This is a genomic window from Nocardia sp. NPDC056611, assembly GCF_042792755.1.
GTDB lineage: Bacteria > Actinomycetota > Actinomycetes > Mycobacteriales > Mycobacteriaceae > Nocardia.
Map to the genome: position 1 here is coordinate 1,539,225 of NZ_JBHTVV010000001.1, position 57,445 is coordinate 1,596,669.

The following is a 57,445-nucleotide window of genomic DNA, read 5'->3' on the forward strand; positions in this document are numbered from 1 at the left end:
AAACCCCCAATCCTTGATGGGAATGAGTAGTCATCGAGCAGATCATAACGCCCAGACTCGATCCGGGCCACCCGGCCGGATCGAGGGGGGTCGGCATCCGCTCGGGGAATCAGAGGACGGTGCAGTGGGACGGGGGCGCGGTTTCGGCGGCGGAGCTGGTCATGGTGCCGCCCTTGAGCTGGCACAGCAGCATTTGGAGGCCGAGGCCGGCCACAGTGCCCGAGCCCGAGGCGGAGCCGCTGTCGGCGACGGGCGTCGCGGCGGGCTCGGGCGCCGCGGAGGCGGTGGCGGCCAGCGGGCCGAGGGCGAGAAGTGCGCTGGTGGAGGCTGCGGCGATGAATCGGTTCACTGAAGGTCCCTTTCGACGGGACGAACAGTAGTTGCGGTCGTTCCGATTGGAACGACCGCAACTTTGGGGGCATCGCGTGAGAGCCGGGTCAGAGCACCGCCTGGGTCTGCGTCACCTTGGCGACGAGAGCGCCCGCGTCATCGCGGATCTCGGTCTCCACGACGATGAAGCTCCGGCCGGCGTGCAGCGGTGTGGCGGTGGCGGTGGCGTGACCGGACCGCAGGGCTCGCACGAAGTTCGTCTTCGACTCCACGGTGGTCGTACCCTGCTTGCCCGCCGGAAGATTCAGGTACGCGCACACCGCCGCGGTGGCGTCGGCCAGCGCCATCAACGCGCCGCCGTGCATGGAACCACCCAGCGTGCACAGGTTCTCGCGCCAGGCCAGCCGGCTGCGCACGAGTTCCGGGCCGCAGTCGAGAACCTGCACGCCGAGGCCCTCGGTGAACGGCATGGTGGCGAACAACTGGGAGCCGATCGGATCGTCGGAGATATCGGTCATGGGATCGACTGTGCCCGGCGCGGCGCCCGGAGTCGATTACCTCCGGGGTAATCGGCTGTGCCCCGCCGCGATCGGAGACCGGTGCCGGGCCGGTGTGTCTGGAAGACTCGCCGGGTGCAGGTGAGTGTGCTCGGACCGGTTCGGGTCCATGCGGAGGACGGGACCCGGGTCGAGATCCCCGGCGTCCGGGTGCGAATGCTGGCGGCGCGATTGGCGCTGGAGTCGGGGCGCGATGTGTCCGTCGCCGCGCTCGTCGACGGACTCTGGGGTGAGGAGCCGCCCGCCGAGGCGTCGGGCGCGCTGCAGGCGCTGGTGTCGCGGCTGCGCAAGGCCCTGCGCGAGGTGGGCGCCGTCGAATTCGGGCCCGGCGGCTACCGGCTGCCCGGGGTGAGCGTGGATGCCGATCGGTTCGAGGATCTGGTGCGGCGCGGACGGCAGGAACTGGCCGCGGGCCGTGCCGAACCGGCCGCCCGCCTGCTGGGCGAGGCCCTCGCGCTGTGGCGCGGGCCCGCTCTCGGCGATGTTCTCGACGCCCCCTACGCCCAGCCCGCCGCGACCCGGCTCGACGATCTGCGGGCCGCCGCCCTCGAGGACCGCTTCGAGGCCGAACTGCGGTTGGGCCGCCACGCCGAGGTGCTCACCGACCTCGAGGTCGCGGCCTCCGGCAATCCGCTCGGCGAACGGCTCGCCGCGCTGCGCATGCGGGCCCTGGCCGCGGCCGGACGGCAGTCCGACGCGCTGGCGGCCTACGAGGAGACGCGGGCCCGGCTCGACGAGGAACTGGGCATCGACCCGTCGGCGATCCTGCGCGAAACCCACCTGGCCCTGCTGCGCGGCGAACTCGAAAGTCCGCCCCCGCGACGAGAAGCCGCGACCCGGAAGCTCCCGGCCCGCCTCACCGGATTCGTCGGCCGCGAAGCCGAGATCGCGGAAGTGACCGGGCTGCTGGCGGATTCACGACTGGTCACCATCGTGGGACCCGGCGGCGCGGGCAAGACCCGCCTCGCGCTCGAGGCCATGGACCGGCCCGGCGCCGGCGCGGTGTTCTTCGTCCCGCTGGCCGAACTGGGCGCACCCGACCAGCTCGCCGACGCCGTCGCGGGCGCTCTCGACAGTGACGCCGCCGAACGTCCCGGCAAAGCCGGTCGGCTGATCGAACTGCTCGACGTCGGCCCTGCCGTGCTGGTGCTCGACAACTGCGAGCATGTCGTCGCGGCCGCCGCCGGGCTCGCCGAGACACTGCTGGATCGGCTGCCGCAACTGTCGGTGCTCGCCACCAGCCGTGAACCCCTCGCCATCACCGGCGAGACACTGTGCCACCTGGGGCCGCTCGAGGTCCCTGCCGAGGCAGCGGATGTCACTGCGGCCCAACGCTCCTCGTCGGTGCGGCTCTTCGTCGAACGCGCCGCCGCCATCCGTCCCGGCTTCACACTCGACGACGACACCGTCGCGCCGGTGGTGGAGATCTGCCGCCGACTCGACGGCCTCCCGCTGGCCCTGGAACTGGCCGCGGCGAAACTGCGCGCCATGAACGTCGACCAGGTGGCCCGGCGGCTCGGCGACCGCTTCCGGCTGCTCACCTCCGGCAGCCGCACCGCCCTGCCCCGGCAGCGCACCCTGCTCGCCCTGGTCGAATGGAGCTGGGACCTCCTCGAAGAACCCGAAAGGATCCTCGCCCGCAGGCTTTCCGCGTTCCCCGGCGGGGCGACCGCCGAAGCCGTCGAGATCGTCTGCGGCGACGAGGAACTCCTGGCCGACGACCTGCTCTACCTCCTGGACGCCCTGGTCGAGAAGTCCCTCGTCACCGTCAGCTCCGACGATCCACCGCGCTACCGCATGCTGGAGACCATCCGCGCCTACGCCGCCGACCGGCTCGCGTCCTCACCCGACCACCTCACCGAGCCGTTCACCGACTACTACCTGACCCTCGCCGAGCAGGCCGAACCTCACCTGCGCGGCACCGAACAGCTCGCCGCCATCGCCCTCTTCGACGCCGAACACGCCAACCTGGCCGCCGCGCTGCGCACCGCGCTGGGGGAACCGGCGTCGCCGGAGATCGCGTCGCGGCTGGTACGGGCACTGTTCTGGTACTGGGGGATCCGGGGGATGAGCACCCAGTTCGAGAGCTCGCTCGCCGGAGTCCTGAGCCTCGCGGACCAGCTGCCGGAATCGGCGCGCGCCGCGTTCCGGGTCATCGCCCTGATGGCCGGAGCCCCGCCCGCCGGAAGCTCGCTGCCGACCCTGATCGAGGAATGCGTGGCAGCCGGTGGACTGGAATTCCATCCCGCCGTACCGCTGTGGACCGCATTGCTGGCCGCCCGCGCCGAGGACGAGAAGCTCGCCGAACGACAGCTGAAGCAGGCCATGACCTGGCCGGATCCGTGGGTGCGGGCCAGTGCGCAGTTCGCCCGCGACATCGCGCTGACCGGGGAGGGGCGGCTCTCGGAAGGCGTCGAGGCCCGGCGAGAAGCATTGCGGGGCTACGAGATCGTCGGTGATCGCTGGGGCCTGGGCATGGCCCTGCTCGCGGACGGACGCGCCCACGCGGGGGCGGGCGAGCATGATCGGGCCCTCGCCGACTACGCCCGCGCGGTCACCCTGGCATCCGAACTCGGGACCGAGGACGATATCGCCGCCGCTCGCACCGCCCTCGCGGAAGAACGAATGCGCGGCGGTGAACTCGCCGAGGCGGCCCGCGATATCGAGGCCGCGCAACGACTCGCCGCCGACCAGGGCCTGGCTCGGCTGGGCGCGGTGATCCTGTTCATCAGTGCCGAATTGCATCGCCGCACAGGTGATCTCGATCGGTCCGGTCGCGATCTGGATCAGGTCGAACAGCGGATTCGCCACCTGCCCTATCCGGAGTCCATGGCAGCCAACCAGATAGCGGTCGCGCGGCTGCGGAATCACCTCTCGGGCGCGGATGTCGAGTCCGCTCGTGCTCTCCTCCCGCAGGTGATCGAAGGCTCGTTCGTCCACGGCGATTCCGCCCTGACCGCGCACGCGCAGGCTCAGGCCGCCGAACTCGTCGCGAGACTTCTTCTCCTGGAGGACGATCCGACAGCGGCCGCCACGGCCCTCGGTCTCAGCGAGGTCATCCGCGGCATCTTCGATCACGGAGAACCCGAGCTGGCCACTCTCGTCGCCACCCTCACCGAGCGTCTCGGCGAGGACGCGTACCGCCGCGCGTACCGACTCGGAGCCGATCTGTCCAGGCCGGAAGCCTTGGGCCGCTTGACGCGAGCTGTGGGCTGACGCCACGACAGCGCCGACCCGGCAAGGGGCGGCGCTGTCGATGCGTGCCGTTCAGGACACCCTGCCGAACAGTCGCCCGGCCAGATCCACGCCGGAGATCTGCCCGCCGGCGTCCCGGCTGAAGAATCCGCGCTGACCCTCGAAAGACCCCGCGGTGATCACATATTCGTCCCCGTCACCCGGCAGGATGCCGAACGGGAACGGCGGGTGATCCTGCGGGATCTCCGCGCCCCCGGCGGCCCGGATCTCCGGCTTGACCTTGCAGTCCAGGTACAGCTGATCGCCCTCGGCGTAGCAGGTCATGGTCATGGCGTCGATGTCGTACACGCCCGACAGCTCCCGGACGCGGGTGGCGTCGAACGGCACCGGCACCGGGTCCTGGTCGACCACGCCCAGGTAGTGCTCCAACGCCCAGCGGACGATGGCCTGGTTGGCCGGAATACCGTCCGGGCCGGCATTGGAGAGCACCACGATCGCGAAATCGCGCTCCGGCGCCAGCTGGAAGTCCGCGAACTGGCCGAACCCGGAACCGCCGTGCCCGGCCATACGGACCCCGTCCACGTCGCGCAGCATCCAGCACAGGCCGAACGCGTCGGCGAGGGTGCTGTTGCGCAGCGTGACGGTCGGCTCCCGCATGGCGCGCAGCAGGTCGGTGGGCAGCACGGTCTCACCGTGCGCGCCGCGGCCGTCGCCGAGGTGGAATCGGCCCCAGCGCAACAGATCCGACACCGTGGCGCCGATGCCGCCGCCGGGATTGTTGGCGCGGGTCCCCTTCCAGACCCGCGCCACCTCGAGAGTCCCGTCCTGCCGGCGTTCGTGCCCGGCCGCGAAACGGCGGGTCATGATGTCGCCCTGGAAGTAGTGGCTCTCGGTCAGCCCGACCGGCGCGAAAACCGTGTCGGCGACGACCTTTTCGAACGGCTCGCCGGTCACGTTCTCGATGACGCGGCCCAGCAGGTTGAAACCGGCCTGACTGTAGGACGCGCGCTCACCGGGCGCGGCGAGCAGCGGCAGCTCGGCCAGCGACGCCACGAACGCGGCCAGCCCGTCCTCACCCTCGCCGGTGTTGTTGATCAGGTTCCACTCGAACCCGGCGGTGTGGTTGAGCAGCTGCGCGACCGTGACGGTGGCCGCGGCGTGCTCGTCGAGCAGATCGAGCTCGGGAACGTAGGCGCGGACCGGCGCGTCGAGGTCGACCCGGCCGTCGGCGACGAGGCGCAGCAGCGCGGTGGCGGTGAAGGTCTTGGAGGTCGAGCCGATCGCGAACACGGTGTGTTCGGTCACCGGAACCGGGTTCTCGATGCTGGTCACGCCGACCGTGGCGTGGATCTCACGGCCGCCCGTCCAGATACCGACGGCGATGCCCGGCATGTCGTACCGCGCGGCCGTGGCCTCGACGAAAGCGGTCAGAGCGGCGTCGGAAGTGGTGGTCTGTGTCATGTCCATGACGATGCCGACCGGCGCTGACAGCTCACCGACAGTGCGCTGACAGCCGCTGACCGGGGTTCTCAGCCGCCACTCAGTTTCGAGCCAGCAATTACTTAGACGAGATCGGCAAGGTGAGGCGCTGAGTCGTAACAAGCTGGAAAACACTGCCGAAGGAGAAAGCGTGCGTTCAACGAAGATCTGGGGCAGTGGAGTACTCGCCTTGACCGCAACCGTTCTGCTACCAATGGCCGCGGGTGCCGCCTGGGCCGACCCGGGCGCCTCGGTGGACTACGCCGGGGCCTCCACCGACGGCTCCCGCATCGCCTCCAGCAAGCCCACCGATGCGCGGAACCTGACATTGCAGGTCTATTCGGCCGCCATGGACAAGAACATCCAGGTCGACGTGCAACGAGCCGCCGACACCTCGGGGCCCACCCCGGTGCTGTACCTGCTCAATGGCGCGGGCGGCGGCGCCGACACCGCGACCTGGCGCAAACGCACCGACGTCCTGAACTTCCTGTCCGACAAGAACGTCAATGTGGTGCAGCCGGTCGGCGGCGCGTTCAGCTACTACACCGACTGGCGTGACCCGGATCCCACACTGGGCGTGAACAAGTGGACGACCTTCCTCACCCAGGAGCTGCCCCCGCTCATCGACGCGGCCTTGAACACCAACGGGCGCAATGCCATCGCGGGTCTGTCCATGGCGGGCACCTCGGTGTTGCAGTTGCCCATCGCCGCGCCGGGCCTGTACAAATCGGTGGCCGCCTACAGCGGTTGCGCCCAGATCAGCGATCCGCTCGGCTACAACTTCGTCAATATGGTCGTCGCCGCGGGCGGCGGTGACAGCAAGAACATGTATGGCCCCCAAGGCGATCCGGAATGGGCCGCCAATGATCCCTACCTGCACGCCGATCAGCTACGCGGCCTGGATCTGTTCATCTCCAGCGGATCCGGCATGCCAGGCGAATGGGATACCCTCGACGGCCCGCACACCCTGCCCGGTGCGGGCGGCCTGATCAACCAGCTCGCCCTCGGCGGCGGGCTCGAGGCCGCCACCAATTACTGCACCCACAATCTGAAGGTCAAGCTCGACGGCCTCGGCATTCCGGCCACCTACGACTTCACGCCCACCGGCACCCACTCCTGGGGGTACTGGGAGGACGCGCTGAAGAAGTCGTGGCCGGTCCTGGCATCCGGTCTGGGCCTGCCCGCCTGATCGGGGTGGTCGCGGGACGGCCACAGTGCGGTCACCGGGGGTGGAATCCGGCCCTGACCGGCGGCGCGGAATCGTACCCTCAGGCATAGTTCCATCGCCGAAGGAGACACCGTGCGATCGACAAATGCCCTGGTCAGAGCACTATCCGCCGTGGCCGCAACCCTCCTGCTCACGACCGCCGCGGGCACCGCCGCCGCCGAACCCGACACCGCCGACGCGCGCCTCCAGACACTGTCGGTCCATTCCGACGCCATGGGCCGCGACATCCAGGTCGAAGTGCATCGCGCCGCCGACACGTCGCAGCCCGTCCCGGTGCTCTACCTGCTCGGCGGCGCGGGCGGCGGCGCCGGCGCGGTGAACTGGCAGACCGCGACCGACGCGATGGACTTCCTGGCCGGAAAGAACGTCACCGTGGTGGCGCCGATCGGCGGCGACTACACCTACTACACCGACTGGCGCGAGCCCGATCCCGTTCTGGGCGTGAACAAATGGCGGACCTTCCTCACCCAGGAGCTGCCGCCGGTCGTGGACCGCGAACTGAACGGCAACGGGCGCAACGCGATCGCGGGCCTGTCCATGGCCGGCACCTCGGTGCTGCAACTGGCCATCGCTGCACCCGGGCTGTATCGATCGGTCGCGTCCTACAGCGGCTGCGCCCAGATCAGCGACCCGCTGGGCCATCATTTCGTGAGCACCGTGGTGGAGAAGGGCGGCGGTGACCCGGAGAACATGTACGGGCCCGCGGGCGATCCCGAGTGGGCGGCCAATGATCCCTTCCTGCACGCCGATCAGCTGCGCGGCCTGAATCTGTTCCTCTCCAGCGGATCCGGGCTGCCGGGCCGATGGGATCTCCCGGGCGGCCCCCACACCCTGCCCGGCCTCGACGGCTGGATCGACCAGCTGACCCTCGGGGGCAGCATCGAAGCCGCCACCGACTACTGCAGCCACCATCTCGCGGCCCGGCTCGAGTGGCTCGGCATTCCCGCCACCTGCTTCTTCACGCTCACCGGCACCCACTCCTGGGGCTACTGGCAGGAAGCGGTGAAGCAGTCGTGGCCGGTGCTGGCGGCCGGGCTGGGACTGCCCGCCTGAAACAGCGAAACCGGCTTGCCCCCCAGGGAAGCAAGCCGGTCTCCGCGGTCGATTACGCCGTCAGCTCGAAGTTCGGGTAGCCGTTGTCGCGCTCGTCGTCGCAGTAGCGGCGGTAGTTGCCGAAACCGCCGATGTAGGGCATGAACACGCGCTTCTTGCCTTCCACGTTCGCGCCCATGTACCAGGAGTTGGCCTTCACGAACAGTGTGCCCTCGGCGACCTCCAGCAGGTGATCGGTCCACTTGACCGCCGCCTCCGACCGCGCCTCCGCGGTGCGGATGCCGTTGGCGCGGCAGTGCTGCACCAGCGCCAGCACCCAGTCCAGCTGCTGCTCCGAGTGCAGCACCATGTTCGCCATCACCGACGGGGTGCCGACACTGTTGATGCTGAACATGTTCGGGAAGCCGGGGATGCCGAAGCCCAGGTAGGTGACCGGGCCGTCGGCCCACAGGTCGCCCAGGCGGGCGTCGCCCGCGCCGTGCAGGTCGATGCGCAGCAGCGCGCCGGTCATGGCGTCGAAACCGGTGGCGTAGACCAGGGTGTCGAGCTCGATGAACTGGTCCGCGGTGCGGATACCGGTCGGGGTGACCTCCTCGATCGCCTCGCGGCGCAGGTTCACCAGCGACACATTGGGCCGGTTGAACATCTCGTAGTAGCCCGAGTCGGTGCAGATGCGCTTGGTGCCGATCGGGTGGTCGCTGGGGATCAGGTCGTCGGCGACGGCCTGATCGTCGACCTTGGCGCGGATCTTCGCGACCGCGAACTCGCGCACCAGCTCATTGGCGCGGATATCGCTGTTCTGGTCGGGGAAGACCTTGTTGAACAGCACGCCGCCGCCGTTCCAGCGGTCCTCCATGGCCGTGGCCCGATCCTCGGCGCTCATCTCCAGGGCCTTGGTCTCCAACGAGGCGTGCGGCGTGGCCGCGCCCGCGTAGTAGGACTTCTCGCGACGCTGCCGGTAGGTGGCGCGGATATCGGTCTGCTCCGCCTCGGTCCACGGGCGGTTCGGGACCGGGACGCTGAAGTTGGCCGAACGCTGGAACACGGTGAGCGCCTGCGCCTCCCGCGCGATGATCGGCGACACCTGGATGCCCGAGGAACCGGTGCCGATCACGCCGACCCGCTTGCCCTCGAAGGACACGCCCTGCTCGGGCCACTGCGCGGTGAACAGCTCCTCGCCCGCGAAGGATTCGATGCCCGGGATGTTCGGCTTGATCGGCGCGGACAGGCAGCCGGTCGCGAAAATCACGAACTGCGACCGGAATTCGTCGCCGCGCTCGGTGCGCACCGTCCAGACGGCGGCGGCGTCGTCGAAGCTCGCGCCGATCACGCGCTGGCCGAAGCGGTAGTGGCGCTTCAGTTCGAAGCGGTCGGCCACGTGGTTGATGTAGTCGAGGATCTCCGGCTGCGCGGCGAACCGCTCGGTCCAGGTCCAGCTCTGCTGCAGGTCCTCGTCGAAGGAGTACGAGTAGTCGACGCTCTCCACGTCACAGCGCGCGCCGGGGTAGCGGTTCCAGAACCAGGTGCCGCCCACGCCCTCGCCGGCCTCCAGGCCGAGCACGTTCAATCCGGCCTTCGCCGCCTGGTGGACGCCGTACAGTCCGGCGAATCCGGCCCCGATGATGATGACATCGAATGGGCTGCCCTGCTCGGGATGCATGCGCGCGACCTCTCACTATTCGTCCGGCGATATTTCGAATAGGCATATCGTCGCGGCGAATGCGGGTACACGGCGATACCACGTCCCACTGACCAGGAGCGCAGGTCCGGGGGATGGTTACTCGTGGGAGGGTTCGCCGGTCACGACGTGATCGGCATGGTTGAGGCCCTCGCGGACCAGGCGGGCCAGGTGGCCGTCGCGAATCCGGTAGATGATGCGGCGTCCCTCACGGCGAGTGTCGACCATGCCCGTGAAGCGCAGCTTCGCCAGATGCTGGCTGACCGCGGTCCGGGACGCGCCGCAGGCCTCGGTGAGCGCGGAGACATCGGCCTCGGCGGCGGCCAGGATCCACAGGATGTGCAGGCGGGTCGGATCGGAGAGCATGCGGAAGGTCTCGGTGGCCACATCCAGCCGGGCCTCGTCCGGAGCGACCGGATGGGTGAGGCTGGGAGTGGCGGCGGGCAGCGATTCGGCCTTGCTCACCTGATCACCTTCCTGCCGCGGGCACCGCCTCGATGTCGGCGGGGACGGACGCGGGCCAGACCCGCGCCGCGGTCGTCGCTGCCAGTGTAGCGAGCGCGGCCAGCACGATGGCCGTGGTCGGCAGACCTGCCAGCGCGCCCAGCTTGCCCGCGATCGGATAGGTCACCAGGAAGCAGGCGTGCGACAGCGAGAACTGGGCGGTGAAAACGGCTGTGCGATCGGAGAGTTGGGTCTGGGCGCGCAGCAGGCGGGCCGACGGGGTGCTGATCATCGAGGTGCCCGCGCCGAGCAACAGCCAGGTCAGGGCCAGCACGATCGTCCCGGCGGTGTGGGGGAGCAGGGGCGGCAGGGACGCGGCGATCAGGCCCAGCGGCAGCAGAGCAGCGCCGGTCAGCAGGAATCGCCGGTCGGGGAGGAGCGTCAGCAGTCGCGGGGTCGACAGCGCCACCGCCATCGATCCGAACCCGAAGCAGGCCAGCGCGAGTGCCACACCGGTATTGGAGCCGTCGAGCCGGTCGCGCACGTACACAACGGTGTTCACGATGACCAGCGAGGAGGCGGCGGCCACCACCATGTTCAGGGCCAGCAGGCCGCGCAGCACCGGGCGGTTCATCATGATGCGCGCGCCCGCGGTGATGCGCTCCAGCAGCGGGGCCGAGTGGTCGGCCGGGTCCAGGCGCGGGAGTCGGGTGGTCACCACCAGCAGCGCCGACGCCACGAAGCCCGCGGCGGTGCCGACGAACAGCGAGTGATAGCTGATCACCGTCAGCAGGGCGGCGGCCAGCATCGGGCTGAGCAGCGACTCCAGGTCGTAGGCCAGGCGCGACAGGGACAGGCCGTGCGTGTAGTCCTCCTCGTCGACCAGGATCGACGGGATCAGCGACTGGAACGCCGGGGTGAAGGTCGCCGAGGCCGACTGCAGCAGCGCGATCAGCACGTAGATCTGCCAGGTGTGGGTGACGAACGGCAGCATGAGCGCGATTCCCGCCCGCACCGCGTCCGCCGACACCAGCACCAGGCGGCGCGGCAGCCGCGCGGTGAGCGCCGAGATGACCGGCGCCACAGCGACATACGCCACCATCTTGATGGCCAGCGCGGTTCCCAGCACCGCCCCCGCCTGGCCGCCCGCCACCTCGTAGGCGAGCAGGCCCAGCGCGACGGTCAGCAGGCCGGTGCCGACCAGGGCGACGACCTGGGCGGTGAACAGCTTGCGGAACTGGGGATGGCGCAGGACTACGAGCATGCCGCCACTATAAGCCAATAGGTGCGCAGGTGTGCACATGATGTCGCGTGTATGGTCCCGGTGCCTCGTCGCCGTGCGGGTGACTGGGCGATTCGTCGCTATCCTCACTGTCATGGGGAGGAATCTCGCGGCCGGCGTCCTGGTCGCCGCCGCGACACTGGCACTGGCCGCCTGCGCCCGTCCCAGCGCGCCCCTGGCGGGCAACCTCGACCCGCAACCCAGCGCACCCCGCGACATCGCGGCCACCGACCCGCCCGCCCCCGTCTCCGGCCTGGAGCCGTGCGGCGATATCGGTTCCGCCGCAACGCCTCCCGACTGCTACCTGCAGTCACACGACAGCGCCGGACTCACCTTCGAGGTCCGCCACCACGGCCACGGACAGCAGAGCGCGGTCACCGTCACCACCCTGGACCCCGAGGGCGTCACCCTCCAGACCCTGACCGAACCGGCCGTCGGCACGACCGAACCGCGCCTGCGCGACGTCGACAACGACGGCCGCGACGAGCTGATCATCCCGGTCATGGCCGCCACCGCCAATATCCGGTACGTCATCTACCACGCGGCGCCCGACGGCAAGCTTCAGCGCTCCGGCGAACTCGCCGGAATCGGCATCGACACCTCCGCCGCGGGCTACACCGTCATCACCGCCCGCGACTCCTACGAACTGTGGAACATCCAGTTCTGGACCTTCGACGCCGCCGTCCTGCACCCGCTCGTCACCGTGGAGATCCACTTCCTCGACGACGGCACCGGTCACGTCGGCGGCAGCGAATGCAAGGTCGTCGACACCGGCGGGCTGGCCCGCACCGGGCTCAGCCCGGACCAGGCCACGGCCCAATTCTGCGCCGAACCAACGGTTCTGCGGGTCAAGCGCTGACCGTCCGGGGGTGGTAGGCCCGGTTCAGGGGATTCTCCGGGCGATTCCGGATGCCCATACCGCCCCGGCGCCGCCACCATGGAAGCAGGTCAGCTCACCGGCTTCGCGTATCGCCGGCGCAGCCACTCGGCATAGTCGAAAGACACTGCCTCGCCAGCGGAGTCGAGGCACAGCGCAGCGTCGCGCACCCGCCGGATGGCCCGGCCGATGGGCGGCACCGGGAAGGGCAGCAGGGCCTGGCCGAGGGTTCGGCGGCGGAGTTCGGCGAGTTCGGCCAGGGTCTGCACGGCCGGTCCGCCGACATCGCGGACCCGGCCCGACGGCCCGGCCTCCACCGCGTCGGCGAGCCGGCCCGCCACCGCGGTCACGTCGACCGGCTGGAAACGCATGGCGCTGTGCGGAGCGATCCGGAACTTCGCGCCGCCGCCCAGCAGTTCGTCGATGAGCTCGTGGAACTGGGTGGCGCGCAGCAGCGTCCACGGGATCGGGCCCTGGGTGACGGTGCGCTCCTGGGCGACCTTCGTCCGGTAGTAGGCGAACGGGACCCGCTCGCAGCCGACGATGGAGATCTCCACGTGGTGGCCGACCTTCGCGCGCTGCTCGGCGGCCAGCAGGCCGCGCACGCCCTCGACCATGGTGCGGGCGCTGCGCGGGCCGCGGTGATTACCGGCGTCGACCACGGCGTAGACGCCCTCGAGCGCCGCGTCCAGGCCCGCACCGGTCACCAGGTCCACCGCGTGATGCTCGGTCCCCGGCACCGGGTCCGCCGGTGCGGACCGGCTCAGCACCCGCACGGTGTGGCCCCGGGCCGCCAGCTCGCGGACCACCGGCGCGCCCAGGGTTCCGGTGCCGCCCACCACTGCTACCTGCATTTCGACTCCCCTTTCTCGACCTGCTCGTCTCGGACGCTAGAACTACAAGGGATGGCGCTCAACATGATTCATCGCATGGTGTTCGATTGCCCACAGGGTTCGACTACCTATATTCGGTGCGCTGTCGCGGGGTGGCGCGGTGGGATGCCGGGCTCAGATGTGCGCGCCCTTGGTGCGATTGCAGGCGCGGCACAGGATCTGCAGGTTGGCGGGGCTGGTCGCGCCGCCGCGGCTGATCGGGATGATGTGGTCGAACTCCAGGTAGTGGGTGTCGCCGCATTCGACGCACTTACCGCCGTCGCGCTGCCACACCACGGCCTTGACGTCCGGTGGGACCGAACGGGTGTCGCGGCGGCCGGGGGTCAGGGCCAGGCGTTTGGCCACCCGTAGCGCGCCCTCCATGGCGGCGGCCGCGTAATCCGGATCGGCGAGCTCGAGGATCGCGCCGCCGCGCGCGGAGGTTGCCGAGATCTCGATCCGCCCGGCGGCGGGAGTCACCGAAACCACTCGGGCCCAGGGCATCTCGATGCCGGTATCGGGGCCGGTGAAGCGGAGTTTGCGGTTGCTGACGATCAGGCGGCCCTCGGTGCGTTTGGGGCCGCGGGCCAGCTGGCGGACATGGACGGCGGGCAGGTTCAGGTGGACGCGCTCGTCGGGGTCCAGGTGCAGGCCGGTGGCGGGCTGCTGTGGGAGTTCACCCGAGCGCAGGCGGGTGAGCAGACGGCCGCGGTGCAGGCGGCGGCGCAGCTCCTCGATGCGCGGGTCCGACAGCGACAGTTCCCCGGCGATGTCCTCGAAGGAGTCCAGATCGGACTGCTCGACCACACCGTCGGCGAGGGTGAAGGCGACCACGCGTTCCAGGTGCGCACCGGCGATCGGGCGCAGCGGATCGACGGCTACCGCACGCTCGATCCGCTGCAATCGCAACTCGGTCCACAGCGCTTCCCAATCGCCGTCGGCAGCGCCGGACGGGGCGACCCGATCCTCGCGCGGGCCCGGGGCACGCAGCACCCGCTCGGCGCGCTGCCGCCATCCGCGCAGGTAATCGGCTGTCTCGGTGGCGCATTCGCGGCACAGCGACGCCGACCCGAACAGTCCGGCCGCCGCGCCGAGCAGCCCTTTACGCGGCGTGCCGCAGCGCGGGCAGTGGCGGGCGTCGCGGACGACGACGGGCCGGGTCGAGGTGGTCCAGGTTGTGCCGTCCCACCAGCGCAGACGCGCCGGATCACGCGGGTCCGGATGCCAGTCGGCCCGTTCGGGATCCGGCGGCGGCGGAGTGCGGCGCGGCTCGGCCCGGACCGTGCGCGCGGGATCGATCCGCACCCCGAATTCGCGCACCAGCCCGGCCAGGCTCACCCCGGCATCGGCCAGCCCCCGGAACTTCCACCCGCCCTCGGCGCGCGCGAATTCACCCAGTACCAGGGCGGCAGCGGTATCCGCCACGGCCACCGGGTAGGAGACCACGGGGCTGTCATGGTCGAACACCGTGAGCGTCAGCCCGTCGACCCCGGCGAAACCTCGGCCGGACCCGGCGGATCCTCGGCCCGGAGCCGCCGCGCCCGGGGAGAGCCGAGCGGCGTCCTCGGCCTCGACGGCCGACTCGTCCACCGATCCGATGACGACGATCCCGGCGATGTCCGGCCCGGTCCGCGGTAGCGACACCGACAGCCGGGCGGTCCCCGCCGCGGGCTCGCGATCCAGCGTCACCGCCTGCGAGACGTGGCGGGGCGCGTCGAACCAGACGAAATCGCGGTCGGACCGGGCCCGGCCGTGCTCCGCCACCAGGACGGCCTGCGCCCGCACCGCATGCGACGACCGCCACGAAAGCACAACCGTCAGAAGCGATGTCGGAACCGTCGTTCGCTCACCCTTGGTCAGTTTCATCGTGGTGGCACTATGCCACGAGCCACCGACACAAACGGCCACCAGCCACCGGCGAAACCGCACGCCCGCGCTCACGGCCGATCCGGAAATCGTGCGGCACAGTAGAGGGATGACCAACCCCAAGGGGAGCGACCAGCAGAACCCCGCCCCGCGCGGCAAGGGCGCCGGCGCGCGGGTGCCCACCGCCGGCGACATCCTGGCCGCGGCGCAGGCCGCCGTCGAGGCTGCCCAGAACGCCGCCGGGCTGGCCCTGGACTCGGCGCAGGTCACCGCCTCGACCGCGTTCGACACCGCGGTCCGGCTGCCGCCCGCCTCCATCCAGCTCGCGGCGCAGCTGCCCGACCTCATCCAGAGCCTCACCATCGCGGTCGAACGCCTCAACTCGACCATCGACCGGCTCGACCGCACCCTCGCGCTGGCCGAACCGGCTTTCGTCGCCTACGACCGCGTCCTGACCCGGCTGGAATCGGTCACGGCGCTCGGCGAGGACATCCTCGAGCGACTCGACAAGCTCCCCGGCGTCTCGCTGCTGGGCCGTCTCACCGGCAGCCGTGACAATCCGGAACCCGAACCGCCGCAGGAGAAGTCCCGCCGCCGCAAGTGAGGTGACCGCGGCGGTCAGGCCAGGGGGAGCGGAGCGCGCGGCGGGACGCCCAGACCGGGCAGGGCGCGCAGCGCGGCCGCGGCCTTCCACACCATCTCGTGGTACTCGCCCTCGGGATCGGAATCCAGGACCACCGCGCCGCCAGCGCCGATCCGCCACCGGCCGTCGTAGCGGACCGCGCTGCGGATGACGATGTTCAGGTCTGCCGTGCCACCCAGGCCGAGGAAGCCGATCGTGCCCGAATAGACGCCGCGGGCCTCGGTTTCGAGGGCGTCGATGATCTCGAGGGTGCGCAGCTTCGGCGCGCCGGTCATGGAGCCGCCCGGAAAACAGGCGCGCAGGCAATCGACGACATCCAGCTCCGGGCGCAGCCTGCCGCGGACGGTCGAGACCAGTTGGTGCAGCGTCGTGTACGTCTCGACGGCCATCAGCTCGGGCACGTGCACCGAGTCGACCTCGCAGACCCGGCCCAGATCATTGCGGAGCAGATCCACGATCATCAGGTTCTCGGCGCGGGTCTTCGGGTCGCGGGCCAGGTCCGCGGCGATCTCCGCGTCCGCGGCGGGTGTGTGGCCGCGCTTCGCGGTGCCCTTGATCGGCTTGCTCTCCACGGTCCGGGCCCGGTCCAGCTTGAGGAAGCGCTCGGGGGAGGAGCAGGCGACTTCCAGGTCCGCGAAGCGCAGGAAGGCCGCGTAGGGGGCCGGATTGCAACGGCGCAGCGTGCGATACACGGTCAGACCGTCGGCGTCGCCCGGCGGATACGCGCTGTCGGTGATGCAGATTTCATACGACTCGCCCGCGTGCAACTGCTCCTGGCAGGCGGCGACATCGGCCAGATAGCGGGCACGGCCCCGGGTCAGCAGCGGCGCGACCGTCGCCTCGTCGGCGCGCAGCTCCAGTAGCGGCGGGTTCTCCCATGTCGGAAGGGTTTCCACGACGGCGCGGGTGGTGGCGAGCCAGCCCCGGGCGGCGGCGGTGGCCTCCGGTTCGGTGAGGGCCAGCAGGTGGGTGCGGCCCGCCTCGTGGTCCACCACGATCAGGCGGTCGGCGAAGATCCACTGGGCATCGGGGGTGGGGGAGCGGTGCGGTGCGGGGGCCCCGCAGTCGGCCTTCATCTCGTAACCGAGGTAGCCGACGTAGCCGCCCGCGAAATCGAAAGGGACGTCCGGGAAGTCGATCCGGCGGCGCCGCAGCTCGGCGGACAGGTAGTCGAGCACGCTGCCGGGGACCGTGCGTCGCCCGGCCGCGGACTCGATCTCCACGTGGCCGCTGCCCACCCGGTAGCCGACCACCTCGGCCAGCGGGCCCGACGCGTCGCCCAGGAACGAGAAGCGGTCCAGGCCCGGCTCCACGTGTTCGCTGTCGAGCCAGAAGGCGTGGGGGGAATGGGCGTACAGGGCGTCGAAGACGGCCTCGGCGTCGACCGCGCGCTCCACGACGGTCCGTTCGACGAGGTAGTGGACGGGTGCGTCGACCGGGCGCGTGGCCGTGGCCTCGATCGGACTGTGAGCCAAGGGCGTTCGCTCGGACGGCAGGGAGACGCCCTGTCCCCGATGGTATTCGGCGGTCAGCTCGGCGAAATTGCGCAGCAGCTGTTTGCCGTGCTCGCTGGAGACGGACTCGGGATGGAACTGCACACCCCACTGCGGGCGGGTGCGGTGGCGCACGCCCATGATCACGCCATCGGGGGCGGTGGCCGTGATCTCCAGGGCCGCCGGGACCGGCTGGGCGGCGCACAGCGAGTGATAGCGCACCGCCGAGAATCCCTGCGGCACATCGGCGAACAGGCCGCGGCCGTCATGGCTGATCAGATCCGGATACCCGTGCCGGGCCCGCGGTGCGGTGACCACCTCGCCGTCCGCCGCGATCACGATGCCCTGATGGCCCAGGCATACACCCAGCAATGGGAGGTCGGACTCCGCGATCAATGCCGCCGAGATGCCGAAATCGCGGGGCACATCCGGCCGTCCCGGCCCGGGGGAGATGACAATATTGTCGAATCGTTCGAGCCCGAGCTCCTCGATCGATCCCGCCTCGTCGTTGCGCACGACCACGGGTTCGACCCCGTTCACCCGGCTGATCAGCTGATACAGGTTGTAGGTGAACGAGTCGTAGTTATCGATCAACAGCGTGCGCATTTGACCCAGCACATTACGCCTGCCGTGTCGAAACACCGCGCTCCGACCTGCGCGAACGAGTCGCCCGCCACTACTGCTGGCACACGCCTTCAGTTCGGCCGGCCGACTACGGCACAATGGTCGGCATGTCTGTTGCGCAGCCGTCCGAAGTGGATCGTGACGTCGTCGATTTCGCCATCGTCGGAAAGTGGATGGAGGAGCAGGGCTTGCCCGGCGGCGAGTTCGAGGAGGTGAAGCCGCTCGGCGGCGGCACTCAGAACATCATGCTGCGCTTCCGGCGCGGTGGCCGCGACTACGTGCTGCGGCGCGGGCCCAAGCATCTGCGCACCGCCAGCAACACCGTCATCCAGCGCGAATCCCGCATCCTCGGCGCCCTCGGCGACACCGAGATCCGCGCCCCCAAGGTGATCGCCGCCTGCCCCGACGAATCCGTGCTCGGCGCGTCGTTCTACCTGATGGAACCCATCACCGGCTTCAACCCGCAGAATGAACTGCCCGAACTGCACGCCGGCGACCCCGAGGTGCGGCGGAAGATGGGCCTGTCCGCGGTCGAGGCCATCGCGCGGCTCGGCTCCCTCGACCACGAGGCGCTCGGCCTGGCCGACTACGGCAAGCCCGAGGGCTTCCTGGAACGCCAGGTGCCGCGCTGGCTCAAGGAACTCGACTCCTACAGCGTCAACGAGGGCTACCCCGGCCCCGAGATCCCCGGCGTCCAGCGGGTCGGCGATTGGCTCGACCGCAACCGGCCGGCGCAGCCCAAAGCCGGGATCCTGCACGGCGACTGCCACCTCGCCAACATGATGTTCTCCTTCGACGGCCCCGACGTGGTGGCCATGGTCGACTGGGAGATGTCCACCATCGGTGACCCGCTGCTCGACCTGGGCTGGCAGATCGCCACCCGCCCCGAACCGGGCACCACCGGCGCGGCCCTGATCGGCACCCTGGGCGCGGTCGGCGGCCTGCCCACCGCCGAGGAGATGATCGCCCACTACGGGCGGTTCTCCGACCGCGACCTGAGTCACGTCACCTGGTACACCGTGCTGGCCTGCTTCAAGCTCGGCATCGTCCTCGAGGGCACCCATGCCCGGGCTTTCGCGGGCAAGGCGCCCAAGCAGGTCGGGGACTTCCTGCACGCCATCACCCTCGAACTGTTCGGCAAGGCGCACCAGCTGATGGAGTGACGGCACACCTGTCGCCATCTCGACGGCGGCTGGCTGAATATTGGTGGCCGACAAACAATTGCCACCGTAAGTTGGGGGCCATGCCGATCGTTCCCGACGCCAAAGACTGGACCTGGGTGCTCGAACGCACCTGCGCCGACTGCGGGTTCGACCCCGACGCCATCGCCTTCACGGCGGTGCCGGGGTCGGCCCGCGACAGTGTCACGCGGCTGCTGGCCGCGCTGGAACGGCCGGACGCGCGGGTCCGGCCCGACGACTCCACCTGGTCCGCGCTCGAATACGCGGCCCACGTACGCGACGTGTGCCGGATCTTCACCCATCGGCTCGACATCGCGCGCACCGGCGGGCCCCGGCCGGGGCCGGCGATCGCCGCCTACGACACCGCGGTCACCGTGGGGGACAACGGGATTCCCATGTTCGCCAACTGGGACCAGGACGCCACCGCGCTCGCCGAGAACTACGGCGCGGCCGAGACCGCCACCGTGGCAGCCGAACTCGCCGCCGCGGTCGACGTGGTCGCCAGCGCCTTCGAAGCGGTGCCGGGCGATGAACACGACCGGGCCGCCTTGCGCAGCAACGGTTCCGCGTTCACCATCGGCTCCATGGCGCGGTACTTCCTGCACGACCTCGTGCACCATGCGCGCGACGTCGAACGCCGCTGAGGATCAGCGGCAGCGCAGCAGGGCGTCGCGCAGATTGCGTGAACGGACATCGTCGAGCACCGCCATGCCCAGGCGGTTCATCACATAGCCGAAGCCGAGACCTGTTGCCGGATCGGCGAAACCGAACGAGCCGCCGTAGCCGGTGGTGCCGTAGGCGCGCTTGTCGGAGCCGAATCGGAAACTGCCGCGTGACTTGCGGAAACCCAGGTGATAGCGGCTCGGGGTGAGCAGCACCAGGTCCTCGGCCGGGACGTCGTCGGCGGTGTCGGCGGTGGCCAGGCGGTCCAGCAGGGCCCGGTCGATCGGCAGCTCACCGGTCTGCCCGGCCGCCGCCCCGTAGACCCGGGCCAGGGCGCGTGCGGTGCCGACGCCACCGGCCGCCGGACTCTCCACGGAGAGGAACTCGCGTCGCGCGGCTCGGGCGGGCGCGCCGACCTGCGGGCTGTTCAAGGCGCGGTAGGACAGGCCGCGCTTGCCGTAGAGCTGGATTCCGATGCGCACCGGGAGATCCCGCTCGTAGCGGAGGATGTCCAGGCCCTCGGTCGCCGACAGGGTCGCCACCCGATCGAGCGAAATCTCCTCCGGCAGGCCGATATAGAACTCCGCGCCCACCGGGGCGGCGATGTCCTCGGCGAAGATGCGGCCCAGCGTGCGATGCGCGGGATCCACCCGTCGCAGCAGCTCACCCTGATACAGGCCGGCCGTGATCGGGTGATAGCCGTGCCGGGTTCCCAGCCGCCACAACGGTTTCTGCTCGGCCAGCACCACCGCCATGCCGTCCAGATCCGCCATGTCCGTGAGCCGGAACGGGCGATCCAGGGCCGCCAGGCCGCCCTGATGGTCGAGTAGCTGGCGCACGGTGATCGATTCCTTGCCGTGCGCGGCGAACTCGGGCCAGTGCAGCGCCACCGGATCCTCGTAGTCGAGCAGGCCCTTCGACACCGCCGACGCGACCACGAACGCCGTCATGCCCTTGGTCGAGGACCACACCGGGGCCATGGTGTCGCGCTCCCACGCCACCGTGCGCTTGCGATCGCGATACCCCGCCCACAGATCCACCACCGGCCGATCCCCGTCGAAGACGGCGACCGCCGCACCGATCTCGCCGTGCCGGGAGAAATTGCGGCGGAACGCATCGGCGACCGGACCGAAACCCGCGTCCACCTCGCCGTGGACCGTGACCTGCTCACTCATGATGGGGACGATCGTAACCGGGTTCTCGCAGAGCGCCAGGGCGGTGACCTCGCCGTCCGCCGATGCGGGGGTGCCGGGAGACGCCGCGCACACCGAGCGAAGCCAAGGCATAGCTGCTGGTTGTTCATGCCCTTCCCGGACTTGGTGGGCGAAAGGCATTCCTGCCGGTCCGAACCGGTATCGTGCCCGGACATGCCCGGAATCCCGCGGATTACCGCATCATTGCTGCGCACCAAGCCGGTGGAACAACTCACCTCCGACGGCGAGCACACCGCACTGCGGCGCAGCATGGGCCTGATCCCGCTGATCGCCCTGTCGGTCGGCGCGACGCTGGGCACCGGCATCTTCGTCGTCCTCGGCGAGGCCGCGCCGCTGGCCGGGCCCGCCGTCGTCGTCTCCTTCGTCATCGCCGCGCTCGCCGCCCTGTTCTCGGCGCTGTCGTACGCCGAACTCGCCGGCGCCGTGCCGGTGTCCGGGTCGGCCTACTCGTATACCTATGCGACGCTGGGCGAGATCGTGGCCTGGGTGTGCGGGTGGTGCCTGCTGCTCGAGTACGGCGTCTCGGTGGCGGCCGTCGCGGTCGGCTGGGGCGCGTACCTCAACGAATTCCTCGGCTCCACCATCGGCTGGCGCATCCCCGACGTGCTCGCGCAGCCGCCGGGCGCGGGCGGGGTGATCAACCTGCCCGCCGCGGTCGTCGTGCTGCTGGCCACCGCGGTGCTGCTGGGCGGCGTCCGGGAGAGCGCGCGGGTCACCACCGTCACCACCGTCATCAAGATCGCGGTGCTGGTGTTCTTCGTGGCCGTGGCGGTCACCGCGTTCAACTCCTCGAACCTGCACCCCTTCGCGCCGGAGGGGATCTCCGGGATCGGGGCGGCCGCGTCGATGGTGTTCTTCTCCTTCATCGGCTTCGACGCCGCCTCCACCGCGGGCGAGGAGGCGAAGAACCCGCAGCGGGATCTGCCGCGCGCCATCATCATCTCGCTCGGCATCGTGACCCTGATGTACGTGCTGGTGGCGCTGACCGCCGTCGGCGCGGTCGGGGTGGACGACGTGAGCAGCTCCGGCGCCTCGCTGGCCACCGTGCTCGACCAGGTCACCGGGCGCGGCTGGCCCGCCACCATCCTCGCGGCGGGCGCGGTCATCGCCATCGCCTCGGTGGTGCTGACCGTGCTGTACGGGCAGACCCGCATCCTGGTCGCCATGTCCCGAGACGGGCTCATGCCGAGCGTGCTGTCGCGGGTCGGGCGGCAGCGGGTGCCGACGATCAACACGCTCATCGTGGGCGGCGTGGTCGCGGTGCTGTCGGCGCTGGTGCCGCTGGGCGAACTGGTGAACGCCACCAATATCGGCACCCTGGTGTCCTTCGCCCTGGTGAACATCGGCGTGCTGGTGCTGCGGCGCACCAAACCCGACCTGCCGCGCTCGTTCCGGACGCTGGTGCCGGTGGTGCCGGTGATCGGCGTGGCCATGTGCGTCTGGCTGCTCGTCCATCTGCCCGGGGTGACCTGGCTGGCGTTCACCGTGTGGTCGGCGGTCGGGCTGCTCGTGTACTTCGGGTACGGCAGGCGGCGATCGGCGCTGAGCCGGGCCGCCTAGGCTCGACGTATGCGATCGCTCGAGCAGATTCGACAGTGGCCGGTCCGGAACGCGGCGGCGGGTGTCGTCGTCAGGGGCAAGGGTGTGGTCGACACCGAGGGGGATGCCGCGCGGGTGTTTCCGCTCGCCTCGGTGACCAAACCCCTTGTGGCATACGCGGTCCTGGTGGCGGTCGAGGAGGGGGCGATCGAGCTCGACCAGCCCGCCGGGCCGCCCGGATCCACCGTGCGGCACCTGCTCGCCCACACCTCCGGGCTGGCCTTCGACACCGACGCGGTGCTGGCCGCGCCGGGCGCGAAGCGGATCTACTCCAGCGCCGGATTCGAGGTGCTCGCGGATTTCGTTGCGGCGCAGACCGGTATCGCCTTCGACCGGTATCTGCACGAGGCGGTGTTCGAACCGCTGGGTATGACTTCCTCGGTGTTGACCGGTCCGGCCGGGCATGCGGGCCGCTCGTCGGTCGCAGATCTGCTGCGCTTCGCTGAAGAATTGCTGGCACCGGAAATTCTGAGTGCCGAATTGGCTTCCGAGGCAAGCGAAGTGCAATTCCCGGGATGCAATGGCGTACTGCCCGGCTACGGCTCGCAGCGGCCCAACGACTGGGGACTGGGATTCGAGATCCGCGACCACAAGGCGCCGCACTGGACCGGGGGCGCGAACTCGCCGCGCACTTTCGGGCATTTCGGGCAATCCGGAACGTTCCTCTGGGTGGATCCGGACGTCGGCATGGCGTGTCTCGCGCTCGCGGACGAGAATTTCGGGGACTGGGCCCGGGCCGCGTGGCCGACCCTCAGTGATGCCGCGATCGCGGAGTTTGCGTAGACGGCGACACGGTCGCGGAGTAACACACGCATCATCGGGCACTCCAGTAAGCTCGGGCCACACCGCGCTCGGCTCAGGGGTCGTTGGGGAAGACGTACCTCGTCGAGCCGGAGGTGTCAGTGGTGCGTGCGTCGAGTCAGTTCGCGGAAGCGACGTCTGGGGTCGTCTATGTCCATTCGTCGCCGGCCGCGCTGTGCCCGCATATCGAATGGGCGCTCACCTCGACCCTCAAGGCCCCCGCCAAACTCCGCTGGACCGTCCAGCCCGCCGATCCCGGACAGCTGCGCGCCACCACCGATTGGTACGGGCCAGTCGGTACCGGGGGGAGATTAGCCAGAGCATTGCGCGATTGGCCCGTACTGCATTTCGAAGTCACCGAGGAGCCCAGTGAGGGCGTCGACGGCGAACGCTTCAGCTTCGTCCCCGGCCTCGGCATGTGGAGCGGCGCCACCGGCGCCAGTGGCGACGTCATGGTCGGCGAGATGCGGCTGCGCGCCATCGTCGCCGAGGCTCGCGCGCACGGCCGCGGCTCGGCCGCCGAGATCACCGCCGAAATCGATCGCGCCCTCGGCACCGCCTGGGACGACATCCTCGAGCCCTACCGCCTCGGCGGCGACGGCGCGGACGTCACCTGGCTGCGCCGCGACGTCGGCTAGACCCGCACCACCGGACACACCGCGCGGACCGCCGAACCATGCGAGCCTGCCGTCGCAAACGCCCCGAAACGGGCAGAATGCCCAGAGGAGGGGCAGCCGACGAGGAGGATTCGTGCGGACCACAGCGCAGATCGCGGGCACGGCACTGGCCGTCATCACCACGGCCCTCACCCTGACCGCCTGCAACGACGCCACCAACAACAGTTCTTCGGACGCCACCAGCAGCGCCGCCAAACCCGCCACCTCCGCCGCCGCCTTCCCGGCCGCCGGCCACGACGCCGTCCAATGCGGCACCGGTCCCTGGGGTCTCGCCGTCGTCGCCTCCACCGCCAAGGGCAACGACTTCTGCTCCACCGCCCTCTCCGTGGCGGGCGCCTACGCCGACCAACGCGCCAAACAATCCAGCGGCGACATCGCCGTCACCGTCGCCACCATCCGCTGGGTCTGCGGCGAACGCGCGGGCAACCCCAACCCGTACCAGGAATGCGCCAGCCAGAACGAATCCGCCGACCGGGTCCGACTCCAGTCCTGAACCCGGTCAACGGATTCGCGCACCACTACGCCGGTGCGACCGCGCTGGTTTCGATCGGCCGGATCACGCCGATCGCCGGTTATCGCCGGTGCGGGCCAACTCGGCCGCATTGACCACGCCCAGCGCGAGCAGCGTTGTCGAGAACAGCACGGGCAGGGCGAGAATCCAATGCTCGGCAGCGCTGTCGCCGATCGACACCGACTGAGTGATGAGCAGAACGCTGATCGCCGCTTCACCTGCCACGCAACCGATGGTGAGCAGGATGGCGAGCCGTCGCGGGTGGAGGGCCGACAGCGCGGCCGGGGCCAGAGCCAGAACTGCCGCCGAGGCGAACTGCCAGAGGAAATCCGTGCGCAGGATCGGCGGGATGATGGTGGACAACACGAGGACGGCACTCAGCAGCGCACAGCCCGACACCGCCAGAGCCGCCGTGGCGATCGCGAATCGGCCACTCGGCCACCGGAGTTCGAATCGAGGCGCGCCGAGCAGCACCGTCGCCGCGGCCAGGAGCCCCGCCAGACCCAGGAACAGGTGCGCGTTCAGCGCGAAGTGCGCGCCGGTGGACGTCGCGAACCCCGGACGATCCGAGGCGATCCAACCCTCCAGCCGGGCGATGACGATGGCGCCCCACGGACTGGTCAATGCGAACCCCGCGACCAGTGCCTGCCGCGTGGTCCGATGCGGCCGTGGGAAGAACGTGAACAGCCCTGCGATGACCGACATCCAGGTCACGGCCGCCAGATACCAGGAGCCGTGCGCGAGAACGTCATCGAACGAGTACGCCGCGTCGTACTCGGCGGAATCGGCGAAGGGCATATGCCGACTGTCCAGCAACACGCCACCCGCGACCAGCGCCGCAACTCCGGACAGCGCGGTGGTGACACCGGCGACCTTGCCACGCCGACCCGCGAGCCCACTGTCCTGTCGCGCACGCTGATTCGCCTCGCGTCGTCGCGCCCTCGGGGGAGCGCCGGCCGCCGCGACCGTGTCCGCACCCTTCGGGGTCGCTTCGGCCCGCGGTCCGGTTCGCACGCTGTTCTGCTCGGGAATCGGATTTCGCCCCGCGTCGCCCTGGTTCGCGCGACCGGAATCGGCCCGCCGAAGCCGGCCGTGCCGGGGTACGTCTCCTTCTCCCGCTGAACCTTCGCGATCGCCGAGCGGATCGGGTTCGCCGTGGGATCCAGGCGCTACGCCGAATTGCCTGCTCGACAATGAATCCGGGTGGTCCGCTTCCCGAACGGCAGCTGTGGCTCCGGATACTTCGGCGAGCGCCGCGGGCTGCGTGTGCTCGCGCCTCGGGCGGCTGCCGGGCATGCGCGGGCTGTCCATGGTCGAGGCTCCGCCCAGGACCTCGCGGGCATAGGACGCGACGGCGGGGTTGTCGTGGAGTGCTATGTAGTGCAGGGCTTTTCGGGCGACATCGGCTTGGAGCTGATCGGATGACGAGAGGCGGATGCTCAGGGCCTGTACTGCGCCGCGACGAATCTCCGGATGGGGGCTGTCGAGGGCGACCCGGATCGACTCGGGGATGCCTGTCAGGGCACCGTGATCGGCGGAACTCGTTGGACTGATAGGGGATTCGTCAGCTCTCGCCGTGGCGGGTTCGGGTTCGAAGGTGGGCGGGAGGTGGTTGGCGGGGGTCGGGGAGGAGGTGGCGGGGAGGGTGTGGATGAGTTCAGGGTGGGGCGGGGCGGCGAGAGTTGGGGCGGTGCGGGGGTTCGCGGGGCGGGATCGGGTCAGGATCTGGGTGGCGGCTTCGGCCAGGGCGGCGCAGGTGGGGTAGCGGTCGGCGGGGTTCTTGGCGAGGGCTGTGGCGATGACGTCGTTGATGCCCGAGGGGAGTTCGGGGCGGATGTCGGTGGGGCGGGGCGGAGGAGTTTTGAGGTGGGCGGCGATGACGGCGGCCTGGTCGGTGCGCGGGAAGGGCTGACGGGCGGTGAGGAGTTCGTAGAAGGTGCAGCCCAGGGAGTAGATGTCGGCGCGGTGGTCGGCGGTGGCGCCGTCGAAGCGTTCGGGGGCTGCGTAGGCGAAGGTCGCGGCGGTGCCGGTGAGGGTGAGGGTGTCGTCGAGGGCGCGGGCGATGCCGAAATCGGTGAGTACGGCGCGATTTCGGTCCGCGCCGGGATGAGCGGGGTCGTCGTCGAGAAGGATGTTGCCGGGCTTCACGTCGCGGTGCAGGATGCCGTGGCGGTGGGCGTAGTCCAGCGCGCGAGCGGCGTCGGTCAGGATGCGGACCGCGTGGTCGTCGGGGAGGGGGCCGCCGCGCGTGGTCATCCGCTGCGCCACATCACCGCCGCCGACGTATTTCATGCTGATCCACGGCAGGTCGGCGTCGGAGGCCGCACGGTCGTAGATGGCCACGATGTTCGGGTGCTCCAGGCGGGCCGCGAGCGCCGCCTCCCGTTCGAAACGGGCCCGCCCCCGGGTGTCCGCGGCGATCAGCTCACCCAGCACCTTCAGCGCGACCAGCCGGTTCAGCCGGGGATTGCGGGCCAGATACACGACCCCCATGCCGCCCGTGCCGAGCGTTCGCTCGATCGTGAACCCCGAGAATTCCGCCCCCGGATCGAGCCGCATACCGCCGCCTCCGCCAGTCACCCCAATGCCAGCCAGGTCACCATACGCCCGGCCACCGGCCCCCGCCCGGCGTTTTGCCACCCGGCGCGCCGCACGAGCGGGACACGCGCCACACGCGACTCGCCGACCATTTCGGCGCGCACCGGCCCATGAACCCGTTCCGCGTCTCCTGCGTACTTCCGGAACACCCGAGCGGCGGCGTTCAATAGGGCGAATGACCGATGTGCTGTGAACCCGTACAGCGCAGCCTGAATTTCGCCACGGAGGCAGACCGACACCTTTGAGGAGCGGACCATGACCACTGCGGAAATCGATATCGAGGGACTGCGCTCGGCCGTCGACGGGGTGGTGATCACGCCCGCCGACCCCGACTACGACACGGCCCGTCAAGTCTGGAACGGCGGCATCGACCGCCGCCCGGCCGTCATCGTCCGCCCCGCCTCCGCGGCGGGTGTCGCGGCCGCCGTGCTGGCCGCACGCCAGTACAACCTCGAGATCACCGTGCGCGGCGGCGGCCACAACTACGCGGGCCACGCGGTCGCCGACAACGCCATGATGATCGACCTGCGAACCCTCGATTCGGTCACCGTCGACACCGACGCCGCGCTCGCGCACATCGGGGGCGGCGCCACCTGGGCGCAGGCCGACGCCGCGATCTCGCCGCACGGCTTGGGCGTCACGGGTGGCTTCATCTCCAGCACCGGCGTCGGCGGCCTCACCCTGGGCGGCGGCATGGGCTGGCTCACCATGCGCTGCGGACTGAGCTGCGACAACCTGGTCGCCGCCGAGGTCGTCACCGCCGACGGCCGCGTCGTGGTCGCCTCACCGCGCGAGAACGCCGAACTGCTGTGGGGATTGCGCGGCGGCGGAGGCAATTTCGGCATCGTCACCACCCTCACCTTCGCCCTGCACGACGTCCCGGCGCTGGCCCAGCTCACCATGCTGTGCTTCGCCCCCGAGCACGCCGCCGCCGGCCTCGCCGCGGGCCGCGAACTCATCGCCACGCTGCCCAAGGGCTACGGCGGCGTGATCTTCGCGGTCAGCGCCCCGCCCGCGCCGTTCGTGCCCGAGCACTATCAGGGGCAGCCCGGATTCGTGGTGATGGTGGCGGGCTTCGGTGACCCGATGGAACTCGAGGCCATCGTAAAACCGATGCGTGACGCCGCCCCGGCCCCCGCCTGGGAACTGGTCACCCCCATCCCGTACACCGCGCTGCAGCAGATGTTCGACGAGTCGGCCCCGCCCGGAATGCACGCGTACGAGAAGTCGCTCTACGTCGATGACCTGTCCGACGCCGTCCTCGCCGCCCTGATCAGTACCTTCCCGCAGCGGCGCTCCCCGATGACCCTGATCCCGATCTTCGCGCTGCGCGGCCGCTACAGCGAAATCCACGAGGACACAACGGCATTCAGTGGCTCCCGGAACCCCTGCTGGGCCATCAACATCAGCGCCATCACCCCGGACCCGGACGAATTCGCCGCCGAACGCCAGTGGACCCGCGACCTCTGGGACGCACTGCGCCCGTACGCCAACTCCTCGGCGAGCTACGTCAACTTCCTCGTCGACGACGACCCCGCCCGGCTCCGGGAATCCTATGGCGAGAAGTATTCCCGCCTCACCGCCCTCAAAGCCGAGTGGGATCCCGACAACGTCTTCCACCACAACGCCAACATCCCTCCGGTCTGAACCGGAACTTCTTCTCCCACAACGAAAGCGGGCGGTCTCCGAAGAGACCGCCCGCTTTTACGTTGCCGCGTAACGAATTACAGCGGAATGTTCTTGTTGTGCTGCGGCCGCGACGGCGCGGCGGCCAGTGCGGCGGCGATGGTGGAGCGGGTCTTGGCCGGGTCGACGACCTCGTCCACGACACCGATCGCCATGGCGCGCTCGACACCGCCCGCGATCCGCTCGTGCTCCTCGGTGAGCCGCTCCAGCATGGCCTCGCGCTCCTCCTCGGGGGCGGCCGCGAGAGCCTTCTTGTGCAGGATGCCGACGGCGGCCTTGGCGCCCATGACCGCGACCTCGGAACCCGGCCACGCGTACACGGCCGTCGCGCCCAGCGAGCGGGCGTTCATGGCGATGTAGGCGCCGCCGTAGATCTTGCGGGTCACCAGGGTGACGCGCGGGACACGGGCCTCGGCGAACGCGTGCAGCAGCTTCGCGCCGCGGCGCACCACGCCCTCGAACTCCTGCGAGACGCCCGGCAGGTAGCCCGGCACGTCGGTGACGACGATCAGCGGGATGCCGAACGCGTTGCACAGGCGCACGAAACGCGAAGCCTTCTCGGCGCTTTCGGAGTTGAGGCAGCCACCCAGACGGATCGGGTTGTTGGCCAGCACGCCGACGGTACGGCCGCCGAGGCGGCCCAGACCGACCACCATGGACCGGGCGTACCCGCCCTGCAGTTCCTCGAAAGTGCTTTCGCCGTCGACATTGTCGAGCAGCTCGTTGATGATCGGCTTGACGTCGTAGGCGCGCTTGGCCGACTCCGGCATCATGGCCTTGAGGTCGACATCGCCGTGCGCGGCGGCGGCCAGGTCGAATTCGCCCTGCTCGGCGAACATCGAGACCAGGCGGCGCGCACGGTGCATCGCGTCCTGCTCGTCATCGGCGACGATGTGGCAGACGCCGGACTTCTTGCCGTGGGTGACCGGGCCGCCCAGGGTCGCCATGTCGACGCTCTCACCGGTCACCGTCTTCACGATGTCCGGACCGGTCACGAAGACCCGGCCTTCCGGAGCCATGATGACGATGTCGGTCAGCGCCGGCCCGTAGGCGGCGCCACCGGCGGCGAAGCCGAGCACCACGGAGATCTGCGGGACCTGGCCGGACGCGCGGACCATGGCCTCGAAGACCAGACCGACGGCGTGCAGGGCCTCGACGCCCTCCGCCAGTCGCGCCCCGCCCGAATGCCACAGGCCCACAACGGGAATCTTGGAGTCGATGGCGGTATCGATCGCATCGACGATGTGCTTGCACCCCTCGACGCCCATGGCGCCGCCCATCACGGTCGCATCGGAGCAGTAGGCGACGGTGCGGACACCGTCGATCTCACCGATGGCGGCGAGCACGCCGGACTTGTCGCGGGGGTGGAGCGGGAGAACGGTTCCGGGATCGAAGAAGCGCTGCAACCGACCCAGCGGGTCACGGGGATCGGTCGTGGTGTCCGCGTGTGCGGGGGCCATGATGGTCATCGCAAACTCTCCTCATGAGGAAAATGCGGTCGCTGAGAGCGGCTGCGAAATGTCGAAATCCCGGCAGGGGATCAAGGTTTGGGATCTCGATCCGAAAATCCCCTGCCGGGACCGCTTGTCTTACTGACCGGTTCTAGAAGTGCGCGGTTCGTCTAGACGGTTGATCGTGAAAACTGCGCGTCAGTACCGGCCGAAGGCGAGCGCGACATTGTGCCCACCGAAACCGAAGGAATTGTTGATCGCGTACTGAATGTCCTGATGGCGCGCAGCGCCGTGCACGACGTCCAGATCGATCGCCGGATCCTGGTTCTCGAGGTTCAGCGTCGGAGGGACGACACCGTCCCGGATGCTGAGCACCGTGAGAATCGACTCGAGTGCGCCGACGGCGCCGATCGAGTGGCCCAGGGCCGACTTGGGTGCGTAGACCGACGCGTGCTTGACGCCGGCCTTGTGAATCGCGTTGGCCTCCGCGGTGTCACCCACGGGGGTGGCGGTCGCGTGAGCGTTCACGTGGGTGATGTCCGAAGCGGACAGACCCGCGGTCTGCATCGCGCGCTGCATGGCACGAGCCGCACCGCTGCCCTCCGGATCGGGAGCCACGAGGTGGAACCCGTCGGAGGTGATACCCGCGCCCATGAGGCGGGCGTGGATGGTGGCGCCACGAGCCTTGGCGTGCTCCTCGGTCTCCAGGACCATGAGCGCGCCCGCTTCGCCGAAGACGAAGCCGTCGCGATCCTTGTCGAAGGGACGCGAGGCGCCCTTCGGATCGTCGTTGCGGGTCGACATGGCCCGCATCATGGAGAACGCGGCGATCGGAATCGAGTCGATGAAGCCCTCGACACCGCCGGTGACCACCATGTCGGCGTCACCCATGACGATCATCCGCCAGGCGTTGGCGATGGCCTCCGAACCCGACGAGCAGGCCGAGACCGGAGTGACCACTCCCGCGCGGGCCTTGAGCTCGAGGCCGACCACGGCGGACGGACCGTTCGGCATGACCATCTGAACGGCCAGCGGCGAAACCTTGCGGTAGCCACCGTTCTTCAGCTTGTCCACCGAATCGATCAGCGCGTCGCCGCCGCCGAGACCGGTACCGATGGCCACACCCAGCCGCAGCGGGTCGACCTCGGGGGTGCCGGCGTTCTTCCAGACCTCACGACCGAGCACGGTGGCCAGTCGCTCGACATACGCCATGCGGCGGATCTCGACCCGCTCGAGCAGAGTGTCCGGCGACACCTTCAGGTGGCCGCCGATACGAACCGGAAGGTCGTACTCCGCAATGAAGTCGTCCTCGAGCGTGTCGATGCCGCTCTCGCCATTGAGGAGGCCCTTCCACGTCGCATCGACGTCACCGGCGATCGACGTGGTCGCCGCCATGCTCGTTACGACGACGTTGGGAAAGTTCCCGTTCAAGGTGGAAGGAGTGGTCACGGTGTCGGTCCTACTCGCCCTGGTGCTTGGCCTTGAGGGCCTCGGCAGCCTCGGAGTTCTCGGCCTCGAGCTTCTGGATGTACGCCACCGCGTCGCCGACGGTCTTCAGGCTCGCCAGGTCCTCGTCCGGGATCTTGACGCCGTACTTGTCCTCGGTCTGGACGGCGATCTCGACCATGGACAGCGAGTCGATGTCCAGGTCGTCGACGAAGGACTTCTCGATGGTGACCTCGGAGGGCTCGATACCGGTCACCTCTTCGATGATCTTACCGAGCTCTTCGACGATCTGTTCCTGGGTCAGAGCGGCCACTGTGGTGGCTCCTTATCTTCTGTAGAGGGGTGGGGATTCATTGTTTGCGACCCGGTGCTCCATCGCCGTTGATGGGAGCGGGCCGCCAGCCAAGCTAGCTTGCTGAAGTCAGCTCGGCGAGCGCGGGGAGATCCGCGGGGGTCTTCAGCGCCAGGTTCGGGGTGCCCTTGAGCTCCCGCTTGGCGATGCCGACCAGGGTGCCCGCCGGTGGCAACTCTGCCACCGCGGAAACCCCTGCCGCACGGATCGTTTCGGTGCACAGGTCCCAGCGCACGGGGCGCGTGACCTGAGCAGCGAGCTTGTCGATCGCATCCTTGCCCGAGCTGACCGGCTGCCCGTCGAAGTTCGACAGCAGGGTCCGGACCGGCTCGTTCGGGACGATCTGGGCGATGGCCTCCGCCACCGCGTCCTGGGCGGGTGCCATGAACGCGGTATGGAAGGCGCCGGCGACCGGCAGAGCACGGACGCGGGCCTTTTCGGGCGGGTTCGCGGCCAGGGCCTCGAGCGCCTTGAGCTTACCCGCGGCCACGATCTGACCCACCGCATTGCGGTTGGCCGGGACCAGGCCGAGTTCCTCGAGACGAGCGAGAACCTCCGCTTCGTCACCACCGAGCAGCGCGGACATTCCGGTCGGCTCGAGCGCGCACGCCTTGGCCATCTCCGCACCGCGGATGGCGGCCAGGGTGACCGCGTCGTCGGCGGAGATGACTCCGGCGACGGCGGCGGCGGCGAACTCACCGACCGAGTGTCCGGCGACGACTGTATCGGCGGGCAGTGAATCCTGCGGGATTTCGGCGAAAGCCAGCAGGGCGGCCGCGACGACGAGCGGCTGGGTGACAGCCGTGTCGACGATTTCTTCGGCGGTCGCAGTCGTGCCCAACCGCAGCAGGTCCAGCCCCGCGGCCTTGCCCCACAGCGCGACGCGGTCCGCGGCGCCGGGAAGCTCCAGCCATGAGGTGAGCATGCCGGGTGTCTGTGAGCCCTGTCCGGGCGTGAGCAATGCGATCACGGGTTTAAGAAAACACTGTGAGGCGGCTCTCACGAGATGTCGGCGCGAATGAAGCTTCGTTGGCAGTTTTGTGAGGAGTCCACAAAAGACCACGTGGGTTGTCCGGATCGCCCCATCCTCGAATCTCGTTACACCCCATCCTTGGGCTCTGTGACGGGAGTCACGTCAGTGGCAGGAGTGGGTGATTCGTTACGGGTTCGTGTCAGCCGGCCTACTGTGGCCGCGATCCGTAACACATAGGCATCGCGCGGATTCATCGGATCCCGACCCGTGATGTCGCCGATCCGCTTGAGGCGATAGCGCACCGTATTTGGATGAACGAACAGCTGGCGGGCGCAGGTTTCGACGGCTCCACCGCAATCCAGATACGCGTCCAGCGTGTCCGACAAATCGGCGCTGGCGGCGGCCAACGGTAGCACGAGAAGCTCGTTCAGGGCGTCGATGGCGGCGCGGTCCCCGAGCAGGGCACGTTCGGGCAACAATTCGGACGCGTGCACAGGTCGGGGGGCTCCCCGCCAGCCCACCACGGCCTCCATCCCGGCCATCGCCTCCACCGAACTCACGTGCGCCGCGGACAGCGCGCGCATGGTCGGGCCGATCACCACCGGGCCCTCACTGAAGGCATCCGCCAGCAGATCCGCCAGGAACTGCGACGGATACATCGGGTCCCCGAGATGTCCGCTGACTACCATTACCAGCCGCGAACCCTGCACGACGGCGAGCGCGTTGCGGCCGTGCCGGGCGGCCACCGCATGTACGGAACTGACAACGGCCACCTGATCCTTGGGTGGAGTGCCCACGAGAACGGTGGCCGGTGCTGTCGCATCCCAATTGAGGGTGGACGCGCGGGAGAGCATCTCCGGGCCGTTGTCGCCGCGCACCACGGCGTCGACGACCAAGGCTTCCAATCGGGTGTCCCACGCGCCGCGCGACTCCGCGGCCGAGGCGTACACCGAGGCGGCGGCGAATCCGAGCTCACGCCCGTAGCGCAGCACCGCCTCGGTCAACGCCACCAGCTGCCGGTCGTTGCGGGCCAGCGCCGGCAGCCACTGTTCGAAGAACTCCATGGCCACCCGGACCATGTCGACGGTCTGGCGCAGTGTCAGCCGCCGCGCCAGATCGTCCGGAATCACCTGGAAGGCATCGAGACTGAACCGGATGTCGGACTCCGGGTCCTGCAACCATTCCAGGAAGTTCACCACCGCCGTCTGCACCAGCATCTGCACCCCGGCCCGCTGGGCGGCATCCAGATTGGCGAAGAACGGCAACCGATCCTGCATCGAGGCCACGGCCTCGGTCGACAGGCGACCGGAGAACTGCTTGACCCGTTTCAGGAGGGTGTCCGGAAGCGGGTCGCGCGTCTGCCGATTCGGGGAGAGCGCGCCGGTCGGAAGATAGACCTCGTGGGAGGAGGTGCCCTCTTCGTTTATCCGGCGCGGCCTCGGCGGTTTACGTTCCACAGTTCTTATGTTCGGCTATGCGTCGCCGCCTTCGGTACCGGGTGCCGCCTTCGGCGCGGCGTTCACGTCGTCGACGCCGTACCGGCGGGCCGCCTCGGCCACCGTCGCCTGCGCGATCCGGCCCTGATTGGCCAGTCCCTGCAGCGCGGCCACCACGATGGACGCGGCATCCACATTGAAGACGCGGCGCGCGGCCGGGCGGGTGTCGGAGAAACCGAAACCGTCCGTGCCCAGGGTGATGTACTCGCCCGGCACCCACTGGCGGATCTGATCGGGCACCGCGCGCATCCAGTCCGAGGCCGCCACGAACGGGCCCTGCGCCTTGGACAGCACCTCGGTGATGTACGGCAGGCCCTGATCCTGGTCGGGGTGGCGCAGTTTCGCGATCTCCTTGGACAGCGCCTCCTTGCGGAGCTCGCCCCACGAGGTCACCGAGTAGACGTCGGCCTGCACGTTCCAGTCCTGGGCCAGCATCTCCTGCGCGCGCAGACCGTCGGGCATGGTGACGCCCGCGACCAGGATGTTCGCGCGCAGGATTCCCGCCGAACCGGGCTGATAGAGGTAGATGCCCTTCAGCAGGCCCTCGACGTCGAGGCCCTCCGGCTCGGCCGGCTGGACATACGGCTCGTTGTAGAGGGTGATGTAGTAGAAGATGTCCTCGCCGCCGAACTCGTGGTGCACCGAGTGCGATTCGGGATCGGTGCCCGGCAGCGCCTCCTGATACCCGGTGGCCACGCCGCCGCCGTACATGCGGCGCATGCCGTCGCGCACGATGTGGGCGATCTCGAAGGAGAAGGCCGGGTCGTAGGCGACGCAGGCGGGGTTGGTGGACGCCAGCAACAGCGAATGACCGTCGTTGTGCTGCAGGCCCTCACCGGTCAGCGTGGTTCGCCCGGCCGTTGCTCCGAGCACGAAACCGCGGGCCATCTGATCCGCGGCCGCCCACAGGCCGTCGCCGGTGCGCTGGAAGCCGAACATCGAATAGAAGATGTAGAGCGGGATCATCGGCTCGCCATGCGTCGAGTACGAGGTGCCGACCGCGGTGAAGCTGGCGGTCGAACCGGCCTCGTTGATGCCCTCGTGCAGGATCTGGCCGATGCTCGACTCTTTGTAGGCAAGCATCAATTCCGCGTCGACCGATGTGTACAACTGGCCGTTGCGGTTGTAGATCTTCAACGAAGGGAACCACGAGTCCATGCCGAAGGTGCGGGCCTCGTCGGGGATGATCGGGACGATGCGCTTGCCGATCTCCTTGTCGCGCAACAGTTCCTTCATCAGGCGCACGAAGGCCATGGTGGTGGCCACGCTCTGTTTGCCCGAACCCTTGCGGACCGAACGGTAGGCCTCGTCGCCGGGAAGTTGCAGGGGCTTGGACATGGTGCGGCGCTCGGGGACGAAACCGCCGAGCTGGCCGCGGCGGGCCATCATGTACTGGATCTCGGGGGCGTCCATGCCGGGGTGGTAGTACGGCGGCAGGTACGGATTCGCCTCGAGCTCGGCGTCGGTGATCGGAATGCGCTGCACGTCGCGGAACGCCTTCAGATCGTCGAGGGTCATCTTCTTCATCTGGTGGGTGGCGTTGCGGGCCTCGAAGTGCTTGCCCAGGCCGTACCCCTTGATGGTCTTGGCGAGGATGACCGTCGGCTGGCCCTTGTGCGCCATGGCCGCGGCGTAGGCGGCGTAGATCTTGCGGTAGTCGTGGCCGCCGCGCTTGAGGTTCCAGACCTCGGAGTCCGACAGGCCCTTCACCAGTTCCTTGGTGCGCGGATCGCGGCCGAAGAAGTGCTCGCGCACGTAGGCGCCGTCATTGGCCTTGTAGGTCTGGTAGTCGCCGTCGGGGGTGGTGTTCATCAGGTTGACCAGCGCGCCGTCGCGGTCGGCCTGCAGCAGCGAGTCCCACTCGCGGCCCCACACCACCTTGATGACGTTCCAGCCGGCGCCGCGGAAGAACGACTCCAGCTCCTGAATGATCTTGCCGTTGCCGCGGACCGGGCCGTCGAGGCGCTGCAGGTTGCAGTTGATGACGAAGGTCAGGTTGTCCAGGCCCTCGTTGGCGGCCACCTGGATCAGGCCGCGCGACTCCGGCTCGTCCATCTCGCCGTCGCCGAGGAACGCCCACACGTGCTGATCGGAGGTGTCCTTGAGGCCGCGGTCGTGCAGGTAGTGGTTGAAGCGGGCCTGATAGATGGCGTTCATCGGGCCCAGACCCATGGAGACCGTGGGGAATTCCCAGAAATCCGGCATCAGGCGCGGGTGCGGGTACGACGAGAGGCCCGCGCCCGGACCGCCGTGGCTGTACTCCTGGCGGAAGCCGTCCATCTGATCCTCGGACAACCGGCCCTCGAGGAACGCGCGGGCGTAGATGCCGGGGGAGGCGTGGCCCTGGATGAACACCTGGTCGCCGCCGCCGGCGTGGTCCTTGCCGCGGAAGAAGTGGTTGAAACCGACCTCGTAGAGCGCCGCCGAGGACGCGTAGGTCGAAATGTGGCCGCCCACACCGATTCCCGGGCGCTGGGCGCGGTGAACCATGACGGCGGCGTTCCAGCGGATGTAGGCGCGGAAGCGGCGCTCCACCTCCTCGTCGCCGGGGAACCACGGCTCGTTCTCGGTGGGGATGGTGTTGACGTAGTCGGTGGAGGTCAGCGCGGGGATCGCGACGTGGCGTTCACCGGCGCGCTCCAGCAGGCGCAGCATGAGGTAGCGGGCGCGGCCGGGGCCCTCGCGGGTCAGCATTTCGTCGAAGGAGTCGAGCCATTCGCTGGTCTCCTCCGGGTCGATGTCCGGCAGGTATGACGCCACCCCCTCGCGAATCACTCGAACCCGGCCCCCCGCCGGGCTTTTGCGTGCCGATCCGCCCTGGGGTTCCTGTGACCCGTTGGTGGAGTTCGACGACGTAGGGTGCATCAAGTCGGTCAAGACGATTGCTCCTCGTACACATGGGGTGGGACATCTGGTGTGGCGTCAATACCCCGGGTAGCCGTTGGTGCGCGGCGTACCCGTTAACGATTGGTTGGGGCGCATCTCACATCCTTGCCGATGATGCGGCCCAGGTCATCATGTCAGCCGGAAATCCAGTACCGTGGCGCAGGGAACCGCGCCGCTCGCGACTGGTTCCATCACTTCCGGGCTGGATCGGGGAGGAACCGAGTGAAGCTGCTGAACCCGAGGGGGTTCGGATTGCTGTGCGCGTCCGCGGCGGTGGCGGCCGGACTGGCGCTGGCCGGGTGCACGAACACGGTCGAGGGTACCCCGACGGCGAATCAGGTTCAGGTGTCGTCGTACAAGGCCGACGCGGCCACCTCGGCGGCGGCGGCCAGCTCCTCGAAGGCGGCCGCGGCGAAGGCGAAGGCGACCGCGGACAACTGCGGTCCGTTCCGCAAGACCACCGGCACCCAGGTCGATCGCTACAACGAGTTCGTGGACGCGCACGACGCGAACGACGTGAGCGCGGCCGACAAGAACGCCAAGCGTGACACCGCGGCCCAGGCGCTCGAGGACGCGGCCAAGACGGTCGAGGCTCAGGTGACCGCGTCGGGGCCGGACCTGTCGCCGGAGGTGGCGCAGAAGTTCACCGACTACGTGTCCGCGGCCCGGGATCTGGCGGCGTCGGTGCGGAAGCTGACCACCAACTCCTCCGTCGCGCCGTTGAACGACGCGAGCCGGAAGGTCAACGACACGTTGACCGCGGTTCGCAATGCCTGCCCGGTCTGAACGCCGCTCCTGCTCGGAGCCCGATCGATCGGCCAGGTCGGAGGGGGTCTGGGCGGGCTGTCCACTGAGCCCCGGCGGTCTCACATACGACATTTAGGGTGCGATTTCGGCCGATCGGCTTGCGCTGGGGGCTTTTACCATGTTCGCTTGCAACTACCTATTGTCGGGAATTGAGGAGGACACCACCGTGGTCGCCGCGGCGGACGCGCAGAACTACGCTCAGAAGCTTGGCATTTCACACGACATGGTGGTTCAGGAACTGGGCTGGGACGAAGACGCCGACGACGCGCTTCGCTCCGACATCGAAGAGGCCACCGGATCCGAGCTGCTCGACGAGGACACCGATGAAGTAGTCGACGTCGTGCTGCTCTGGTGGCGGGACGGTGACGGCGACCTGGTCGATGAACTGCTCAATGTGATCACCCCGCTCGCCGACGACGGCGTCGTGTGGGTGCTCACGCCCAAGACCGGTCAATCCGGCCATGTCGATCCGAGTGAGATCGCCGAGTCGGCCACCCCCGCCGGCCTCACCTCGACCACTCCGGTCTCCCTGGGCACCTGGACGGGCACCAAGCTCACCCAGCCCAAGACACCCTCCAAGCAGCGCTGAGGCCTTCCACTAAGGTTTTCGGTGAACCGGGTGCACCCGGTGGATCGGCTCGTCCGATCCACCGGGTCGCACGCGGCGCCGCGTCGCACGCTGCGTCGCCACATCAGGATGGAGGGGAACGCATGCCGCTCGAGATCGGTACGCTCGCACCGGACTTCACGTTGAAGGACCAGAACAACCAGGACGTCACCCTGTCGGGCTTCCGTGGTGAGAAGAACGTCCTCATCGTCTTCTACCCCCTCGCCTTCACCGGCATCTGCCAGGGCGAACTCTGCAAGGTCCGCGACGAACTCCCCAAGTTCCAGAACGACAACGCGGAAATCCTCGCCATCTCCGTAGGCCCCCCGCCCACCCACAAGATCTGGGCAGCCGAACAGGGCTACACCTTCCCCCTGCTCTCCGACTTCTGGCCCCACGGCGAGGTGGCCCAGGCCTACGGCGTCTTCAACGCCAAATCCGGCTACCCCAACCGCGGCACCTTCGTCGTCGACAAGGATGGCATCATCCGCTTCGCGGAAATGAACGGCCCGGGCGAGCCCCGTGACCAGCAGGCTTGGGAAAAAGCCCTCGCCACATTAGATTCATAACCCGTCGCCCGGCATGTTCGGGCGATCAGGGCGTATAGCTCAGTGGTAGAGCTCTGGTTTTACACACCAGCGGTCGGGGGTTCGAAACCCTCTGCGCCCACTCTGGGAGAAGCAGGTCACGGCCTCGGTCGTCATCGATTCACCGATGGGGATGACGCGCCGCTCGAAGTCCTTGGGAGGCTTCGGCCGTCGGCCGGCCTTGTCCCATGCCCACTCGGCCCCATGCCCACTCGACACCGAGCGCTCGGCGCCCGCCGGCATCGTGGTCTTTCGCGGACATCGTCCGACACCCGCACCGCCGGCGGCCACGCAGCGACACGCAGTCGAATCGCCGTAGATGGACGCGAATTCGGCGTTTCTTCCGCTGCTTCACAAGGATTCGATAATCCGGCGTATAGCCTCAACACCCGATTCTGTGCCCTGGGTCGCTCACATCGCAGGAAGGATCGGAAGAATTGCGGAGCCGACTGTTTGGATTGGCTGCAGCTTTGACAGGAACTCTCGTCATGATCGGAGGGGGCGTCGCGAACACGGCGCTACTCGCCAGGGCCGAACCCGTCGCGGCAGGTGACGACTTCTACTTGCCGCCACCGCTACCGCCTGTACCGGGAGCCATCGTGCGCGCGGAACCGGCGCAGGTGGCTCTCTCCGCACCGGGAATGCCCGGCGTCGTTCCGGCCGCCGCGACGCGGCTGATGTACGTCAGCAGCGATACCCACGATGCGCCGACGGCGGTCGTGGGCACCTACCTGCAGCCGACTGTGCCGTGGACCGGGCCAGGCGAGCGCCCGTTGATCGCGTACGCGGGAGGCACGAAGGGGCAGGGCAACCAATGCGCGCCGTCGAAACTGATGACGCAGATCGTGCAATACCAGCCTCCGGCCGACGTCACGTTCGAATACGACCTGCTGGCGATCACGTCCCTGCTCACCCGCGGAATGGCGGTGGTGGTCACCGACTATCACGGGCTCGGTACCCCTGACGTGCACGACTACCTCAATCGCAAGGCACAGGCCTACGCCCTGCTGGATGCGGCGCGCGCCGCGGTGCAATTGCCCGGCAGCGGCCTCAACCCCGGTACGCCGGTCGCTCTCTACGGATACTCCCAGGGCGGGATGGCCTCTGCGGGAGCGGCCGAGCTGCAGTCGAGCTACGCGCCGGAGCTGAATGTCCGCGGTGCCTACGTAGGCGGTCCGGTGGTCGATGACGAGTACTTCATCGGGTACAACGACGGACGATCCCTCATGGCGCCTGCCACCGCGTGGATCCTCAACGGCATCGCCGCCGACTATCCCGAAACCCGCCCGATTCTCGACGCCGAGCTCAATGACACCGGTAAGGCGATCCTGCACGAATCTCTGGGCAAGTGCGCTGTCCCGATCGGCTTGGCCCAGGCACATCCGAACACCTCCGAATGGACGACCAGCGGCGAACCCATCACCGCGGTCATCGATCGGAACCCCGCGCTGAGTTCGGCCTTCGCCGAACAGCGCCTCGGCACGCTTTCCCCGTCGGTACCGGTCCTCACCGCCTCGGCCATGCACGACGAAGGGGCGCCGTACGCGCCGGTGCGGGCGATGGCGGCGGCATGGTGTGGTGACGGAGTGCCTGTCCAGCTCGATGCCAACGCCGAGATCCCCTCCGTCTCCGGCATGGTGGGAACGCATGTGATGGCCTTTTTCCCGGCGCTGGCAGTCTCACAGCAGTGGGTGACCGATCGGCTCGCCGGCGTGCCCGCCCCGAACAACTGCTGGTCGCTGCCCTGACCCTGTGACGTTCGGGCCACGATGCCCGGTAGCCGCGATTCGGCGCTCTTGCCGATCCGGCTACCGGGCATCACGCGTTCGAGCACAAGGTTGATTTGCCCGGTCAGTCCGTATTTTTGGCCGTTCCAGCAGAATTCGCGGTGGAAACCGCTAGCCTGGAGCGACGTTTGGGCCCAAACGATTTCGACCGCACACACTTTCGACCCAAGTGTTGTTCTGTTGAATCACGAGGCACATACACATGTCAATTTTTCAGAATTCGAAGGCGCGCGACCCCAAGCGATACCTATGGATTCTGGGGCTGATCGCTCCGTCGTGCGCTGTGGTTCCATCGCAATTGGTAGCCCGCACCGGGCTCCCCATATTCTGGTGGATCGGTCCGGTTTTCGTGCTCGGCCTGATCCCACTGCTGGATCTCTCGGTCGGCGATGACGGGAGCAATCCACGCGACGAGGACTACCAGTCGTTGTCCAACGACCGGTACTACCGGTGGTGTACGTATCTTTTTCTGCCGCTGCAGTTCGCCGGGCTGTTCGTGGCAGGCTATCTGTGGGCAAGTCCCGAGCTGAGCGTAGCCGACAAGCTCGGATTGGCTGTGACGCTCGGATTCGTGTCGGGCATCGGCATCAATGCCGCCCATGAACTGGGGCACCGAGTCGAACACCTGGAACGCTGGCTCGCGAAGGTCGCACTGGCACAATCGTGTTACGGGCACTTCTTCGTCGAACACAATCACGGCCATCACGTGCGCGTGGCGACGCCCGAAGATCCGGCCAGCGCCCGCTTCGGCGAGTCCCTGTGGGGATTCCTGCCACGCAGTGCGACGGGTGGCTTCCGCTCCGCCCTGAAACTGGAGCGGGAACGACTGCGCCGCAAAGGAAAACGTTGGCTCAGCCGAGACAATCAGCTCTTGCAGGCCTGGACGATGTCCGTCGCCCTGTGGGGCACCCTGATCGTCCTATTCGGCCCCGGCTTGATTCCGTATCTCGTAGTGCAGGCAATGCTGGGCGCCGGCCTGCTGGAAACCGTCAACTACATCGAGCACTATGGACTGCTGCGCCCGCGCCGCGCCAACGGCAAGTACGTACGGTGCTCCCCCCGCGACAGCTGGAACAGTGATCGCCTCGTCACGAACATCTTGCTGTTCCACCTCCAACGCCACAGCGACCATCACGCCAACCCAGGCCGCCGCTACCAAACCCTGCGCAGCTCCGAACAGGCCCCACAACTCCCGGCCGGATACGCCACCATGATCCTGCTCGCCGTCGTTCCTCCACTCTGGCGCGCAGTCATGGACCACCGCGTCCTCGAGCACTACGGCGGCGACCTGTCCCTCGTGAACAAAGGGGGGCCACCATTGACTACTCGGGACCCGTCATCGCTAGCCAAGAACTAGCCGGACCAGGGACCGCTGACTTTCACCAAGACTTGCGTCGCACGACGGCTCCCGGTGTGGGCACCAGCGGCGGCGGCAGGTAGAAGTCGTCGCCCACCGCGACGGGTAAATCAGTGGATGAAAAGCCGAACTCACGTCGGCCTACCGCGTGTCGTTATGGGATTGCCCCTCGTGTCGGCATTGCCAATTCGGGGATGTCTATGAATGACCTGTGCGCCCTACGAGATTAGGAGTCGTCGGATTGCGCAGGCGCGAGGGCTCGTTGATCGGGTGGCCGGCGTCGGGCAGGCGAGCAGGTGAATCCCGGTCTCGGGGAGGACTGTTGGCCGATCAATGACACACGCGCATTTTGACGTGTTGCTGGAAGTTGGCCGATATAGTCGCGTCAGAACTTGGACTGGCTTGTCGAACGACGTGAACAATTCATGGAGGTCAGACACGTGCTTGGTCGTTTTCCTGTTTTTCTCCGCAGCCGGTCGGCGAAAGTTGTGGTTGCGCTGGGTGGTGTGGTGCTCGGGTTGTCGATGACGACGACGGCTGCGGCGGATCCGATATATCCGATCCCCGATCCGGATCCGTTCTACGCCGCGCCGCCGGATCTGGCGGCACATCGGCCCGGTGATGTGCTCCGCACGCAGACACTGCCGCCGGTCGCCGTATTTCCCGGCGCCACCGTTACTCTGGTGCAATTCCGATCCACCAACTCCCAGGATGAGCCGATCGCGGCTACCACCACGGTCCTCACTCCGATCGGTCACCAGCCCGACGCGCCGTTGATGTCGTATCAGCACTTCATCAATGCGCTCGGCACCCGTTGCGCGGTGTCGCATCTGTTGTACTCCGACGATCCGAATCTCTTGGTGACGGCGTCGATTCTGAATGCGGTACTGGCGCAGGGCTGGAGCATTGCGCTGCCGGATCATCTCGGTCCGTACTTCGCATTCGGCGCGTCGCGTCTGGGTGGCCGGATCGTTCTGGACGGCGTCCGAGCGGTGAAACAGGTCCCGAAACTCGCTTCCCAGCAGAGTCCGATTACCTTGGCCGGCTACTCCGGCGGCGGCATGGCCACCGGGGCGGCGGCCGCGCTCCAACCGTCGTACGCGCCGGAGCTGAAACTCGCGGGCGCGGCCATCGGCGGTGCCCCGATGAACCTGGAGACGATGGTCGAGGCGCTGGGCTACGACCCGCACCCGGCCTTCGGGCTGGCCATGGCGGCGGCGATCGGCCTCGAGCGCGAATATCCGAGCCAACTGCCGATCAGCTCCTACCTCAACCAGCGTGGCTTGGCGATCCGCGATGGCATGGCCAATGACTGCACCAATCAGATCCTCGCCGAGGGCGTCGGCGGCAGCGCGGGGGCATTGATGACCGATGCCTCGAGCTTCAACGTCCGTGAAGGCCGGGAGGTGCTGCGGGAGAACAGCTTGGAACTCTTCGGCGAAGTGCCGCAAACACCGGTGTTCGAATGGCATTCACCTACCGACCCGCTGATTCCGGTCCAAGCGATCGACAACACCGACCGCCGGTGGTGTGCGGCCGGCGTTCCGGTGCAGACGCTGCACGTTCCCGCGCCCGAGCATCTGTCGGGAGCGGTGATGGGTGCCCCTGAGGTCCTGGCCTGGCTCAACGGCCGGGTTCGCGGCGAGCCGGCACCCAGTAACTGTTGACGGGTTGCCGTGACTTCACGGCCGGCGTTCTCACATGGTCCGGGCGGCCTGACAGGTCGCCCGGACCGGGCCGAGCAGACGGGATCGGGCGGCTCCGACTTCCCGCCCCGGCGGGGCGGTCGGCCGAGCTCGACGTTCTGACCGCCCGGTCTCGATGAGGTGCAATAGAGTCCACGCGAGACCGTAACAATCGTCTGGAAATCCAGGTCCCTCTCGGGACCCGAGTGTCAGCTGCGATCTTGTTTGCGCCGGTGGGGGTCAATCCCAATCCTCATCGGACCGTGCCGCGCGTGCTCTGAACGCGCTGGCGCTTCCGCTGACCGGAATCTCGACCCGGGCAAGGGGGAGGGTGGGGTCACGATGGCACGGTTGGTTGGGCTCGGCGGGTAATTTTGGCGGAGACGACAACGTCGGCAGGACATCACAGACGGAGGGACGCCGTGCCACGCATCGCGGAGGATCGGCTTCCGGCTCAGCCGAGTTCGCCCGAGCAGGAGTCGCGGCGTCAGGCGATCCTGCGTGCCGCGGCGCATCATGGGGCCGAGAAGGGGTTGGAGCGGGTTCAGATGCACGATGTGGCGAAGGATGCCGGGGTGGCGATCGCCACGCTGTATCGGTATTTTCCGTCGAAGACGCACCTGTTCAACGCGCTGTTGTCGGACCGGGTGAAGCATCTCGCCGAGGCGACTCCGCTGCCTCGGCCCGGCGTCGACCGGGTGCAGGCGGTCAGTGATCTGCTGGTCGAGGGTGGTCGGGAATTGTTGTCGCGACCGTTGCTCGCGCACGCGATGTTGCAGTCGAATCTGGCTGCCGTCGCCCAGGCCGGCGGTGTGGTGACCAACCGGTTCAGCGACTTGATCACGCAGCTGCTGGGGGTCGAACACGCGAGTGACGCCCAGGCCCGTCTGGTGCGCATCACCGAGGCGGCCTGGTACGGGGTGCTCAATGCGGCGCTGAACCATCACATCACCGCCGAGCAGGCCGAGGAGGACACGCGCGTCGCGTGCCGGAAGCTGCTGAGCGGTATCGGAGAACTGGCGTGATGTGATCGCGCCACGGGCGGCCCCGGTGTCGATGGTGGCCCTACCGGCGATGTCTCGCTCACCGAAAAGCTCCCACTTGCGGTGCCGCGCAGCTCCGTAGCATCGCCGTCCATGAAATACGCGATCATCGCCCCGGCTGCCGCGGGCACCAGCGCCGATCCGGCGTGGATATCCGGGTTCGCCAAGCATGTGGAAGCGTGCGGCTTCGAATCACTGGTCGCCATCGAGCACGCCGTCGTGATGAGCCACTACTCCAGCGTTTATCCCTATGCGTCGTCGGGAAGAATGGAGCTCCCCGACGACTGCGATATTCCCGATCCCCTGGAACTTCTGGCATTTCTGGCGGGCCAGACCACGACGCTCGGCTTGGCGACCGGCGTACTCGTGCTGCCCAATCACCATCCCGTGGTGCTGGCCAAGCGGCTGGCCACCCTCGATCGGTTGTCGAACGGGAGGCTGCGGGTCGGCATCGGTATGGGGTGGATGAAGGAGGAGATCGAGGCCTGCGGAGCCCCTTTCGAGGCCCGCGGGCGACGGGCCGACGAGCAACTGGAAGTGCTCGCCAAGTTGTGGGCCGATTCCGGCGCGACCGGCGTCGACCACAAGGGTGAATTCTTCGACTTCCGGTCCGCGATGTGCTATCCGAAGCCGGTCCGGGCCGGCGGTGTGCCGATTCACGTAGGCGGCCACACCAAGGCCGCGGCGCGCCGCGCGGGACGCTACGGCGCCGGGCTGCAACCGCTGGGAGTCACCGGCGACCAGTTGGCCGCGCTGGTCGGGCTGATGCGCGAAGCAGCGACCCAGGCAGGTCGCGACCCCGCGGAGCTGGAGCTGTCGCTGGGCCACCTGGTCTCCCGCATCGACCTCGACCGCTCCGGCCGGCTGGCCGAACAGGGCGCCGATCGGCTCCTGCTGGCCCCGACCCCGACAGCGGATCTGCACGAGGCGATGGACGAGCTGTCGGCCTGCGCGGAACGGCTGGGCCTGTCATGACCGGGCTGACCATGCACGACCGAATCGCCTTGCAGGACCTCGTCCACCGCTACGCGGATGCGATCGACGAGCGTGATATTCCCAGGGCCGCAGCGCTTTTCACCGGGGACGGGGTGCTGGAGCTGCCGAATCCGCCGGCCGCTCTCGATCCGGTCGTCTCTCACGCCGGGATCGACGCGGTGACCGCGGCACTGGTCGCGGTGGCCGCCGTGCCGGTGACATTCCACGCGATCGTGGGCGCCGTCTTCGATCCCGGGCCCACACCGGCAACGGCTGTCGGGAGGGTCACGTGCACCGCCCATCACCTCACCCGCCGCCACGGCAGCGACGTCGACTTGGTCTGGCACATCATCTACCGCGACCTCTACCGCGGTACCCCCGCCGGCTGGTTGTTCGCGCGCCGCCGCCTGCATGTGGCATTCATCGAATCCCGGCCGGTGGCGGCGATGCGGGCACCGGGCCCGACGGTGTAGGCGTCGCCGAACCCGCACCGCGGCGGAACCGGTGATCGGTTGCCGCCCAACGACGTTCGTCCCCTTGTCTCGAGGAGCTTCACACCATGTCTTCGTCTCGTCCCACAGCGCTCGTGACCGGCGCCAGCCGAGGTATCGGCCGTGCCACCGCGCTGGTGCTGGCAGGTTCCGGATTCGATGTCGCCTTCACCGCGCGCACCGTGGTGGAGGGCGAAGGGACCGTGCCGGCCCGCACGACGCGGGAAGGGGAGGTCAGCTTCGGCGTGCCGGGCAGTCTGGCCACCACCGGCACGGAGATCGAATCGCTGGAAGCGCGTGCGTTGCCGCTGCGGATGGACCTGGCGGATCCGGCCTCGGTGACCGCGGCGGCAGTGGAGTTGCTGCACCGCTGGGGCGCCCCGAACCTGGTGGTCAACAACGCCATTCTGCACAAGCCGCATGCGCGGTTCCTCGAACTGGATCTCGATGACCTGCGTGAATCATTGGAAGCCAACCTCATCGAGCAGATCCGCCTGACCCAGGCGCTCCTGCCCGCGATGATCGACTCCGGCGGCGGCACGATCGTCAACCTATGTTCGGGCTCAGCCGTCGTCGATCCCCCGGCCCCGCCCGGCGAAGGCGGTTGGGGGTTGGGCTATTCGGCGGCGAAGGCGGCCTTCGGCCGGTTGGCGGGCGCCATCAACGCCGAACACCGCGGCGACGGGATCCGCGCGTTCAATATCGAGCCCGGATTCGTCATCACCGAATCGGGCGCCGCCCGGGGCGGCACCGCCGACATCAAGGCGAGCGGCTTCACCGGGGCGCCCGCGGACGCGTCGGGCCGAGTGATCGCCTGGCTGGCCTCGGCGCCGCACACCGAGACCGACCCACTCCTGGGGACTTTGATCAATGCCCCCCGCGTCGCCAGATCCTTGGCCCCGCGCCCGCAACGGTAGGTTCCCCGCCGGCACATTTCACAACACACCGTCTTGGGCGGCGCCGTCGAGCGACCATCGACGACGCCGCCCCGTTTGGCGTTCGCCGATGGCTCGTGATCGCCCAAATGCCTTGTCCCGGTGAGCAGAAGGGCCGGTTGCGGGTTCTCGCCTCGACACCAGAATGACGACCCATGGATCTGCGAGAGACTTCCCGGCAACGGGCCCTGCGCACAGAACTGCGCGAGTACTTCGCCCGACTCCTGCCCCCGGCGCAACGTCGAGAGGTGGCCGAGGCCGGTGCCGGCGGGCCGCGCTTCCGCGAGGTGACCCGCATGCTCGGCCGGGACGGATGGCTCGGCGTCGGGTGGCCGCCCGAGTACGGAGGCCGCGGATTGACCGCCGAGGAGCAATTCGTCTTCTATGACGAAATCCAACGGGCTGGAGTGCCGTTCCCCCTGGTCACCATCAATACCGTGGGCCCGGCGCTCATGCAGTACGGCACCGAGGAACAGAAGGCCAGGTTCCTTCCGGGCATGCTCAGCGGCGAGATCGTGTTCGCGATCGGCTACACCGAGCCCGAGGCGGGAACCGACCTCGCGTCCCTGCGCACTCGCGCGGTAGCCGACGGTGACGGGTTCGTCGTCGACGGAGCCAAGATCTTCACCACCGGCGGCAACACCGCCGACTACGTGTGGCTGGCCTGCCGCACCGACCCCGAAGCCCCGAAGCATCAGGGCATTTCGATCCTGATCGTGCCCTGCGCCGACCCCGGCTACTCGTGGACCCCGATCACCACCGTCGGCGGCATGACCGTGACCGCCACTTACTACTCCGGCATCCGTGTCCCCGCGACCGACGTCGTCGGCGAGGTCGACGGCGGCTGGCGGCTGATCACCACCCAGCTCAACCACGAACGGGTGGCGCTGGCCGCCCTCGGCGGCCGGATGATCCAGCTGTGGGAGGAGACCCTCGCCTGGGCCCAGGACAGCGGCGCCGCCGAACAACCCTGGGTACGACGCGAATTCGCGCGCACCCACGCGCGGCTGGAAGCGATGCGGCTGATGAACCACCGGCTCGCCGCCGAGGTCGGGGACGGCACCCTGAGCCCCGAGAAGGCCGCCGCCGCAAAGGTTTACGGCACCGAAACCCATATCGACCTGCAGCGGTCGATGAGCTTCGTGCTCGGCGCCCGTGGACGGCTCCGCCCGGGGGCGGCCCGGGCCGCGTTGCACGGACAGGTCGAGCAACTGTCCCGGCAGGGCATCGTCAACACCTTCGGCGGCGGAGTCAACGATGTCCTGCGCGACATGGTCGCCACCGGCGCCCTGGGCCTGCCCCGAGGTGCGCGATGAACCAGGACTCCTCCGACAGCGCTGACGCGGAAATCCGCGAGCTCCGCCCGCGGCCGGCGATCAACCTCGACAACCAGTTCTGGTTCGACGCCGCACGCCGGCATCAGCTCCTGGTGCAACGCTGTGCGGCGTGCCGAACACTCCGGCACCCACCCGGTCCCCAATGCCCGCGGTGTCAGTCCTTCGACTGGGACGCCGTGCAGGCGACCGGCCGGGCCACCCTCTACTCCTGGGTCGTGGCCCACCATCCCCGCCACCCCGCCTTCGACTACCCGCTGATCGTGGGGCTCGTCGAGCTCGACGAAGGAACCCGGCTGATCGCCAACCTCGCCGATGTCGCCGTCGCCGACCTCGAAATCGGGATGCCACTGACCCTCGGCTGGTTCGACGCCGACTCCGAGCTGAGCCTGCCGGTCTTCTCGCCGGCCACTATCGAGGAACGCTGATGGACTTCCGACTCACCGATGAACTGCTCGAGGTCCAGGCGCTGGCCGCCCACCTGTTCTCTGCCCTCGGCGATTCCGACACCCTGTGGGCTGAACTGGGCCGCACCGGACTGCTCGGGCTGGCTCTCCCCGACGAGCACGGCGGCGCCGGACTGGGCATGGACGCTGCGTGCGTGCTGCTCGAAGAACAGGGCCGGACCGTCTCGGCCGCCCCGGTCTGGGCACACATCGTCGCCGCCTCGGCGCTGGCCCGCCACGCCCGCGGCGACGTGCTCACCGGCGTGGCCGACGGCGCCGTCCGACTGACGGTCGCGCTCGAGGAATACGGGAGTGCCGCCGCGGCCGCACCGACGTGCCGAGCCACCCCCACCGAAGGCGGAAGTGGTTCGGGCACCTGGCGACTGACGGGTATCAAGGCGGCGGTCCCGACACCCGAAGGCGTCGATTTCGTGCTCGTCTCCGCCACCGCCGACGACGGCCCGGGCCTGTATCTGGTGACGAACCACGATCTGGTCTGGGAACCCGCGCCGACGACCGATCTCGACCGCGCGCAGGATCTGGTGCTCGAATCGACACCGGCGCTGCGGGTCGGTGGCGGGCAGGCGTTGACCGAGGTGGTGCGCTGGTCGCGGCTGGCGGTGGCGGCACTGCAGGTGGGCGTTGCCGACGGCGCGCTGCGTCTGGCCGCCGACTATGTCCGCGACCGCCGCCAGTTCGGCCGCGCCATCGGCTCGTTCCAATCCGTGCAGCACCAGCTCGCCGACTGCTGGACCGACGTCGACGCCATGCGCCTGACCCTGTGGCAGGCCCTCACCTGTGATGCCGACGAAAACCACGCGGACAGAGCGGCTTTGGTCGCCGCATGGTGGTGCGGGCAGGCCGGACTCGACGTCGTGCACCGCGTCCAGCACGTCCACGGCGGCATCGGCGTCGACACCGACTACCCCGTCCACCGCCACTTCCTCTGGGGCAAACAACTCGCCGCCACCTTCGGTGGACCCGAAGCCGTCCTGCAGGAACTCGGCGAACTGCTCGGAAGGAGCGAACGATGAGCCCATCCATCAGCGGTGCGGCGGCGATCGCCGGCATCGGGGCCACCGAATTCTCCAAGGCGTCCGGGCGCAGTGAGCTGCGGCTGGCCTGCGAGGCGGTCACGGCCGCCATCGCCGACGCGGGACTGACCCCGGGCGATGTCGACGGCATGGTGACCTTCACCGCCGAGTCGTCGTCCGAGAATCATGTCGCGCGCAATGTCGGTATCGGCGAACTGTCGTTCTTCTCGCGAGTCGGGCACGGCGGTGGCGCGGCCTGCGGCACCGTCGCCCATGCGGTCGCGGCGATCGTCGCCGGGCTGGCCGAGGTCGTCGTGTGCTGGCGCGCATTCAACGAACGCTCCGGTGAGCGTTACGGTTTGGGCCAGGCGGACCGACCCGTGGACACCAGCGCCGACCGCGCGAGTTACTCGTGGATGACACCCTATGGGCTGTCCACACCGGCGCAGTGGGTGGCGATGTTCGCTCGCCGCTATATGCACGAGTACGGCGCGACGAGTGAGGATTTCGGTCGCGTCGCGGTCATCGATCGCGCGCACGCGGCAACCAACCCGCGGGCCTGGTTTCACGGTCGCCCGATCACCCTCGAGGACCACCAGAACTCCCGGTGGATCGCCGAACCGTTGCACCTGCTGGACTGCTGTCAGGAAACCGACGGCGCCCAGGCCGTGGTTGTCGTGTCCGCGGAACGGGCACGCGACCTGCGGCATCCGCCGGCCTACGTGCTCGGTGCGGCCCAGGGCGCCGGCGACGACCAGCTCATGATGACCTCCTACTACCGGCCCTCGATCTCCGGCATTCCCGAGATGGGAGTGGTCGGGCGGCAGCTGTGGAACCACAGCGGGCTCGGCCCGCGCGATATGGGAGCGGTCATTCTCTACGACCACTTCACGCCCCTGGTGCTGCCGCAACTCGAGGAACTCGGCTTCTGCGCCCGCGGCGAAGCACGCCATCTCCTCGCCGACGGCCACCTCGACCCCGGCGGCCCACAGCCCTTGAACACCCACGGCGGCCAGCTGGGCGAGGCGTACCTGCATGGCATGAACGGCATCGCGGAGGCGGTGCGACTGGTCCGGGGAACGGCGGTGAACCAGCCGCCCGACCTCACCAGCGTCCTGGTCACCGCGGGCACAGGCGTGCCGACCAGCGGCCTCGTCCTCGGCAATATCCGCCCCTGATCCACCGCACAAATCCGGAAATACCCGGGCATCGACAAGAAATGAGAAAACAGGCATGCAGACACTGAATGGCAAAGTCGCCATCGTCACCGGCGCGGCCGGGGGAGTGGGTCGGGGTATCGCACTCGCCCTCGCACATGCGGGAGCCCGCGTGGCGATACCCGATATCAAACCGGCCGACGATCTCGTCGCCGAGCTCGGCGACGACACCGCACTCGCCAAGATCTGCGACATCCGCGACAGTTCCCAGGTCAACGCCTTCGTCGACGAGGTTGTCACCAGATTCGGGACCGTCGACATTCTCGTCAACAACGCCATGGCATCCGCACTGCTGCCGCTGACCGAAACCAGCGACAAGGACATCGAATTGGCGATGAGTACCGGTCCGATGGCGACCCTGTACTTCATGCGCGCCTGCTATCCGCACCTCGTCGACGGAGGCAGGATCATCAACCTTCGTTCCGGTTCCGAAGTGACCGCGATTCCCAACTTCGTCACCTACATCGCGGCCAAATCCGCGATCGCGGGAATCACTCGCGCCGCCGCGCGCGAGTGGGGCCGATCCGGCATCACCGTGAATGCCATCTGCCCGTTCGTCCTATCCGACGCCGCGGCAGCCGAATTCGAGAAACACCCGGGACAGCTCGACGGCATCCTCGCCAACCTGTCGATCCCCCGCCTCGGCCATGCCGAGAACGACATCGGCCGGGCCGTGGTCTACCTGGCCGGACCGGACGCGAGCTACGTCACCGGGACCACCATCAGTGTGGACGGCGGCGCCGCCTTCATGGCGTAACGGCCCGCCGCGACCCCCGCCCGTTATCGCCAAGCGCCCCAAAGACACCCGATGGCCCCCGCCACCTCGACCGACGCCAGCCCTCCGCCGTCCCAGGTTCCCTCGGCCGCGGGCGGCCGTCGCCGAAGTAGTCCGGGTCGACGCGGAAGAAGTCGGTCAGAGCGGTTGCCGGCGCGAATGAAGGACGGGAGCGGCGACCGCGCCGGAGTTGGGACACATACGGTTCGGATACCGAGAAGCCACGACGGTCGAGCTCGGTAACCAACCGGTGATTGGTCAAGCGCTCCTGGTGCTGCTGCGCCCACTGGTCGAACAGGGCGTTCAATCGCCGACCGAACTGACTGGGCATCAGTGAAAGATCGCGGCGGTCACCTGTCGCGCGGCGTCGAGCACCGGTGGCGCGACTCGCCCGAGCTGCGCGTCGCTCTTGCCGGTCAACGAGATCGCACCGATGGTGCTGTTGAGGGGGGTGCGGATGGCGACAGCGGTGCAGGCGATGTCGTCGAAGCATTCTCCGCGCTCGAACGCGATGCCGTGTCGGACGCGTACCGCGCTGAGTTGCTTGTGCAGCAGGTTGATATCGGTGATGGTGCTCGCGGTCGACCGGGTCATCGTGCCGGCGACGCGTCGGTCCACTTCTTCGGGCATGAGCCAGGCCAACATTGCTTTCCCCAGCGCCGTCGCGTGCGCGGGCGCCGCCGCGCCGACGCGTGACGGCACGCTGCTGGCGGAGTGTCCACCCATCTTGTCGAGGAAATACACCTGCCCCCTGTAGAGGGTTGCCAGGTGCACTGTCATACCCGTGCGCAGCATCAATGTGTGCAGCAATGGCGCGGCCGCTGATCTGAGGGCGTGGGTGTCGTCGTTGCTGCCGACCTTCAGCGCCCGCGGTCCCAGGCTGTAGCCCGAGGTGGTGCGATCGAGCCACCGGACCCGGACCATCTGTTCGATGATCCGGTGGGCGGTGGAGCGAGGCAGCCGGGTGGCTCGGGCGACATCGTCGAGTGTCAGGCGGCTGGTGCGGTAGGGAAACGTGTCGAGGATCAGGCTCATCCGCTCGATCATCGAGGGCGGGAGCGGTGAACTCTGGGGATGTGAAGCTTCGAGGGCTGAGGCAGTCACACGACCTCCGGGAACTGAAATGAATTCTAGTGACGGGTTCCAGGTTAGCGGCGCCCTGACCTCACGGGAAGGTAAAACTGAAATTCATTCTGCCCAGTGTCCGGCGGTGCCTTCCTGCCTTCGAGGTCTGCTCTGACGCGCGGTGCGGGGAGTTCGACCGCTGCCCCGAGGTCGGCCACGCCGGCGCCGACTCGGACGCTGAACGCGCCGGGTTCCCGGACCACGTGTGCTCGTCGGTCGACCAGTGCTCGAGGGGGCGGGGTTCGATACCGATCCGGGCGGTCACCGTCGCGCCCGGTTCCGCGCGCACCAGCGCGAAGCCAGCGAGCCAGCATGCGGGGCGATCGATCGCCGACGGCGCGGTGCGCGAAGAGACGCCTGCACAACATGTTTTCCGCTGCGCGATCCAGTGTTGGTGACGTCGACGGTGAGGGTGACCCGGCCGCCGATGGCGGATCCATCATCGTCTCCGACGATGCCGGACAGATCGTCGCCCAGCTGCCACTCGCCTTCGCCCTCAACGGAATCCGATACGACATCCGGCACGACATCTCCGCGGGCGGTCGAACCCTGGACCTCGCCCTCGATCTGGCCAGCGCGCAGCCGATCGCGTCTCCACAGGAGAATCAGCTCGCCGCCAACGAAAGTCTGGGCAGTAGCGTCATCAGGGGCTCGGTCGAATTAGCCGGAAAGTCAAAGAATTTCGATAGATGACCTGATCAGGGCTGGGGTCCGCAGCCCTGATCAGCATGTGATCCCAGAACATCGCAGCCGATGCCAGGCGGCAGCGGGACCCGGGCGGCGGAGAAGGCGCGGGTCCCGTTGTCCTCGAACAGATCAGCCCTGCGGCTGGGAGAAGCGCAGGTGGTTGCCCCACGGGTCGGCGAAACCGCAGTCGCGCATGCCGTACGGCTGGTCGATCAGCGGCTGCTCGACCGGGACGCCGGCTGCTTCGAGGCGCTCGAAGGTCGCGTCCACGTCCTCGGTGACGAAGATCAGGGTGCCCATGGCGCGGCTTTCCAGGCGGGCGCGGTTGGCTTGGACGGCAGCCTCGTTCGGGTTCATGGTGGGGGTTTCGAGGAGGAACTCGATGCCGGGCTGGGTGGCCGGGCCGAGGGTGAGCCAGCGGACGTCGCCGAAGAACGGCATGTCCTGGCGCACCTCGAGGCCGATCACGTCGCGGTAGAACTCCAGGGCCTGCTGCTGGTCGCCGACCAGTACGGCGACGTGGGTGAGTACGAGATCTTTTCCGGTGGTCATGGCTATCCTTCTTCCTCGCGGTAACCGGGGTTCGTGGGTGCAGACGGGGCCGCACGCAGAAACTAATCGGTGCGACCGACAACGTCTCCGTGTGGACGAAGCGGCTGGCGTAGGCAGCCCGAAGATCCTCCGTTGATTTGGTTGAGCCACAGGCATTTCTGGGCCGCGCAGGGAGATTGCCGGTGTCGCCGACGGGAGTTCGGACGGGCCTGCGCGATTGTTGGCGTACCGGAACGAGTCAGTTGGCAGTGGGTATCTTGTCAAGGACGCTGGCGAACACTCCTGCGAGCATGATCAGGCCGAAGGCGAGCACTAGTGCAGCGACGCTCGTGCGTAGTTTGCCCAATGCCTCAGCGAGCTTGGCGAGAGCTTCGATGGGCTTTTCGACGAGGGCTTCAGCTCCCTGTTGTTCGAAGGCGCCGCCAGCACCTGGTTCGGACCGGTGCTCTTTCGCGACCGCATCGAGTGTTCTCAAAGCACTCTTTTGTGCGTCGAACTCTGAATGTGCGGCGTACGCGGAGTACCCGAGGAGCAGGGCTGCACCGATGAGGCAGAACCAAACGACAGTGGTGAGCATGGACGTCCTTCCACTAGAGCTTGCAGTTCGTCGCCCTCAGCTGTGTATCGATGTCCTGGATGAAGCTCATCATCGGCGGCGAAGCCCCGACGACGTGCCCCACGACGGTATTGGTGCCTGGTTCGAATACGGGTGCGCCGGAATCGCCTTTCCGGCTGCATTGCGTGCCGGTGAAGTACGTCTGTGCCCACATTCCCGTCACGGAGGGCACATACAGGGCGGGTGTGAATCCCATCGTGTAGCTCGTCCCGACCTTGGTAACCGCGCCACGGACTTCAACCTGCTGTGACGGCGCGGACCGTCCCAGGTTGACCGCGCTCGTCGCGGTGATACCAGCGTTCTTCGGATCGATCAGCGCGAAGTCGACACAGGGTGTCGGCGCGGATGCGCACGCCGGGTCCTGAGACCACACGACATTTCCCTGGTTCCGCTGAGAATCGTGGACCACTGCCTGGCCGCTGGAAGGGGCGACATGTCCGGCGGTTGTGATGAGGTCCTGTGCCCAAGTTCCTGGCGACCGAGGGTGCACGACGACACCAAAGGTCCCCGTCCGTGAGGGGCCGGTCACCGTTTCGACGGTGGCGAACTGGGGCTGTGGCTCGGTGATTGGTATTGCCCAGACGTCAGGGGTTCCCCCAAGAAGGTCCTCGATGAGATTGCCGATCTCCGATCGGTAATTCAGCCGCGTTGGGAAGCCGGGGGCGGCGTCGTGGTCGACGACATATGTGTCGAGGTTTGTTGCATCGAGGAGCACGACCGCCTGGGTACGGTCCTCAACCCATACGAGTCCCGCACCGTAGACCGTGTCGAGCCCTTGCAATGGGCGGCGAGCTTCTTCGATTGCTCGCTCGCCGATGTCCTCGACGTTGTGGTCGGCCGCTTCCGCTATTCGCCGAATCGCGGTGTCTGCCCGGTATCGGAACAGTGCCTGGCTGAGATCCGCAGCCACGGTGACCGCGTAATCGTTGTCCCCGAACTCTGCGAGGCGCATGCATAGAAGGTTAGCCGCCTCGTATCCGACGGAGGCGGAATCTGCCTCAACGAGCTGTGGCGTTGGTTTGGGGGTGCGGGATGTAGCCTGGGACTGTGGGGCGCCGTCGTCGGCGAATGTCCCCTCTCCCTTTACACCTGATGTGGTGCGGCCCGGATTTGGCCTTGGTTTGCTATCCGCCGAGGAAAAGGGAGCCGTGATGAGCAGTGCAGCGGAACGGGCCGCTCAGCTGGATTTGGTCGCTCGACTTAAATCTTCGTATTCCGAAATTCCGGACGCGCCGAGTCCCGATCTTCTGGATCACGAGCACTTGGCGGCCTATATGAAGACGGTGCATGACGTGGGCGGGGAGCCGGATGCGCCGATGAAGTACGAGAACAAGCAGTACGAGGTGTGGGAGCACAACACCTATGTGATTTGCGAGGTGCTCGCTTGGCGCGGGATCTGGCTGTCGGAGGAGCGGCGCCGGATGGGCAATGTCGACGTTGGTCGCGCGATCTACTTGGGGATTCCGTATTACGCTCGCTGGCTGCTGGCCGTGGCGCGCGTCCTGGTCGAGAAACACCACATCGGCCTCACCGAGTTGAGCGAGCGGATGGTCGAGGTCCAGGACCGTTATGCGGGTGGTCTCAACGGCAGGCCCATCGAGGCTCTCCCCAAGTTCGAAGGGGACGGTTCTGGGGTCGAACGGAACCGGCATCACATCGAGGCGGTGGGCAAGGGCGATCCGCAGGTGTTCGCCGGGCGCGCCGGTGAACCGAAGTTCCGCGTCGGCGATACCGTGATGGTGCGCGAACTGCCGGCGCTGTTCTACACCCGGACCCCGGAGTACGTCCGCGGCGCCACCGGTGAAATCGCCTCTGTCGCTTATGAAAGCCCGGCGGCCGAGGACGAAACCTGGGACCGGCCCGACGCGAAACCGGAGTGGTTCTACGTCGTTCGGTTCAATCTCTCCGAATTGTGGTACGGCTACACCGGAACGAGCACCGACACCCTGCAAACCGAGCTGCCCGAGCGTTGGCTGAAAGGGATCGAATGACCGGCCATGATCACGACCATGACCATGACCATGCGCGCACGGTCGCGCCGATGGTCGACGAGATAACCGACTTCGAAGTCCTGGAGATCGCACTACGCGAACTGTGCATCGAGAAAGGCATCTTCACGGCCGAGGAGCACCGCCGCTTCACCGAATTCGCCGAGCAGATCGGACCCACCCCCGCCGCGCACCTGGTTGCCCGGGCGTGGCTCGACCCCGAGTTCAAAGCGCTCGCCCTC

The 57,445-nt window shown here is 68.3% G+C and carries 52 protein-coding genes and 1 tRNA gene (1 of these 53 running past the window's edge); 31 read left to right on the plus strand and 22 right to left on the minus strand.

The genetic code is table 11. The annotated features are described in order from the left end of the window. Window positions 1-109 precede the first annotated feature (109 nt). Together ACFRAQ_RS07050 and ACFRAQ_RS07055 are read right to left on the minus strand one after the other, a co-directional pair. A complete protein-coding gene (locus ACFRAQ_RS07050; protein ID WP_379095122.1) occupies window positions 110-349 on the minus strand; it encodes a hypothetical protein in 240 nt (79 codons plus the stop codon). 88 nt (window positions 350-437) lie between these two features. Further along, entirely contained in the window at window positions 438-848 is a 411-nt protein-coding gene (locus ACFRAQ_RS07055) for a PaaI family thioesterase (RefSeq protein ID WP_379095125.1), read from the minus strand. Window positions 849-962: 114 nt separating this feature from the next. Between ACFRAQ_RS07055 and ACFRAQ_RS07060 the strand changes: the two genes are divergently transcribed. Next, complete coding sequence (locus ACFRAQ_RS07060) at window positions 963-4,103, plus strand: BTAD domain-containing putative transcriptional regulator (protein ID WP_379095128.1); 3,141 nt, start codon at window positions 963-965, stop codon at window positions 4,101-4,103. Window positions 4,104-4,154: 51 nt separating this feature from the next. Here the strand turns inward: ACFRAQ_RS07060 and ACFRAQ_RS07065 are convergent, their stop codons facing one another. Beyond that, window positions 4,155-5,543, minus strand: coding sequence for a serine hydrolase domain-containing protein (locus tag ACFRAQ_RS07065; protein WP_379095131.1), 1,389 nt, complete (start codon window positions 5,541-5,543; stop codon window positions 4,155-4,157). Between the two features lie 232 nt (window positions 5,544-5,775). Here ACFRAQ_RS07065 and ACFRAQ_RS07070 point away from each other — a divergent pair, with 232 nt between their 5' ends. Continuing rightward, window positions 5,776-6,750, plus strand: coding sequence for an alpha/beta hydrolase (locus tag ACFRAQ_RS07070; RefSeq protein ID WP_379095870.1), 975 nt, complete (start codon window positions 5,776-5,778; stop codon window positions 6,748-6,750). 111 nt (window positions 6,751-6,861) lie between these two features. Next, window positions 6,862-7,842: an alpha/beta hydrolase gene (locus tag ACFRAQ_RS07075; protein ID WP_379095134.1), complete on the plus strand. Its 981-nt coding sequence runs from the start codon at window positions 6,862-6,864 to the stop codon at window positions 7,840-7,842. A gap of 52 nt (window positions 7,843-7,894) precedes the next feature. Here the strand turns inward: ACFRAQ_RS07075 and ACFRAQ_RS07080 are convergent, their stop codons facing one another. The 3 genes from ACFRAQ_RS07080 to ACFRAQ_RS07090 all read right to left on the minus strand — a co-directional run bounded on the left by ACFRAQ_RS07080 (window position 7,895) and on the right by ACFRAQ_RS07090 (window position 11,228). Continuing rightward, the gene (locus ACFRAQ_RS07080; protein WP_379095137.1) at window positions 7,895-9,502 is read right to left on the minus strand and encodes a flavin-containing monooxygenase; all 1,608 of its coding nucleotides are present in this window, start codon (window positions 9,500-9,502) and stop codon (window positions 7,895-7,897) included. Between the two features lie 117 nt (window positions 9,503-9,619). Beyond that, window positions 9,620-9,985 carry a metalloregulator ArsR/SmtB family transcription factor gene (locus ACFRAQ_RS07085; protein WP_357278405.1) on the minus strand — a complete coding sequence of 122 codons (366 nt, stop codon included), beginning with the start codon at window positions 9,983-9,985 and terminating at the stop codon, window positions 9,620-9,622. Between the two features lie 4 nt (window positions 9,986-9,989). Further along, window positions 9,990-11,228, minus strand: coding sequence for an MFS transporter (locus tag ACFRAQ_RS07090; RefSeq protein ID WP_379095141.1), 1,239 nt, complete (start codon window positions 11,226-11,228; stop codon window positions 9,990-9,992). Window positions 11,229-11,340: 112 nt separating this feature from the next. Between ACFRAQ_RS07090 and ACFRAQ_RS07095 the strand changes: the two genes are divergently transcribed. Next, the gene (locus ACFRAQ_RS07095) at window positions 11,341-12,105 is read left to right on the plus strand and encodes a hypothetical protein (protein ID WP_379095144.1); all 765 of its coding nucleotides are present in this window, start codon (window positions 11,341-11,343) and stop codon (window positions 12,103-12,105) included. Between the two features lie 89 nt (window positions 12,106-12,194). Here ACFRAQ_RS07095 and ACFRAQ_RS07100 read toward each other — a convergent pair whose 3' ends face one another. Then, the gene (locus ACFRAQ_RS07100) at window positions 12,195-12,977 is read right to left on the minus strand and encodes an SDR family oxidoreductase (protein WP_379095147.1); all 783 of its coding nucleotides are present in this window, start codon (window positions 12,975-12,977) and stop codon (window positions 12,195-12,197) included. Window positions 12,978-13,130: 153 nt separating this feature from the next. Beyond that, entirely contained in the window at window positions 13,131-14,861 is a 1,731-nt protein-coding gene (locus ACFRAQ_RS07105; RefSeq protein WP_379095149.1) for an HNH endonuclease, read from the minus strand. Between the two features lie 109 nt (window positions 14,862-14,970). On the opposite strand from ACFRAQ_RS07105, the gene ACFRAQ_RS07110 reads away from it, so the two are divergent. Beyond that, window positions 14,971-15,465, plus strand: a complete 495-nt coding sequence (locus tag ACFRAQ_RS07110; RefSeq protein WP_379095152.1) for a hypothetical protein — start codon at window positions 14,971-14,973, stop codon at window positions 15,463-15,465. Window positions 15,466-15,479: 14 nt separating this feature from the next. Here the strand turns inward: ACFRAQ_RS07110 and pabB are convergent, their stop codons facing one another. Next, window positions 15,480-17,603, minus strand: a complete 2,124-nt coding sequence (gene pabB, locus ACFRAQ_RS07115) for an aminodeoxychorismate synthase (protein ID WP_379095154.1) — start codon at window positions 17,601-17,603, stop codon at window positions 15,480-15,482. Between the two features lie 116 nt (window positions 17,604-17,719). Here pabB and ACFRAQ_RS07120 point away from each other — a divergent pair, with 116 nt between their 5' ends. Further along, on the plus strand, window positions 17,720-18,784 hold the full coding sequence (locus ACFRAQ_RS07120; RefSeq protein WP_379095156.1) for a phosphotransferase family protein: 1,065 nt from the start codon (window positions 17,720-17,722) through the stop codon (window positions 18,782-18,784). Between the two features lie 80 nt (window positions 18,785-18,864). Then, entirely contained in the window at window positions 18,865-19,446 is a 582-nt protein-coding gene (locus ACFRAQ_RS07125) for a DinB family protein (RefSeq protein ID WP_379095159.1), read from the plus strand. Between the two features lie 3 nt (window positions 19,447-19,449). Here ACFRAQ_RS07125 and ACFRAQ_RS07130 read toward each other — a convergent pair whose 3' ends face one another. Continuing rightward, window positions 19,450-20,640: a serine hydrolase domain-containing protein gene (locus ACFRAQ_RS07130; protein ID WP_379095162.1), complete on the minus strand. Its 1,191-nt coding sequence runs from the start codon at window positions 20,638-20,640 to the stop codon at window positions 19,450-19,452. A gap of 192 nt (window positions 20,641-20,832) precedes the next feature. Between ACFRAQ_RS07130 and ACFRAQ_RS07135 the strand changes: the two genes are divergently transcribed. From ACFRAQ_RS07135 to ACFRAQ_RS07150, 4 genes are all read left to right on the plus strand, one after another. Beyond that, window positions 20,833-22,239, plus strand: coding sequence for an amino acid permease (locus ACFRAQ_RS07135; RefSeq protein ID WP_379095165.1), 1,407 nt, complete (start codon window positions 20,833-20,835; stop codon window positions 22,237-22,239). Between the two features lie 9 nt (window positions 22,240-22,248). Further along, window positions 22,249-23,061, plus strand: coding sequence for a serine hydrolase domain-containing protein (locus ACFRAQ_RS07140; RefSeq protein ID WP_379095168.1), 813 nt, complete (start codon window positions 22,249-22,251; stop codon window positions 23,059-23,061). 122 nt (window positions 23,062-23,183) lie between these two features. Beyond that, entirely contained in the window at window positions 23,184-23,717 is a 534-nt protein-coding gene (locus ACFRAQ_RS07145) for a DUF3145 domain-containing protein (RefSeq protein WP_379095171.1), read from the plus strand. Window positions 23,718-23,829: 112 nt separating this feature from the next. Then, window positions 23,830-24,249 (plus strand): hypothetical protein, encoded by a 420-nt coding sequence (locus ACFRAQ_RS07150; RefSeq protein WP_379095174.1) that lies wholly within the window; start codon window positions 23,830-23,832, stop codon window positions 24,247-24,249. A gap of 63 nt (window positions 24,250-24,312) precedes the next feature. Here the strand turns inward: ACFRAQ_RS07150 and ACFRAQ_RS07155 are convergent, their stop codons facing one another. Next, a complete protein-coding gene (locus tag ACFRAQ_RS07155) occupies window positions 24,313-26,826 on the minus strand; it encodes a protein kinase (RefSeq protein ID WP_379095177.1) in 2,514 nt (837 codons plus the stop codon). 294 nt (window positions 26,827-27,120) lie between these two features. On the opposite strand from ACFRAQ_RS07155, the gene ACFRAQ_RS07160 reads away from it, so the two are divergent. Continuing rightward, the gene (locus ACFRAQ_RS07160) at window positions 27,121-28,512 is read left to right on the plus strand and encodes an FAD-binding oxidoreductase (RefSeq protein ID WP_379095180.1); all 1,392 of its coding nucleotides are present in this window, start codon (window positions 27,121-27,123) and stop codon (window positions 28,510-28,512) included. 77 nt (window positions 28,513-28,589) lie between these two features. Here the strand turns inward: ACFRAQ_RS07160 and ACFRAQ_RS07165 are convergent, their stop codons facing one another. The 6 genes from ACFRAQ_RS07165 to aceE form a co-directional block, all read right to left on the minus strand. Further along, a complete protein-coding gene (locus ACFRAQ_RS07165; RefSeq protein WP_357098102.1) occupies window positions 28,590-30,020 on the minus strand; it encodes a carboxyl transferase domain-containing protein in 1,431 nt (476 codons plus the stop codon). Between the two features lie 180 nt (window positions 30,021-30,200). Continuing rightward, window positions 30,201-31,451 (minus strand): KasA/KasB family beta-ketoacyl-ACP synthase, encoded by a 1,251-nt coding sequence (locus ACFRAQ_RS07170; protein ID WP_213560178.1) that lies wholly within the window; start codon window positions 31,449-31,451, stop codon window positions 30,201-30,203. A 10-nt stretch (window positions 31,452-31,461) separates the two neighbouring features. Next, on the minus strand, window positions 31,462-31,761 hold the full coding sequence (gene acpM, locus ACFRAQ_RS07175) for a meromycolate extension acyl carrier protein AcpM (RefSeq protein WP_357098105.1): 300 nt from the start codon (window positions 31,759-31,761) through the stop codon (window positions 31,462-31,464). A gap of 94 nt (window positions 31,762-31,855) precedes the next feature. Then, window positions 31,856-32,770, minus strand: a complete 915-nt coding sequence (locus ACFRAQ_RS07180) for an ACP S-malonyltransferase (protein ID WP_379095185.1) — start codon at window positions 32,768-32,770, stop codon at window positions 31,856-31,858. 128 nt (window positions 32,771-32,898) lie between these two features. Next, window positions 32,899-34,230, minus strand: a complete 1,332-nt coding sequence (locus ACFRAQ_RS07185) for a PucR family transcriptional regulator (protein ID WP_379095188.1) — start codon at window positions 34,228-34,230, stop codon at window positions 32,899-32,901. Window positions 34,231-34,245: 15 nt separating this feature from the next. Beyond that, window positions 34,246-37,146: a pyruvate dehydrogenase (acetyl-transferring), homodimeric type gene (aceE, locus tag ACFRAQ_RS07190; RefSeq protein ID WP_379095191.1), complete on the minus strand. Its 2,901-nt coding sequence runs from the start codon at window positions 37,144-37,146 to the stop codon at window positions 34,246-34,248. A 231-nt stretch (window positions 37,147-37,377) separates the two neighbouring features. On the opposite strand from aceE, the gene ACFRAQ_RS07195 reads away from it, so the two are divergent. The 16 genes from ACFRAQ_RS07195 (at window position 37,378) to ACFRAQ_RS07270 (ending at window position 52,217) form a co-directional block, all read left to right on the plus strand. Further along, a complete protein-coding gene (locus tag ACFRAQ_RS07195; RefSeq protein ID WP_379095194.1) occupies window positions 37,378-37,941 on the plus strand; it encodes a hypothetical protein in 564 nt (187 codons plus the stop codon). 187 nt (window positions 37,942-38,128) lie between these two features. Further along, a complete protein-coding gene (locus tag ACFRAQ_RS07200; protein ID WP_357098200.1) occupies window positions 38,129-38,551 on the plus strand; it encodes a DUF3052 domain-containing protein in 423 nt (140 codons plus the stop codon). Between the two features lie 122 nt (window positions 38,552-38,673). Continuing rightward, window positions 38,674-39,138: a peroxiredoxin gene (locus ACFRAQ_RS07205; protein WP_379095197.1), complete on the plus strand. Its 465-nt coding sequence runs from the start codon at window positions 38,674-38,676 to the stop codon at window positions 39,136-39,138. A gap of 28 nt (window positions 39,139-39,166) precedes the next feature. Next, a tRNA-Val gene (locus ACFRAQ_RS07210) sits at window positions 39,167-39,238 on the plus strand. A gap of 406 nt (window positions 39,239-39,644) precedes the next feature. Continuing rightward, window positions 39,645-40,904: a lipase family protein gene (locus tag ACFRAQ_RS07215; RefSeq protein ID WP_379095200.1), complete on the plus strand. Its 1,260-nt coding sequence runs from the start codon at window positions 39,645-39,647 to the stop codon at window positions 40,902-40,904. A 241-nt stretch (window positions 40,905-41,145) separates the two neighbouring features. Continuing rightward, window positions 41,146-42,300, plus strand: coding sequence for an alkane 1-monooxygenase (locus ACFRAQ_RS07220; protein WP_379095203.1), 1,155 nt, complete (start codon window positions 41,146-41,148; stop codon window positions 42,298-42,300). Window positions 42,301-42,824: 524 nt separating this feature from the next. Continuing rightward, window positions 42,825-43,967, plus strand: coding sequence for a lipase family protein (locus ACFRAQ_RS07225; protein ID WP_379095874.1), 1,143 nt, complete (start codon window positions 42,825-42,827; stop codon window positions 43,965-43,967). A 440-nt stretch (window positions 43,968-44,407) separates the two neighbouring features. Continuing rightward, window positions 44,408-45,010 (plus strand): TetR family transcriptional regulator, encoded by a 603-nt coding sequence (locus tag ACFRAQ_RS07230; RefSeq protein ID WP_379095206.1) that lies wholly within the window; start codon window positions 44,408-44,410, stop codon window positions 45,008-45,010. Between the two features lie 111 nt (window positions 45,011-45,121). Then, window positions 45,122-46,003 (plus strand): LLM class F420-dependent oxidoreductase, encoded by an 882-nt coding sequence (locus ACFRAQ_RS07235; RefSeq protein ID WP_379095209.1) that lies wholly within the window; start codon window positions 45,122-45,124, stop codon window positions 46,001-46,003. Beyond that, window positions 46,000-46,476, plus strand: coding sequence for a nuclear transport factor 2 family protein (locus ACFRAQ_RS07240; protein ID WP_379095212.1), 477 nt, complete (start codon window positions 46,000-46,002; stop codon window positions 46,474-46,476). Before ACFRAQ_RS07235 ends, ACFRAQ_RS07240 begins: the two co-directional genes overlap by 4 nt. Window positions 46,477-46,562: 86 nt before the next feature. Next, complete coding sequence (locus ACFRAQ_RS07245) at window positions 46,563-47,411, plus strand: SDR family oxidoreductase (protein WP_379095214.1); 849 nt, start codon at window positions 46,563-46,565, stop codon at window positions 47,409-47,411. Window positions 47,412-47,584: 173 nt separating this feature from the next. After that, window positions 47,585-48,745, plus strand: a complete 1,161-nt coding sequence (locus ACFRAQ_RS07250) for an acyl-CoA dehydrogenase family protein (RefSeq protein ID WP_379095217.1) — start codon at window positions 47,585-47,587, stop codon at window positions 48,743-48,745. After that, entirely contained in the window at window positions 48,742-49,191 is a 450-nt protein-coding gene (locus ACFRAQ_RS07255; RefSeq protein WP_379095220.1) for a Zn-ribbon domain-containing OB-fold protein, read from the plus strand. Before ACFRAQ_RS07250 ends, ACFRAQ_RS07255 begins: the two co-directional genes overlap by 4 nt. After that, on the plus strand, window positions 49,191-50,243 hold the full coding sequence (locus ACFRAQ_RS07260; RefSeq protein ID WP_379095223.1) for an acyl-CoA dehydrogenase family protein: 1,053 nt from the start codon (window positions 49,191-49,193) through the stop codon (window positions 50,241-50,243). Before ACFRAQ_RS07255 ends, ACFRAQ_RS07260 begins: the two co-directional genes overlap by 1 nt. Further along, window positions 50,240-51,421 (plus strand): lipid-transfer protein, encoded by a 1,182-nt coding sequence (locus ACFRAQ_RS07265; RefSeq protein WP_379095226.1) that lies wholly within the window; start codon window positions 50,240-50,242, stop codon window positions 51,419-51,421. The genes ACFRAQ_RS07260 and ACFRAQ_RS07265 overlap by 4 nt, the downstream gene beginning before the upstream one ends. Window positions 51,422-51,476: 55 nt before the next feature. Next, complete coding sequence (locus tag ACFRAQ_RS07270; protein WP_379095229.1) at window positions 51,477-52,217, plus strand: SDR family NAD(P)-dependent oxidoreductase; 741 nt, start codon at window positions 51,477-51,479, stop codon at window positions 52,215-52,217. Window positions 52,218-52,565: 348 nt separating this feature from the next. Here ACFRAQ_RS07270 and ACFRAQ_RS07275 read toward each other — a convergent pair whose 3' ends face one another. Beyond that, window positions 52,566-53,270: an IclR family transcriptional regulator gene (locus ACFRAQ_RS07275; RefSeq protein ID WP_379095231.1), complete on the minus strand. Its 705-nt coding sequence runs from the start codon at window positions 53,268-53,270 to the stop codon at window positions 52,566-52,568. Window positions 53,271-53,400: 130 nt separating this feature from the next. Further along, window positions 53,401-53,796: a fibronectin type III-like domain-contianing protein gene (locus tag ACFRAQ_RS07280; RefSeq protein WP_379095877.1), complete on the minus strand. Its 396-nt coding sequence runs from the start codon at window positions 53,794-53,796 to the stop codon at window positions 53,401-53,403. On the opposite strand from ACFRAQ_RS07280, the gene ACFRAQ_RS07285 reads away from it, so the two are divergent. Next, window positions 53,727-54,053 carry a hypothetical protein gene (locus ACFRAQ_RS07285; RefSeq protein WP_379095234.1) on the plus strand — a complete coding sequence of 109 codons (327 nt, stop codon included), beginning with the start codon at window positions 53,727-53,729 and terminating at the stop codon, window positions 54,051-54,053. The two genes, ACFRAQ_RS07280 and ACFRAQ_RS07285, sit on opposite strands and share 70 nt — an antisense overlap. 123 nt (window positions 54,054-54,176) lie before the next feature. Here ACFRAQ_RS07285 and ACFRAQ_RS07290 read toward each other — a convergent pair whose 3' ends face one another. From ACFRAQ_RS07290 to ACFRAQ_RS07300, 3 genes are all read right to left on the minus strand, one after another. Further along, window positions 54,177-54,599 carry a VOC family protein gene (locus ACFRAQ_RS07290; RefSeq protein ID WP_379095237.1) on the minus strand — a complete coding sequence of 141 codons (423 nt, stop codon included), beginning with the start codon at window positions 54,597-54,599 and terminating at the stop codon, window positions 54,177-54,179. Window positions 54,600-54,837: 238 nt separating this feature from the next. Beyond that, a complete protein-coding gene (locus ACFRAQ_RS07295) occupies window positions 54,838-55,176 on the minus strand; it encodes a hypothetical protein (RefSeq protein ID WP_379095239.1) in 339 nt (112 codons plus the stop codon). A 13-nt stretch (window positions 55,177-55,189) separates the two neighbouring features. After that, entirely contained in the window at window positions 55,190-56,167 is a 978-nt protein-coding gene (locus ACFRAQ_RS07300) for a hypothetical protein (RefSeq protein WP_379095242.1), read from the minus strand. Between the two features lie 199 nt (window positions 56,168-56,366). On the opposite strand from ACFRAQ_RS07300, the gene ACFRAQ_RS07305 reads away from it, so the two are divergent. Together ACFRAQ_RS07305 and scnC are read left to right on the plus strand one after the other, a co-directional pair. Next, a complete protein-coding gene (locus tag ACFRAQ_RS07305) occupies window positions 56,367-57,206 on the plus strand; it encodes an SH3-like domain-containing protein (protein WP_379095245.1) in 840 nt (279 codons plus the stop codon). Beyond that, window positions 57,203-57,445: the beginning of a thiocyanate hydrolase subunit gamma gene (gene scnC, locus ACFRAQ_RS07310; RefSeq protein WP_379095248.1), read on the plus strand. 471 nt of this gene lie beyond the right edge of the window; only the first 243 of its 714 coding nucleotides appear in the window; the start codon lies at window positions 57,203-57,205; its stop codon lies beyond the right edge, outside the window. The genes ACFRAQ_RS07305 and scnC overlap by 4 nt, the downstream gene beginning before the upstream one ends.

Coding starts and splice junctions, on each gene's coding strand:
- ACFRAQ_RS07055 (WP_379095125.1), bottom strand. CDS start 848: ATGACCGATATCTCCGACGATCCGATCGGCTCCCAGTTGTTCGCCACC.
- ACFRAQ_RS07065 (WP_379095131.1), bottom strand. CDS start 5,543: ATGACACAGACCACCACTTCCGACGCCGCTCTGACCGCTTTCGTCGAG.
- ACFRAQ_RS07070 (WP_379095870.1), top strand. CDS start 5,776: ATGGCCGCGGGTGCCGCCTGGGCCGACCCGGGCGCCTCGGTGGACTAC.
- ACFRAQ_RS07080 (WP_379095137.1), bottom strand. CDS start 9,502: ATGCATCCCGAGCAGGGCAGCCCATTCGATGTCATCATCATCGGGGCC.
- ACFRAQ_RS07090 (WP_379095141.1), bottom strand. CDS start 11,228: ATGCTCGTAGTCCTGCGCCATCCCCAGTTCCGCAAGCTGTTCACCGCC.
- ACFRAQ_RS07095 (WP_379095144.1), top strand. CDS start 11,341: ATGGGGAGGAATCTCGCGGCCGGCGTCCTGGTCGCCGCCGCGACACTG.
- ACFRAQ_RS07100 (WP_379095147.1), bottom strand. CDS start 12,977: ATGCAGGTAGCAGTGGTGGGCGGCACCGGAACCCTGGGCGCGCCGGTG.
- ACFRAQ_RS07105 (WP_379095149.1), bottom strand. CDS start 14,861: ATGAAACTGACCAAGGGTGAGCGAACGACGGTTCCGACATCGCTTCTG.
- ACFRAQ_RS07110 (WP_379095152.1), top strand. CDS start 14,971: ATGACCAACCCCAAGGGGAGCGACCAGCAGAACCCCGCCCCGCGCGGC.
- pabB (WP_379095154.1), bottom strand. CDS start 17,603: ATGCGCACGCTGTTGATCGATAACTACGACTCGTTCACCTACAACCTG.
- ACFRAQ_RS07120 (WP_379095156.1), top strand. CDS start 17,720: ATGGTCGGCATGTCTGTTGCGCAGCCGTCCGAAGTGGATCGTGACGTC.
- ACFRAQ_RS07125 (WP_379095159.1), top strand. CDS start 18,865: ATGCCGATCGTTCCCGACGCCAAAGACTGGACCTGGGTGCTCGAACGC.
- ACFRAQ_RS07130 (WP_379095162.1), bottom strand. CDS start 20,640: ATGAGTGAGCAGGTCACGGTCCACGGCGAGGTGGACGCGGGTTTCGGT.
- ACFRAQ_RS07135 (WP_379095165.1), top strand. CDS start 20,833: ATGCCCGGAATCCCGCGGATTACCGCATCATTGCTGCGCACCAAGCCG.
- ACFRAQ_RS07140 (WP_379095168.1), top strand. CDS start 22,249: ATGCGATCGCTCGAGCAGATTCGACAGTGGCCGGTCCGGAACGCGGCG.
- ACFRAQ_RS07155 (WP_379095177.1), bottom strand. CDS start 26,826: ATGCGGCTCGATCCGGGGGCGGAATTCTCGGGGTTCACGATCGAGCGA.
- ACFRAQ_RS07160 (WP_379095180.1), top strand. CDS start 27,121: ATGACCACTGCGGAAATCGATATCGAGGGACTGCGCTCGGCCGTCGAC.
- ACFRAQ_RS07165 (WP_357098102.1), bottom strand. CDS start 30,020: ATGACCATCATGGCCCCCGCACACGCGGACACCACGACCGATCCCCGT.
- ACFRAQ_RS07205 (WP_379095197.1), top strand. CDS start 38,674: ATGCCGCTCGAGATCGGTACGCTCGCACCGGACTTCACGTTGAAGGAC.
- ACFRAQ_RS07215 (WP_379095200.1), top strand. CDS start 39,645: ATGATCGGAGGGGGCGTCGCGAACACGGCGCTACTCGCCAGGGCCGAA.
- ACFRAQ_RS07220 (WP_379095203.1), top strand. CDS start 41,146: ATGTCAATTTTTCAGAATTCGAAGGCGCGCGACCCCAAGCGATACCTA.
- ACFRAQ_RS07225 (WP_379095874.1), top strand. CDS start 42,825: ATGACGACGACGGCTGCGGCGGATCCGATATATCCGATCCCCGATCCG.
- ACFRAQ_RS07235 (WP_379095209.1), top strand. CDS start 45,122: ATGAAATACGCGATCATCGCCCCGGCTGCCGCGGGCACCAGCGCCGAT.
- ACFRAQ_RS07240 (WP_379095212.1), top strand. CDS start 46,000: ATGACCGGGCTGACCATGCACGACCGAATCGCCTTGCAGGACCTCGTC.
- ACFRAQ_RS07245 (WP_379095214.1), top strand. CDS start 46,563: ATGTCTTCGTCTCGTCCCACAGCGCTCGTGACCGGCGCCAGCCGAGGT.
- ACFRAQ_RS07250 (WP_379095217.1), top strand. CDS start 47,585: ATGGATCTGCGAGAGACTTCCCGGCAACGGGCCCTGCGCACAGAACTG.
- ACFRAQ_RS07255 (WP_379095220.1), top strand. CDS start 48,742: ATGAACCAGGACTCCTCCGACAGCGCTGACGCGGAAATCCGCGAGCTC.
- ACFRAQ_RS07260 (WP_379095223.1), top strand. CDS start 49,191: ATGGACTTCCGACTCACCGATGAACTGCTCGAGGTCCAGGCGCTGGCC.
- ACFRAQ_RS07265 (WP_379095226.1), top strand. CDS start 50,240: ATGAGCCCATCCATCAGCGGTGCGGCGGCGATCGCCGGCATCGGGGCC.
- ACFRAQ_RS07270 (WP_379095229.1), top strand. CDS start 51,477: ATGCAGACACTGAATGGCAAAGTCGCCATCGTCACCGGCGCGGCCGGG.
- ACFRAQ_RS07275 (WP_379095231.1), bottom strand. CDS start 53,270: ATGAGCCTGATCCTCGACACGTTTCCCTACCGCACCAGCCGCCTGACA.
- ACFRAQ_RS07285 (WP_379095234.1), top strand. CDS start 53,727: ATGTTTTCCGCTGCGCGATCCAGTGTTGGTGACGTCGACGGTGAGGGT.
- ACFRAQ_RS07290 (WP_379095237.1), bottom strand. CDS start 54,599: ATGACCACCGGAAAAGATCTCGTACTCACCCACGTCGCCGTACTGGTC.
- ACFRAQ_RS07295 (WP_379095239.1), bottom strand. CDS start 55,176: ATGCTCACCACTGTCGTTTGGTTCTGCCTCATCGGTGCAGCCCTGCTC.
- ACFRAQ_RS07300 (WP_379095242.1), bottom strand. CDS start 56,167: ATGCGCCTCGCAGAGTTCGGGGACAACGATTACGCGGTCACCGTGGCT.
- ACFRAQ_RS07305 (WP_379095245.1), top strand. CDS start 56,367: ATGAGCAGTGCAGCGGAACGGGCCGCTCAGCTGGATTTGGTCGCTCGA.